This window comes from uncultured Pseudomonas sp. (assembly GCF_913777995.1).
Lineage (GTDB): Bacteria > Pseudomonadota > Gammaproteobacteria > Pseudomonadales > Pseudomonadaceae > Aquipseudomonas.
Genome location: NZ_CAJYVE010000010.1, coordinates 57672 through 112112, shown reverse-complemented (window position 1 = coordinate 112112; position 54441 = coordinate 57672). Strand labels below are relative to the sequence as shown.

At 62.3% G+C, this 54441-nt stretch carries 56 protein-coding genes and 1 pseudogene; 22 read left to right on the top strand and 35 right to left on the bottom strand.

The features are described from left to right. Positions 1 to 258: 258 nt before the first annotated feature. The 4 genes from glpD to QZ497_RS03255 all read right to left on the bottom strand — a co-directional run bounded on the left by glpD (position 259) and on the right by QZ497_RS03255 (position 5296). Positions 259 to 1782: a glycerol-3-phosphate dehydrogenase gene (glpD, locus tag QZ497_RS03270; RefSeq protein WP_295470984.1), complete on the bottom strand. Its 1524-nt coding sequence runs from the start codon at positions 1780 to 1782 to the stop codon at positions 259 to 261. A 187-nt stretch (positions 1783 to 1969) separates the two neighbouring features. Further along, positions 1970 to 2725 (bottom strand): DeoR/GlpR family transcriptional regulator, encoded by a 756-nt coding sequence (locus QZ497_RS03265; protein WP_295470983.1) that lies wholly within the window; start codon positions 2723 to 2725, stop codon positions 1970 to 1972. Positions 2726 to 2910: 185 nt separating this feature from the next. Next, positions 2911 to 4416: a glycerol kinase GlpK gene (gene glpK / locus QZ497_RS03260; RefSeq protein WP_295470981.1), complete on the bottom strand. Its 1506-nt coding sequence runs from the start codon at positions 4414 to 4416 to the stop codon at positions 2911 to 2913. Between the two features lie 28 nt (positions 4417 to 4444). Next, on the bottom strand, positions 4445 to 5296 hold the full coding sequence (locus QZ497_RS03255) for an MIP/aquaporin family protein (protein ID WP_295470979.1): 852 nt from the start codon (positions 5294 to 5296) through the stop codon (positions 4445 to 4447). Between the two features lie 325 nt (positions 5297 to 5621). Here QZ497_RS03255 and ybaK point away from each other — a divergent pair, with 325 nt between their 5' ends. Beyond that, entirely contained in the window at positions 5622 to 6092 is a 471-nt protein-coding gene (ybaK, locus tag QZ497_RS03250) for a Cys-tRNA(Pro) deacylase (RefSeq protein WP_295470977.1), read from the top strand. A gap of 6 nt (positions 6093 to 6098) precedes the next feature. On the opposite strand, the gene QZ497_RS03245 is transcribed toward ybaK, so the two are convergent. Next, positions 6099 to 7178, bottom strand: a complete 1080-nt coding sequence (locus QZ497_RS03245; protein WP_295470976.1) for an ABC transporter ATP-binding protein — start codon at positions 7176 to 7178, stop codon at positions 6099 to 6101. Next, on the bottom strand, positions 7175 to 8092 hold the full coding sequence (gene argF / locus QZ497_RS03240; RefSeq protein ID WP_295470975.1) for an ornithine carbamoyltransferase: 918 nt from the start codon (positions 8090 to 8092) through the stop codon (positions 7175 to 7177). The genes QZ497_RS03245 and argF overlap by 4 nt, the downstream gene beginning before the upstream one ends. Positions 8093 to 8558: 466 nt before the next feature. Between argF and QZ497_RS03235 the strand changes: the two genes are divergently transcribed. Continuing rightward, a complete protein-coding gene (locus QZ497_RS03235) occupies positions 8559 to 8852 on the top strand; it encodes a hypothetical protein (protein ID WP_295470973.1) in 294 nt (97 codons plus the stop codon). A gap of 110 nt (positions 8853 to 8962) precedes the next feature. Beyond that, on the top strand, positions 8963 to 9289 hold the full coding sequence (gene grxD, locus QZ497_RS03230) for a Grx4 family monothiol glutaredoxin (protein ID WP_295471567.1): 327 nt from the start codon (positions 8963 to 8965) through the stop codon (positions 9287 to 9289). Between the two features lie 128 nt (positions 9290 to 9417). Here the strand turns inward: grxD and bfr are convergent, their stop codons facing one another. The 4 genes from bfr to pyrC all read right to left on the bottom strand — a co-directional run bounded on the left by bfr (position 9418) and on the right by pyrC (position 12206). Next, on the bottom strand, positions 9418 to 9894 hold the full coding sequence (gene bfr / locus QZ497_RS03225; protein ID WP_295470971.1) for a bacterioferritin: 477 nt from the start codon (positions 9892 to 9894) through the stop codon (positions 9418 to 9420). A 199-nt stretch (positions 9895 to 10093) separates the two neighbouring features. Beyond that, positions 10094 to 10312 carry a bacterioferritin-associated ferredoxin gene (locus QZ497_RS03220; protein WP_295470970.1) on the bottom strand — a complete coding sequence of 73 codons (219 nt, stop codon included), beginning with the start codon at positions 10310 to 10312 and terminating at the stop codon, positions 10094 to 10096. A gap of 176 nt (positions 10313 to 10488) precedes the next feature. Then, positions 10489 to 11163 carry a ribonuclease T gene (rnt, locus tag QZ497_RS03215; protein WP_295470969.1) on the bottom strand — a complete coding sequence of 225 codons (675 nt, stop codon included), beginning with the start codon at positions 11161 to 11163 and terminating at the stop codon, positions 10489 to 10491. Beyond that, positions 11160 to 12206 carry a dihydroorotase gene (pyrC, locus tag QZ497_RS03210; protein ID WP_295470967.1) on the bottom strand — a complete coding sequence of 349 codons (1047 nt, stop codon included), beginning with the start codon at positions 12204 to 12206 and terminating at the stop codon, positions 11160 to 11162. Before pyrC ends, rnt begins: the two co-directional genes overlap by 4 nt. A 150-nt stretch (positions 12207 to 12356) precedes the next feature. Here pyrC and QZ497_RS03205 point away from each other — a divergent pair, with 150 nt between their 5' ends. Together QZ497_RS03205 and QZ497_RS03200 are read left to right on the top strand one after the other, a co-directional pair. Beyond that, positions 12357 to 13322, top strand: coding sequence for an OmpA family protein (locus QZ497_RS03205; protein WP_295470965.1), 966 nt, complete (start codon positions 12357 to 12359; stop codon positions 13320 to 13322). Positions 13323 to 13437: 115 nt separating this feature from the next. Next, a complete protein-coding gene (locus QZ497_RS03200) occupies positions 13438 to 14655 on the top strand; it encodes an argininosuccinate synthase (protein WP_295470964.1) in 1218 nt (405 codons plus the stop codon). A 57-nt stretch (positions 14656 to 14712) separates the two neighbouring features. On the opposite strand, the gene QZ497_RS03195 is transcribed toward QZ497_RS03200, so the two are convergent. The 3 genes and pseudogenes from QZ497_RS03195 to QZ497_RS03185 all read right to left on the bottom strand — a co-directional run bounded on the left by QZ497_RS03195 (position 14713) and on the right by QZ497_RS03185 (position 16186). After that, entirely contained in the window at positions 14713 to 15006 is a 294-nt protein-coding gene (locus QZ497_RS03195) for a hypothetical protein (RefSeq protein ID WP_295470962.1), read from the bottom strand. Between the two features lie 303 nt (positions 15007 to 15309). Then, a pseudogene (locus tag QZ497_RS03190) lies at positions 15310 to 15516 on the bottom strand (hypothetical protein); the annotation flags it as partial. Between the two features lie 118 nt (positions 15517 to 15634). Further along, positions 15635 to 16186, bottom strand: coding sequence for a hypothetical protein (locus QZ497_RS03185; RefSeq protein WP_295471565.1), 552 nt, complete (start codon positions 16184 to 16186; stop codon positions 15635 to 15637). 1071 nt (positions 16187 to 17257) lie between these two features. Between QZ497_RS03185 and QZ497_RS03180 the strand changes: the two genes are divergently transcribed. Continuing rightward, positions 17258 to 17884 (top strand): response regulator transcription factor, encoded by a 627-nt coding sequence (locus tag QZ497_RS03180; protein ID WP_295470960.1) that lies wholly within the window; start codon positions 17258 to 17260, stop codon positions 17882 to 17884. Positions 17885 to 18099: 215 nt separating this feature from the next. On the opposite strand, the gene QZ497_RS03175 is transcribed toward QZ497_RS03180, so the two are convergent. The 4 genes from QZ497_RS03175 to metG all read right to left on the bottom strand — a co-directional run bounded on the left by QZ497_RS03175 (position 18100) and on the right by metG (position 22163). Beyond that, complete coding sequence (locus tag QZ497_RS03175; protein WP_295470959.1) at positions 18100 to 18285, bottom strand: PA3496 family putative envelope integrity protein; 186 nt, start codon at positions 18283 to 18285, stop codon at positions 18100 to 18102. 106 nt (positions 18286 to 18391) lie between these two features. Next, a complete protein-coding gene (gene nth, locus QZ497_RS03170; protein ID WP_295470957.1) occupies positions 18392 to 19030 on the bottom strand; it encodes an endonuclease III in 639 nt (212 codons plus the stop codon). 31 nt (positions 19031 to 19061) lie between these two features. Continuing rightward, positions 19062 to 20063 (bottom strand): electron transport complex subunit RsxB, encoded by a 1002-nt coding sequence (gene rsxB, locus QZ497_RS03165; protein ID WP_295471563.1) that lies wholly within the window; start codon positions 20061 to 20063, stop codon positions 19062 to 19064. Positions 20064 to 20120: 57 nt separating this feature from the next. Further along, the gene (gene metG, locus QZ497_RS03160) at positions 20121 to 22163 is read right to left on the bottom strand and encodes a methionine--tRNA ligase (RefSeq protein WP_295470956.1); all 2043 of its coding nucleotides are present in this window, start codon (positions 22161 to 22163) and stop codon (positions 20121 to 20123) included. A 163-nt stretch (positions 22164 to 22326) separates the two neighbouring features. Between metG and apbC the strand changes: the two genes are divergently transcribed. After that, complete coding sequence (gene apbC / locus QZ497_RS03155; protein ID WP_295470955.1) at positions 22327 to 23421, top strand: iron-sulfur cluster carrier protein ApbC; 1095 nt, start codon at positions 22327 to 22329, stop codon at positions 23419 to 23421. A 116-nt stretch (positions 23422 to 23537) separates the two neighbouring features. Here the strand turns inward: apbC and QZ497_RS03150 are convergent, their stop codons facing one another. Further along, positions 23538 to 23747, bottom strand: coding sequence for a cold-shock protein (locus tag QZ497_RS03150; RefSeq protein WP_295470953.1), 210 nt, complete (start codon positions 23745 to 23747; stop codon positions 23538 to 23540). Positions 23748 to 24051: 304 nt separating this feature from the next. Here QZ497_RS03150 and dcd point away from each other — a divergent pair, with 304 nt between their 5' ends. Together dcd and QZ497_RS03140 are read left to right on the top strand one after the other, a co-directional pair. Further along, complete coding sequence (gene dcd, locus QZ497_RS03145; protein WP_011059604.1) at positions 24052 to 24618, top strand: dCTP deaminase; 567 nt, start codon at positions 24052 to 24054, stop codon at positions 24616 to 24618. 111 nt (positions 24619 to 24729) lie between these two features. Continuing rightward, a complete protein-coding gene (locus tag QZ497_RS03140) occupies positions 24730 to 24942 on the top strand; it encodes a hypothetical protein (protein WP_295470948.1) in 213 nt (70 codons plus the stop codon). Positions 24943 to 24945: 3 nt separating this feature from the next. Here the strand turns inward: QZ497_RS03140 and pdeM are convergent, their stop codons facing one another. The 9 genes from pdeM to QZ497_RS03095 all read right to left on the bottom strand — a co-directional run bounded on the left by pdeM (position 24946) and on the right by QZ497_RS03095 (position 35445). Continuing rightward, positions 24946 to 25602 carry a ligase-associated DNA damage response endonuclease PdeM gene (pdeM, locus tag QZ497_RS03135; RefSeq protein ID WP_295470946.1) on the bottom strand — a complete coding sequence of 219 codons (657 nt, stop codon included), beginning with the start codon at positions 25600 to 25602 and terminating at the stop codon, positions 24946 to 24948. Further along, positions 25599 to 28073, bottom strand: coding sequence for a ligase-associated DNA damage response DEXH box helicase (locus QZ497_RS03130; RefSeq protein ID WP_295470945.1), 2475 nt, complete (start codon positions 28071 to 28073; stop codon positions 25599 to 25601). The genes pdeM and QZ497_RS03130 overlap by 4 nt, the downstream gene beginning before the upstream one ends. Before the next feature lie 99 nt (positions 28074 to 28172). Next, positions 28173 to 28937: an ATP-binding cassette domain-containing protein gene (locus QZ497_RS03125; RefSeq protein ID WP_295470944.1), complete on the bottom strand. Its 765-nt coding sequence runs from the start codon at positions 28935 to 28937 to the stop codon at positions 28173 to 28175. An 8-nt stretch (positions 28938 to 28945) separates the two neighbouring features. Further along, on the bottom strand, positions 28946 to 30058 hold the full coding sequence (locus QZ497_RS03120) for a succinylglutamate desuccinylase/aspartoacylase family protein (RefSeq protein ID WP_295470943.1): 1113 nt from the start codon (positions 30056 to 30058) through the stop codon (positions 28946 to 28948). Between the two features lie 9 nt (positions 30059 to 30067). Further along, the gene (locus QZ497_RS03115) at positions 30068 to 30778 is read right to left on the bottom strand and encodes an ABC transporter permease (protein ID WP_295470942.1); all 711 of its coding nucleotides are present in this window, start codon (positions 30776 to 30778) and stop codon (positions 30068 to 30070) included. Further along, complete coding sequence (locus QZ497_RS03110) at positions 30775 to 31503, bottom strand: ABC transporter permease (RefSeq protein WP_295470940.1); 729 nt, start codon at positions 31501 to 31503, stop codon at positions 30775 to 30777. The genes QZ497_RS03115 and QZ497_RS03110 overlap by 4 nt, the downstream gene beginning before the upstream one ends. 188 nt (positions 31504 to 31691) lie before the next feature. Then, positions 31692 to 32474 carry a transporter substrate-binding domain-containing protein gene (locus QZ497_RS03105; RefSeq protein WP_295470938.1) on the bottom strand — a complete coding sequence of 261 codons (783 nt, stop codon included), beginning with the start codon at positions 32472 to 32474 and terminating at the stop codon, positions 31692 to 31694. A gap of 251 nt (positions 32475 to 32725) precedes the next feature. Next, positions 32726 to 34426 carry an ATP-dependent DNA ligase gene (locus QZ497_RS03100; RefSeq protein WP_295470937.1) on the bottom strand — a complete coding sequence of 567 codons (1701 nt, stop codon included), beginning with the start codon at positions 34424 to 34426 and terminating at the stop codon, positions 32726 to 32728. Further along, positions 34423 to 35445, bottom strand: a complete 1023-nt coding sequence (locus QZ497_RS03095; RefSeq protein WP_295470935.1) for a ligase-associated DNA damage response exonuclease — start codon at positions 35443 to 35445, stop codon at positions 34423 to 34425. Before QZ497_RS03095 ends, QZ497_RS03100 begins: the two co-directional genes overlap by 4 nt. Positions 35446 to 35719: 274 nt before the next feature. Between QZ497_RS03095 and QZ497_RS03090 the strand changes: the two genes are divergently transcribed. Further along, on the top strand, positions 35720 to 37039 hold the full coding sequence (locus QZ497_RS03090) for a DEAD/DEAH box helicase (protein WP_295470933.1): 1320 nt from the start codon (positions 35720 to 35722) through the stop codon (positions 37037 to 37039). A 123-nt stretch (positions 37040 to 37162) separates the two neighbouring features. Further along, a complete protein-coding gene (locus QZ497_RS03085) occupies positions 37163 to 37564 on the top strand; it encodes a transcriptional regulator (protein ID WP_295470931.1) in 402 nt (133 codons plus the stop codon). Between the two features lie 150 nt (positions 37565 to 37714). Here QZ497_RS03085 and QZ497_RS03080 read toward each other — a convergent pair whose 3' ends face one another. Together QZ497_RS03080 and QZ497_RS03075 are read right to left on the bottom strand one after the other, a co-directional pair. Next, complete coding sequence (locus QZ497_RS03080) at positions 37715 to 38581, bottom strand: DUF6279 family lipoprotein (RefSeq protein ID WP_295470929.1); 867 nt, start codon at positions 38579 to 38581, stop codon at positions 37715 to 37717. 103 nt (positions 38582 to 38684) lie between these two features. Further along, on the bottom strand, positions 38685 to 39407 hold the full coding sequence (locus tag QZ497_RS03075; protein WP_295471561.1) for a TorF family putative porin: 723 nt from the start codon (positions 39405 to 39407) through the stop codon (positions 38685 to 38687). 240 nt (positions 39408 to 39647) lie between these two features. Here QZ497_RS03075 and QZ497_RS03070 point away from each other — a divergent pair, with 240 nt between their 5' ends. Beyond that, positions 39648 to 40493: a S1-like domain-containing RNA-binding protein gene (locus QZ497_RS03070; RefSeq protein WP_295470928.1), complete on the top strand. Its 846-nt coding sequence runs from the start codon at positions 39648 to 39650 to the stop codon at positions 40491 to 40493. On the opposite strand, the gene QZ497_RS03065 is transcribed toward QZ497_RS03070, so the two are convergent. Together QZ497_RS03065 and QZ497_RS03060 are read right to left on the bottom strand one after the other, a co-directional pair. Then, positions 40482 to 41114: a DsbA family protein gene (locus QZ497_RS03065; RefSeq protein WP_295470926.1), complete on the bottom strand. Its 633-nt coding sequence runs from the start codon at positions 41112 to 41114 to the stop codon at positions 40482 to 40484. The genes QZ497_RS03070 and QZ497_RS03065 overlap by 12 nt on opposite strands. Before the next feature lie 145 nt (positions 41115 to 41259). Continuing rightward, entirely contained in the window at positions 41260 to 41634 is a 375-nt protein-coding gene (locus QZ497_RS03060; protein ID WP_295470925.1) for a hypothetical protein, read from the bottom strand. 185 nt (positions 41635 to 41819) lie between these two features. On the opposite strand from QZ497_RS03060, the gene QZ497_RS03055 reads away from it, so the two are divergent. The 3 genes from QZ497_RS03055 (at position 41820) to def (ending at position 43786) form a co-directional block, all read left to right on the top strand. Continuing rightward, positions 41820 to 42011, top strand: a complete 192-nt coding sequence (locus QZ497_RS03055; RefSeq protein WP_295470922.1) for a CsbD family protein — start codon at positions 41820 to 41822, stop codon at positions 42009 to 42011. Positions 42012 to 42243: 232 nt separating this feature from the next. Beyond that, positions 42244 to 43185 (top strand): YihY/virulence factor BrkB family protein, encoded by a 942-nt coding sequence (locus QZ497_RS03050; protein ID WP_295470920.1) that lies wholly within the window; start codon positions 42244 to 42246, stop codon positions 43183 to 43185. Between the two features lie 61 nt (positions 43186 to 43246). After that, complete coding sequence (gene def, locus QZ497_RS03045) at positions 43247 to 43786, top strand: peptide deformylase (RefSeq protein ID WP_295470919.1); 540 nt, start codon at positions 43247 to 43249, stop codon at positions 43784 to 43786. Here def and QZ497_RS03040 read toward each other — a convergent pair. Continuing rightward, the gene (locus tag QZ497_RS03040; protein WP_295471560.1) at positions 43740 to 44189 is read right to left on the bottom strand and encodes a GNAT family N-acetyltransferase; all 450 of its coding nucleotides are present in this window, start codon (positions 44187 to 44189) and stop codon (positions 43740 to 43742) included. The genes def and QZ497_RS03040 overlap by 47 nt on opposite strands. 65 nt (positions 44190 to 44254) lie before the next feature. Between QZ497_RS03040 and QZ497_RS03035 the strand changes: the two genes are divergently transcribed. Further along, complete coding sequence (locus QZ497_RS03035; protein ID WP_295470917.1) at positions 44255 to 44800, top strand: GNAT family N-acetyltransferase; 546 nt, start codon at positions 44255 to 44257, stop codon at positions 44798 to 44800. A 222-nt stretch (positions 44801 to 45022) separates the two neighbouring features. Beyond that, on the top strand, positions 45023 to 45496 hold the full coding sequence (locus QZ497_RS03030) for a hypothetical protein (RefSeq protein ID WP_295471559.1): 474 nt from the start codon (positions 45023 to 45025) through the stop codon (positions 45494 to 45496). A gap of 5 nt (positions 45497 to 45501) precedes the next feature. Here the strand turns inward: QZ497_RS03030 and QZ497_RS03025 are convergent, their stop codons facing one another. Further along, complete coding sequence (locus tag QZ497_RS03025; protein ID WP_295470916.1) at positions 45502 to 46491, bottom strand: diaminopimelate epimerase; 990 nt, start codon at positions 46489 to 46491, stop codon at positions 45502 to 45504. A gap of 128 nt (positions 46492 to 46619) precedes the next feature. On the opposite strand from QZ497_RS03025, the gene QZ497_RS03020 reads away from it, so the two are divergent. The 4 genes from QZ497_RS03020 (at position 46620) to QZ497_RS03005 (ending at position 50245) form a co-directional block, all read left to right on the top strand. After that, entirely contained in the window at positions 46620 to 47438 is an 819-nt protein-coding gene (locus tag QZ497_RS03020; protein WP_295470914.1) for an alpha/beta hydrolase, read from the top strand. Further along, positions 47428 to 48591, top strand: a complete 1164-nt coding sequence (locus QZ497_RS03015; RefSeq protein WP_295470912.1) for a PAS domain-containing sensor histidine kinase — start codon at positions 47428 to 47430, stop codon at positions 48589 to 48591. Before QZ497_RS03020 ends, QZ497_RS03015 begins: the two co-directional genes overlap by 11 nt. A gap of 140 nt (positions 48592 to 48731) precedes the next feature. Continuing rightward, the gene (locus QZ497_RS03010; protein ID WP_295470910.1) at positions 48732 to 49055 is read left to right on the top strand and encodes a hypothetical protein; all 324 of its coding nucleotides are present in this window, start codon (positions 48732 to 48734) and stop codon (positions 49053 to 49055) included. A 26-nt stretch (positions 49056 to 49081) separates the two neighbouring features. Beyond that, positions 49082 to 50245 carry a PQQ-dependent sugar dehydrogenase gene (locus QZ497_RS03005; protein ID WP_295470909.1) on the top strand — a complete coding sequence of 388 codons (1164 nt, stop codon included), beginning with the start codon at positions 49082 to 49084 and terminating at the stop codon, positions 50243 to 50245. A gap of 270 nt (positions 50246 to 50515) precedes the next feature. Here the strand turns inward: QZ497_RS03005 and QZ497_RS03000 are convergent, their stop codons facing one another. Beyond that, the gene (locus QZ497_RS03000) at positions 50516 to 50824 is read right to left on the bottom strand and encodes a PepSY domain-containing protein (protein WP_295470907.1); all 309 of its coding nucleotides are present in this window, start codon (positions 50822 to 50824) and stop codon (positions 50516 to 50518) included. Between the two features lie 233 nt (positions 50825 to 51057). Here QZ497_RS03000 and QZ497_RS02995 point away from each other — a divergent pair, with 233 nt between their 5' ends. Beyond that, entirely contained in the window at positions 51058 to 53214 is a 2157-nt protein-coding gene (locus tag QZ497_RS02995) for a TonB-dependent siderophore receptor (protein WP_295471558.1), read from the top strand. Between the two features lie 91 nt (positions 53215 to 53305). On the opposite strand, the gene QZ497_RS02990 is transcribed toward QZ497_RS02995, so the two are convergent. Beyond that, the gene (locus QZ497_RS02990) at positions 53306 to 54253 is read right to left on the bottom strand and encodes an IS110 family transposase (RefSeq protein ID WP_295470905.1); all 948 of its coding nucleotides are present in this window, start codon (positions 54251 to 54253) and stop codon (positions 53306 to 53308) included. Between the last annotated feature and the right edge of the window lie 188 nt (positions 54254 to 54441).

Below are 54441 nucleotides of genomic sequence, written 5' to 3'. Positions count from 1 at the left end.
CGTCACGTTCACAACAGATGCAGCGACTTTGCCAGCTTTTCGCGAGCAAGCTCGCTCCCACTAAAGCTGCAAAGCGCTTAACTGACCAGTATTGGCTTTAGCCGCGAAAGCGCCAGGAAGCTCACCGCATCTGTCTTGAACGGGCGGTCGCTTCGCGGCTGAAGCCGCTTTCACTGGTTCGGTGGGGAATCTGGCTTTTGGCAGGCGAAAATCCTGCCCGACCGTGAGGCGGGCCGGGCAGGATGCGTACGATTACGCTCAGGCCGCGACGGTTTCAGTGGTGCGGCTGTGTTCGGCCAGCCAGGTCTGCAATGCGTTGCACTGCTCGGCGCTGAGGAACAGACCCAGCTTGGTGCGCCGCCAGGCAATGTCATCGGCTTCAACGGCCCACTCCTGATCGCGCAGGTAGCGCACTTCCCGGGCGTACAGTCCCGCGCCGAATTCCTCGCCCAGGTCCTCCAGGCTGGTGGCACCTTCCAGCAATTGCCAGCTACGGGTGCCATAGGTGCGTGCCCAGCGTTGCGCCAGGCTGGCAGGCAGCCATGGGTGGCGCTGGGTCAGTTCGCTGGCCTGCAATGGCTGTTCACCGCCTGGCAGCGGGGCACTGGCGGTCCAGGCCGGTTTCATCTGCGGGAACCAGCGCGCCAGTTGCGACATCGCCGACTCGGCCAGTTTGCGGTAGGTGGTGAGCTTGCCGCCAAACACGGAAAGGATCGGGGCCTGGCCGCCGCTGTCGCTGAGTGAAAGGGTGTAGTCCCGGGTGATGGCCGACGGGTTGTCGGACTCGTCGTTGCACAGCGGGCGAACACCGGAATAGGTATTGAGCACGTCGTCGCGGGTGAGCTGGCGCTTGAAGTGGTCGTTGGCGACCTGAAGGATGTAATCCATCTCCTGGTCGGTGATCTTCACCTTCGACGGATCGCCCTGGTACTCGCGGTCGGTGGTGCCGACGATGGTGAACTGATCCAGGTACGGGATGGTGAAAACGATACGTTTGTCTTCGTTCTGCAGAATGAACGCGTGTTCGCCTTCATACAGGCGCGGCACGATCAGGTGGCTGCCCTGGATCAGGCGAATGCCATACGGCGAATCCAGTTTCAGATCTTCCCGGATGACCCGCGCGACCCAAGGGCCCGCCGCGTTGACCAGGGCGCGGGCGCGAATCGAAAAGACTTCGCCGTTGCGGCGTTGCAGGTCGACGTGCCAGACACCGTCATTGCGTCGTGCGCTGGTGCAGCGGGTACGGGTATGGATTTGCGCGCCATGCTCACGGGCCGACATGGCGTTGAGGACCACCAGGCGCGCGTCATCCACCCAGCAGTCGGAATATTCGAAACCGCGGGTGATGGCCGGTTTGAGCGGGCTGTCGGCACCGAAGTTGATCGTGCGCGAGGCCGGTAGCTTTTCGCGTTTGCCCAGGTTGTCATACAGAAACATGCCTGCGCGGATCATCCACGCCGGGCGCAGGTGCGGGCGATGCGGCAGTACGAAACGCATGGGCTTGACGATATGCGGCGCCTTGGCCAGCAGCACTTCGCGTTCGGCGAGTGCTTCGCGAACCAGTCGAAACTCGTAGTGTTCCAGATAGCGCAGGCCACCATGAATCAGCTTGCTGCTGGCCGAAGAGGTATGGCTGGCCAGGTCGTCCTGCTCACAGAGAAACACCGACAGGCCTCGGCCGGCGGCATCGGCAGCGATGCCTACACCGTTGATACCGCCGCCGATCACGGCGATATCATAGATCTGGTCAGGCGATGGAGCATGCGCGGTCATGTCGGTCATCGGTGGCCTCCGGGAGCATAATCGAGCGCTAAGGACGAAATCGAACATCAATGTTCATTTCCGAAAATCATAACGCAACAAAAAGCCTGCATCTAGTCGGTGTTCATCAAAAACCTTAATCGGGTCGATAGAAAAGAAAAAAATCGAACATTTCTGACCGGTGCAGAGGCTGCACCGGGGGCGTGGATCAGGCGACTTCCAGGCGGATCTTGTGCTGCACCAGCAGCTGTTGCAGGGCTGGCATGGGCGGTGCGTCGGTGACCAGGTAGTCGATGAGGCTGATCGGGCCCAGCCGCACCATGGCGTTGCGCCCGAACTTGCTGGAGTCGGCGGCGAGGATCACCTGCCGGGCGTTGGCGATGATGGTCTGGGATACCCGCACTTCCTGGTAGTCGAAGTCCAGCAGGCTGCCGTCTTCATCGATACCGCTGATGCCCACCAGGGCAAAATCGACCTTGAACTGGCCAATGAAGTCGACGCTGGCCTGGCCGACCACGCCGCCGTCGCGGCGCACGTTGCCACCGGCGACCAGCACTTCGAAGTCGTCCTTGGCACTCAACGTGGCGGCCACGTGCAGGTTGTTGGTGATGATTTTCAGATTGCTGTGGTTGAGCAGGGCGCGGGCGACGCTTTCGGTGGTGGTGCCGATGTTGATGAACAGCGAGGCGTTGTCCGGGATCAACGCGGCAACGGCTTCGGCAATGCGTTGCTTTTCATCGCGCATCTGGTCGGCACGCATGGCGTAGGCGGTGTTTTCGATGCTCGAATCGTAGGCGGCGCCGCCATGGTAGCGACGCAGCAGGTTCATTTCCGCAAGCTGGTTGATATCACGGCGGATAGTCTGGGGCGTGACGACGAACAGGGTGGCCAGTTCCTCGATACTGACGTAGCCGCGTTCGCGGACCAGCTCGAGGATCTGTTTCTGGCGGGGAGGCAGGTTCATGGTGGTCCTTCAGGCACCTTGTGCAAATGGCGCAATCATGACCCACCGATACCCTGCCTGTCATGTCGAGTGTCGCGAGTGCGCCCGTGCATGACGCGCGCAATCGTTTGGTGTGGCGACCCTGTGGTTGGATGGACCCAGGGCGCGAGTCGCCTCGCACCTTGGGTCTTGTCCGCTGACGATACTCAGCCTTGGTTATCGTGGGGCGCCCAGTCGCGGGTGCGCTCTACCGCCTTCTGCCAGCCGGAGTAGCGCTCTTCGCGTTCGGCTTCAGCCATGTCCGGTTCGAAGACCCGCTCGATGCCCGTGCGGTCGCGCAGTTCGTCCAGGCTGCTCCAGAAACCGGTGGCCAGGCCCGCCAGGAACGCCGCGCCCAACGCCGTGCTTTCACGCATGTGTGGCCGCTCGACCTGAGTGCCAAGAATGTCGGCCTGGAACTGCATGAGGAAGTTGTTGGCCACTGCGCCACCGTCTACGCGCAGGCCCTTGAGGCGCTCGCCAGCATCGCTCTGCATGGCATCGAGCACGTCGCGGGTCTGGAAGGCAATCGATTCCAGGGTGGCGCGGATGATGTGGTCCATCTTCACGCCGCGGGTCAGGCCGAACAGTGCGCCACGGGCATAGGGGTCCCAGTACGGGGCGCCCAGGCCGGTAAAGGCGGGTACCAGATAGACGCCGTTGCTGTCCTTGACCTTGCTGGCGAAGTACTCGGTGTCCAGCGCCTCGTTGACCACCTTCAGTTCGTCACGCAGCCATTGCACGGTGGAGCCGCCGTTGAACACGGCGCCTTCGAGGGCGTAGGCCACTTCGCCGCGTGGGCCGCAACCGATGGTGGTGAGCAGGCCGTGAGTGGATTTGACGGCGGTGCTGCCGGTGTTCATCAGCAGGAAGCAACCGGTGCCGTAGGTGTTCTTGGCCTGGCCGGGTTCCACGCACATCTGGCCGAACAGGGCCGCCTGCTGGTCACCGGCGATGCCGGCGATCGGAATGCCGCTGCGGGTGTGGCCGTAGACTTCCGACGAACCCTTGACGGTCGGCAGCATCTCGCGGGGGATATCCAGCACGTCGAGCATGCGGTCGTCCCAACGCAGGTTATGGATGTCGAACAGCATGGTGCGCGAGGCGTTGGTGTAGTCGGTGACATGCGCCTGGCCGCCAGTAAGTTTCCAGATCAGCCAGCTGTCGATGGTGCCGAACAGCAACTCGCCACGGCGTGCCCGTTCACGGCTGCCTTCCACGTGGTCGAGGATCCACTTGAGCTTGGTGCCCGAGAAGTAGGGATCGATCACCAGGCCCGTGGTATCGCGCACGTAGTCTTCCAGGCCGTCACGCTTGAGCTGCTGGCAGATCTCGGTACTGCGGCGGCATTGCCAGACGATGGCGTTATAGATGGGGCGGCCGCTGTCCTTTTCCCAGACCAGGGTGGTTTCCCGCTGGTTGGTGATGCCGATGGCGGCGATCTGGCCCGGCTGCAGGTCGGCCTGGGCCATGGCTTTGGTCATGCAGGCGCTCTGTGTGGCGAAGATTTCCATGGGGTCGTGCTCCACCCAGCCACCCTGTGGGTAGTGCTGGGTGAATTCGCTTTGTGCGGTGCTCACCACGTTGGCGTTGCGGTCAAGAACGATAGCCCGGGAGCTGGTCGTACCTTGGTCGAGGGCAATGATGTAGTTCTTGTTCTTTGCGTCAGTCATGTCGATTGCCTTTTGTGGTTGAACGGAGTCAGGAAGAAGCCTGCGCCTTGGCGCCGACCTGTTCGCTGGCGGGCTGTGGTTCCTCGGCACCAGGCAGGTGGCGAGCGATCAGCAGGCGGTAGCAGCCTGCGCCGAGGCTGGCGCCGATGATCGGGGCGAAGATTGGAATCAGGAAGTAGGGGATGTCGCGTCCGCCGGTAAAGGCGATGTCACCCCAGCCAGCCAGGAAGGTCATGATCTTCGGACCCAGGTCGCGGGCCGGGTTCATGGCGAAGCCGGTCAGCGGACCCATGGCGCTGCCGATGACGGCCACCAGCAGGCCGATCAGCAGGGGCGCCAGAGCACCCCGTGGCAGGCCGTTCTTGTCGTCGGCCAGGGCCATGATCACGGCCATCAGCACGGCGGTGATGACGACCTCGACGAGGAATGCCTGGCCGACGGAAATGGCCGGGTTGGGATAGGTCGAGAAGACCGATGCCAGCTCCAGGCTCTTCGCCGTGCCACGAACCATCTGGTGTGCCTGTTCGAAGTCGAAAAACAGGTTGACGTACAGCAGGTACACCAGGCCGGCGCCGCAGAACGCGCCGGCGATCTGCGAGGCGATGTAGAAAGGCAGCTTTTTCTTTTCGAAACCGGCGAACAGGCTCAGGGCGATGCTCACCGCCGGATTGAGGTGGGCGCCGGAGACACCGGCACTGAGGTAGATGGACATGCTGACCGCCATCCCCCAGATGATGGAGATTTCCCAGAGGCCGAAGCTGGCACCGGCGACCTTGAGCGCTGCCACGCAACCGGTACCGAAAAAGAGCATCAGGGCGGTGCCGAGGAACTCGGCGGTGCATTGGCCAGCCAGGCTGGGCTGTTTGATATGGATTGTCATGCAAACCTCGTTATTGTTGTTGCCCGGCTCGCGTCAGGCGTTTATCGGATCGGCTCGTGCAGCAGGACATCGGGATGAAGCGAAAACACTGACGGGTGTCGAATCGAATGTTCGACTATCTTCGCAAACGAAAATATAACCGTTGAATTGAACTGTCAAAGGTCGAATATGAACCGTAGACAAGCTTTCATGATTGCGCGTTGCGAAACGTCGGCAAACCGAGTGGTAAAGGGCTGGGAGGGAAGCGGGAAATTTTGACGAAAGCCCGCAGCCTATCGCGGTTTTGGCTTACAGTGAGCCCCGCCACGAACGTTCTGGAACGACCATGACCCCCGCACTGGATCTGCTGAAAAAAAATCGCGTCGAGCATCGAGTACACAGCTACGAGCATGACCCCAAGGCTGCTTCATATGGATTGGAAGCCGCCGAGAAACTGGGGCTGGAAACGGCCCGGGTGTTCAAAACCCTGCTGGCCTGCAGTGAGAAGGGTGAACTGCTGGTCGCGGTAGTGCCGGTCGCTGGCACCCTTGACCTCAAGGCCCTGGCCCTGGCGGCTGGAGTGAAGAAGGCCGAGATGGCTGATCCGGCGGCGGCGCAACGCGCGACGGGTTACCTGCTGGGAGGTATCAGCCCGCTGGGGCAGAAGAAGCGCTTGCGCACCTTCATTGACCAGAGCGCACAACCTTTCGACACCATTTTCGTCAGTGCCGGGCGGCGGGGTCTGGAGGTCGAGTTGGCGGCGGCGGCCCTGGCCGCGCAGACTGCGGCCAGCTTTGCTGCCATCGGTCGTGCCTGAGCAACTTTAAAGCGCGGTGGCGCGGGACGCCTGCACACTGCCCGAGGCCGGGAAGGCGACCAGATGCTCGGCAGCGACCTGAATGCCGACCTCATCGCCCGGCATGCAATCGACATGGCTGGGAAACAGGGCTTCAAGCTGACTGCCGGTGGCGAGCCGCAGGTTGTACAGGGTCGATGCGCCCTGGAAGGTGCGCCCGGTCACTTGGGCTTTCAAGGCACTGTGCGGGGCGTGGACGATGTCGTCCGGGCGCAGCAGTACGTCGACTGCACTGCCGCTGGGGCCTGGGTAGGCGCGATTGCCACGCAGCACGCCCAGTTCGGTCTGGATGGCATCGTGGTCGAGAAGCTGTCCACGAATGAAATATCCTTGGCCAATGAAGCTTGCCACGTAGGGCGTCAGCGGCTCGTGATAGAGGTTGTAGGGCGTATCCCATTGCTCTAGGCGGCCTTCCTTGAAGACGCCGATATGATCGCTGACTGCGAAGGCTTCCTCCTGATCGTGGGTGACCAGAATCGCGCTGGTGCCGCGTGCCTTGAGAATTTCCCGGACCTCGGCACTGAGCCGTTTGCGCAGTTCCACGTCGAGATTGGAGAAAGGCTCGTCGAGCAGCAGCAACTGCGGCTCCGGAGCCAGTGCCCGGGCGAGCGCCACGCGCTGTTGCTGGCCACCGGACAATTCATGCGGGTAGCGGCTGCCCAGGTTCTTCAGGTTGACCCGCTCCAGCAGTTCGTCGACCACCTCGCGCAAGCGCGGATGGCGGCGAATACCGAAGCCGATGTTGTCTGCCACGTTCAGGTGAGGGAACAGGGCATAGTCCTGAAAGACCATGCCGATACGGCGCTTTTCCGGTGCCAGGGTAAAACCGGGGCGCGAGATCACTGCGCCTGCCAGGCTGATCTCGCCGGCCTGAACGGGCTCGAAACCGGCGATGGCGCGCAGGGTGGTGGTCTTGCCGCAGCCTGACGAACCCAGCAGGCAGCCGATGTCGCCGGCGTTGAGGTGCAGGTTCAGGTCCTGCACCACGCGGCTGTCCTGATAACCGCAGGCAAGCCCGCGCAGGTTGAGCAGCAGTGAATGGCTCATGGCGCGTAGGAAGCGGCGACCAGGAACTCCAGAAGCGCCTTTTGCGCGTGCAGGCGGTTTTCGGCCTGGTCCCAAGCGACGGCACGCGGGTCGTCGAGCACGTCTTCGCTGATCTCCTCGCCGCGGTGTGCCGGCAGGCAGTGCATGAACAGCACCTCCGGCGCAGCCAGGTCGAGCAGTTGGCGGGTGACCTGGTAAGGCGCGAACAACGCCATGCGCCGTGCGGCTTCGTCTTCCTGGCCCATGGAGGTCCACACATCGGTGCTGACCAGGTGCGCGCCCGCGACAGCCTCGCGCGGGTCGCGGACGATCGTGACCCGCTCACCGGCCAGGGCCATGAAGTCCGGATTCGGCTCGTAGCCGGAAGGGCAGGCCACGCGCAGCTGGAAGTCGAACTGGATGGCCGCTTCTATATAGCTGTTGCACATGTTGTTGCCGTCGCCGATCCACGCCACGGTCTTGCCCTTGATCGAGCCGCGATGCTCGAGGAAGGTCTGCATGTCAGCCAGCAACTGGCAGGGATGCAGATCGTCCGACAGCCCGTTGATAACCGGCACGCGGGAATTGGCTGCGAACTCGGTCAGGTTGCTGTGCGCGTAAGTGCGGATCATCACCGCGTCGAGCATGCGCGACATCACCTTGGCGCTGTCGGAAATGGGTTCGCCACGACCCAGTTGGGTGTCGCGATGAGACAGGAAGATGGCCTGGCCGCCCATTTGGATCATGCCGGCTTCGAAGGAAAGACGGGTGCGTGTCGAGGATTTCTCGAAGATCATGCCCAGAACCCGATTCTTCAGGGGTTCGAAAAGCACGCCACGGTTTCGCAGGTCTTTGAGCTCTACGCCACGACGGATCAGGCCCAGGAGTTCGTCTGGCGTGTAATCCATCATCGAGAGAAAGTGCCTGGCGCTCATTATTGACTACCTTTTTTGCAACAGACCGCAGGTGCCCAAAACGGTTATTTATCCGGAAAACGGGCAATCTCTGCGGCGAAGGCCGCATTTAGCGACGAATAGGGGAAGGCGCGATGTTATAAAAAAATGTCGCAACAACACAACGGCGCCGTTGATTTATAAGAAGTTGGAGTATTTTGGCTCGATCGGTGACCCTTCATGGCCATGACAAGGCGTCGGCCAGGGGTGGAATCAGCTCCGTCGGTGTTCGTGAGGGAAGAGAGCATTTGTACACCGGCCCTCGCTCGCTTTGCAATATTGGTAATAAAGCAGTCCGGGTAATCCACGCCTTGCGAAGGGATGATCGTGCGCATGGCGATCTGGCATCATTGTGAATGCGATGCGCATCACGCAGTGGTAAAGTCGTTTGTATCTTTAGTGTCTACCCTGGGTTATAAAGCAGACAGATCCATAGGAGGGTTTTCGGATGAACGCAAAGGAACGTCAATTGACGGAGCTGCTCGGGCTGACAGCCCGGACCCTCACGCACCTGACTGCTTCGATGACATCCATGTCTTTCGAATTGCTGCGTAGCGAAGACGAGGTCACTCGGGCGGCAGGGCGTCGCATGATCGATCGCATGGCTACCATCAGTTCGGGCCTGGACGAGCACTGGCGGTTGATTGGCGATCTGACCGGTGTGCATGTGGCCCAGGAGCAGATCGAGACCGTGAGCGAACTGCAGATGCAGCGCAAGGTCACGCCAATCACCAGCGGCTGAAGCCCTCCCCGCAAGACGTTGACGTTCAAGACCGAGCGTTGGCCTCGGCTTTACGTTACAATGCGCCATCGTGCCGACAACCGGGTCGGAAAGTTCAGCCGAGGTGCTTGATGGATATCATCGAAACGATCAAAGAGCAGATTGCCAACAACACGATCCTGCTTTACATGAAAGGCGCACCCAACGCGCCACAATGCGGTTTTTCGGCCCGCGCTTCCCAGGCGCTGATGGCTTGCGGCGAAAAATTCGCCTACGTCGACATCCTGCAAAACCCCGAGATTCGCGCCAACCTGCCCAAATACGCCAACTGGCCGACTTTCCCGCAACTGTGGGTAGACGGCGAGCTGGTCGGCGGCAGTGACATCATTCTGGAAATGTTCGAGAAGGGTGAACTGCAATCGCTGATCAAACAGGCGGCTGAAAAAGCCAAGGCCTGATTCGCGCTGCATGTAAAAGCCCCGCCTGGTGATCCAGGCGGGGCTTTTTTTCGATCCCTGCAATGAAGGGCTCATCTGCAGGCAAGCGGTCTGCGCCAGGCTCGCCTGGTGCAGTCATGACGGCCTGCTCAGTCTTCGTCGCCCATCTGCGATTGCAGGTAGTTCTCGATGCCGATCTTGTCGATCAGGCCCAGCTGGGTTTCCAGCCAGTCGATGTGTTCTTCTTCGGATTCCAGGATGTCTTCGAGCAGCTCACGGCTGCCGAAATCGCCGACGGTTTCGAAGTGAGCGATGGCTGCCTTGAGGTCGGCAAGACCTTTTTGCTCGATCTTCAGGTCGCACTCGAGCATTTCCTTGGTGTGTTCGCCGATCAGGATCTTGCCGAGGTCCTGCAGGTTGGGGATGCCTTCCAGGAACAGGATGCGCTTGATGATCTTGTCCGCGTGTTTCATCTCGTCGATGGATTCACGGTACTCGTGTTTACCGAGCTTGTTCAGGCCCCAGTCGTCGTACATACGCGCGTGCAGGAAGTACTGGTTGATAGCGACCAGCTCGTTCCCAAGGATCTTGTTGAGATGTTGAATGACTGTAATGTCGCCTTTCATGTCGAGTTCCTGCCGCAGGCTAATGTCTATAGGCCGCGAGTTTGATCCCGACTTAATCTAGTGTCAAACCTAAGTTATTGAATAATAAGTGAAATTAAATCTGAATAAGAATGTTTGAGTTCTGCATCTTGAGCCTAAGTAATTGAATTACAGGCATAAAAAAACCGGACATTGTCCGGTTTCGGGATTCAGGCGTGATTTACGCGGCAGAAAATTCTGCGGGGTAGGCCAGTGCGGCCTGAGTGGTCTGCAGCTCGGTCAGCGTTTCGCGCACCACTTCCTTGGCCAGGCAGGCGCACTTGCCGCATTGAGTGCCTACACCCAGGGTCTGGCGGATATCGCGGTAACTGCAGCAGCCTTCGAAGATCGCTTCGCGAATCTGACCGTCAGTGACACCTTGGCAAAGGCAAACATACATAAACTTGGGACCGTCTCTGTGTGATGCGTGTTGCCGAAGAGACTAATCGTAATGAGAATGCTTGTCAAAATTGTTTTTGATCGGCATGCGAGGATTCGATGAGCGGTTCAGCCTCGCGACAGGCTGAGCTTCAAAAGGCTGCGCCGCCACCCGGCGGCGCAGGCGCAGCGACACGATCAGTCGTCGTAGTCGTGCCAGCCGCCCATTTCTTTCCAGCGGTTGACGATTCCGCAGAACAGCTCGGCGGTCTTCTCGGTGTCGTAGCGCGCCGAGTGTGCTTCGCGGCCGTCAAAGTCGATGCCGGCCGCCTGGCACGCCTTGGCCAGCACGGTCTGACCATAGGCCAGACCAGCCAGGGTCGCGGTGTCGAAGCTGGAGAAGGGATGGAAAGGGTTGCGCTTCATATCCATGCGCGCCACGGCGGCGTTCAGGAAGCCCAGGTCGAAGCTGGCGTTGTGGCCGACCAGCACCGCACGTTTGCAGCCATTGGCTTTCAGGGCCTTGCGTACGCCACGGAAAATGTCGGTGAGTGCAGTTTCCTCGCTCACCGCCATGCGCAACGGGTGGTCCAGCTTGATGCCGGTGAACTCCAGAGCCGCGGGCTCGATATTGGCGCCCTCGAAAGGCTCGACGCGGAAAAAATACGAGTGCTCCGGAAATACGAAGCCCTTTTCGTCCATGCCGATGGTCACGGCGGCGATTTCCAGCAATGCGTCGGTCGCGGCGTTGAACCCGCCGGTTTCGACATCGACCACTACTGGCAGATACCCGCGAAAGCGCGCAGCCATGGGGTGGCGGGCGCCGCCGCCACCTTGCAGGTCCAGGTCTTCGTCGTACTGATCTTCACTCACGCCTGATTCTCCAGCAGGCGCCAGCGCAGTTTTTCACCAGCGCGTAGCGGAATGACAGTCTGTTCGCCGAAAGGCAGGCTGGCCGGAGCCGTCCACTCTTCGCGCACCAGGGTGATAGTGTCCTGGTTTGCCGGTAGGCCGTAGAACGCCGGACCATGCAGGCTGGCGAAACCTTCCAGTTTGTCCAGCGCATTGCGCTGTTCGAAGGCTTCGGCATACAGCTCGATCGCCGCATAGGCGGTATAGCAGCCGGCACAGCCGCAGGCGGCTTCCTTGGCGTGCTGGGCATGCGGTGCCGAATCTGTACCCAGGAAGAATTTGCCGCTGTCGCCGGTGGCGGCGTCGAGCAGTGCAACCTGATGTGTGTTGCGCTTGAGGATCGGCAGGCAATAGAAATGTGGACGAATACCACCCACCAGCATGTGATTGCGGTTATACAGCAAGTGGTGCGCGGTGATGGTCGCCGCGACGTTAGCGCTGGCCTGGTTGACGAACTGCACCGCATCGCCTGTCGTGATGTGTTCGAACACCACCTTCAATTGTGGGAAACGCTCCACGACGCGGCTCAGTTGTTCATCGATGAACAGCTTCTCGCGGTCGAAGACGTCGATCTCGCTACGGGTGACTTCACCGTGTACCAACAGCAGCATGCCCACTTCGGCCATGGCTTCCAGCGCCGGGAAAATCTTCTCCAGGCTGGTTACGCCGGAGTCGGAGTTGGTCGTCGCACCGGCAGGGTAGAGCTTGGCGGCGTGGACGAAACCGCTGGCCTTGGCAGCGCGGATATCCTCGGGGCTGGTGTGGTCAGTGAGGTAGAGCACCATCAGCGGCTCGAAACGGCTGCCTGCCGGGCGCGCGGCCAGGATGCGCTGGCGATAGGCATCGGCCTGCTGGGCATTACGCACCGGAGGCACCAGATTAGGCATGATGATGGCGCGGGCGAAGGTGCGGGAGACGTCGGCGACGGTATGGGGCAGTACGGCTCCATCACGGAGATGGATGTGCCAGTCGTCGGGACGCAAAAGGGTCAGGCGGTCGGACATGGGGGATTCCAGGCGGTTCGAACTCGCCGGAATGCTACCGGAAAAGACCGTCTCAGGCACTCGCTATCAAGTTTTGTAGGAAGTTACCGATAGACAGGCTGTAGGTGGGTATTTTTTGTTTTGCGGTCATTTTTTTACGTGGAGCCTCCCGTGCGCCAGCGATATCTAGCCCTGATCAGCCTGTTCGCCAGCCTCCCAGCGATGGCCGTGAACTTCCAGACGCGTCTGGAAAAAGTCGAATGGAAAGTCGAGGGCGATCAGTTCGAGTGTCGTCTGAGCCAGCCGATCACCGATTTCGGTGCCGGTGAGTTCGTGCGTCGTGCCGGCGAGCAGGCGACCTTCCGTCTGAAGGCCGCCTACAACATGATGGGCAGTGGTTCGGCGACCCTGCTGGCGGCGGCCGCCCCCTGGCAGCCGGGACGTGGTGATCTGAATCTGGGGTCGGTACGGGTAAGTAATGGCGAGATTCCGTTCAACACCTCCCAGGCCCAGGCCGGACGTCTGATCAACGGCTTGCTCGAAGGGCGCAGCCCGGTGATTCGTCACTATGTGCGCGATGGTGGCGGCAATATGGAAGTCCGCCTGCTGCCGGCGCGCTTTCGCGAAGCCTTCGGCGAGTACCAGAGCTGCACGGCCAAGCTGCTGCCGATGAACTTCGATCAGATCAAACAGGCGGAAGTCGGGTTTCCTGGGGGCGGTATCGACCTGGACGCCCAGGCCAAGGCGCGCCTGGATAACATCCTGGCGTATATGAAAGCCGATCCGACGGTCAATCACGTCGAGCTCGATGGCCATTCGGATAACAGTGGCAACCGCCTGACCAATCGCGACCTGTCCCGTCGTCGTGCGCTGGCGGTCATGGATTACCTCAAGGCCAATGGCGTGCCGGAAGAGCAGATCACCTTGCGTTTTCATGGCGAACGCTACCCACTGGTCCCCAACACCAACAACGCCAACCGGGCACGTAACCGGCGGGTGAACGTGCATCTGGAGCGCGTGGCGCCGACCGAGCGCCCGGCCCCTGCGACCCCCGCTGAGGCCGCACCTGCCGCGGCACCCGCTCCGACACCTGCGCCGACCGCCAGCGGCGCGGCGGCGGCCGCCAAGACTTCCTGACCTCCCGGCTGTACACGGCTGTCGCCTGGAGGTCACAAGCTGTCGCGCTACTGTAAATCTCCGGCTTTGAGGGGTAGAATCAGCGGTTTTCCGTACAACCCCGTGGAGTGATGGCATGGCGGACGTAAACAAGGTCGTACTGGCGTATTCCGGTGGTCTGGATACTTCGGTGATCCTGAAGTGGCTGCAAGACACCTACAACTGCGAAGTGGTGACCTTCACCGCTGACCTGGGACAGGGCGAAGAGGTCGAACCGGCTCGCGCCAAGGCCCAGGCCATGGGTGTCAAAGAGATCTACATCGACGATCTGCGCGAAGAGTTTGTGCGCGACTTCGTCTACCCGATGTTCCGTGCCAATACCGTCTACGAAGGTGAGTACCTGCTGGGTACCTCGATCGCCCGTCCGCTGATCGCCAAGCGCCTGATCGAGATCGCCAACGAGACCGGTGCTGACGCCATTTCCCATGGCGCGACCGGCAAGGGTAACGACCAGGTGCGTTTCGAACTGGGTGCCTACGCACTCAAGCCTGGCGTCAAGGTCATTGCACCATGGCGTGAATGGGACCTGCTGTCGCGCGAGAAGCTGATGGACTACGCCGAGAAGCACGCGATCCCGATCGAGCGCCATGGCAAGAAGAAGTCGCCTTACTCCATGGATGCCAACCTGCTGCACATCTCTTATGAGGGCGGCGTGCTGGAAGACACCTGGACCGAGCACGAAGAAGACATGTGGCGCTGGACCAAGTCGCCAGAAGCCGCGCCGAACACGCCGACCTACATCGAACTGACCTACCGCGCCGGTGACATCGTGGCCATCGACGGCAAGGACATGACGCCTGCCCAAGTGCTGACCGAACTTAACCGCATCGGTGGCGAAAACGGCATCGGCCGCCTGGATATCGTCGAGAACCGTTATGTGGGCATGAAGTCCCGTGGCTGCTACGAGACCCCTGGCGGCACCATCATGCTCAAGGCTCACCGTGCCATCGAGTCCATCACCCTGGACCGCGAAGTCGCCCACCTGAAAGACGAGCTGATGCCCAAGTACGCCAGCCTGATCTACACCGGCTACTGGTGGAGCCCAGAGCGTCTGATGCTGCAACAGATGATCGACGCTTCCCAGGCCCACGTGAACGGCGTGGTACGCCTGAAGCTGTACAAGGGCAACGTGGTCGTGGTGGGGCGCAAGTCCGACGACTCGCTGTTCGATGCCAACATCGCGACCTTCGAGGAAGATGGCGGCGCCTACGACCAGGCCGATGCAGCGGGCTTCATCAAGCTCAACGCCCTGCGCATGCGTATCGCGGCGAACAAGAACCGCAAGTTCTTCTGATTGCCGTTGCCGATGCAGCCCCGAGGGGGCTGCATTTGCGGGGGCATTCAGCCGTCGCTACCTCTCCTGCCCCCCGCTTTTCGTCCCATTCGTGCGTTTTCTGCAGGCCCTGGCTGTCTTGTGCCCTGTGGCGCCATAGCGTGCGCTGTCCTCTTGGGTGCAGAGCGGGTTGGCTTGTGCCACGTCCTTCAAGTCGCGCAAGGTCAGCTTGTAACGCTTGAGCAGCGCCAGCAGTTTTTGTTCGAATTCAAGCAGCCTGGAAAGTTGCTCGTTATGGGCAAGTCGTTCGAGCTTTTCCTGCTGCCGTTTCAGGGCATGTTCCAAATCACGGAACTCTTTTAACTTCGACATGGTAGTTCCATTCAGTTGAGCGTTGGGTGCGTGTGGTTGTACAGAGGCGCAAGGGCGTCACCATGCTCTTCGAGCATTTTGAAACCGGACACAGGGCAACTTTAGACTTGCCTGCACGCGTTGCGTGTCTATCAGGAATCACCAGCGCGGGCCGGTGAGTGTCTAACTGATTCTCGACTATCAGGTTTTGCAAGTTCCTAATAGGTCGATAGTTTAAGTACTGTGTTTGCGTTTACTTTTCCCACATTAACCTGTGCCATTTCGGTTTTTCTCGGGGGCTTTTGCGGCAGCGCCGCCAGAGCGAGGGGCATACAGCACCCTGGGATTGAAATTGAGCGTGAGGAAGAACAGCGTCACCAGCGCTGACGGAAAACCGATCAGGAACCAGATGTAGAGCTCTCGGCTGCCGGCATCCAGATGCGGCAGCACAGTGGCTGCCGAGGCCTCCGAGAGCGCGGCAAACAGGGCGATGACGGTGATGGGCTGGGTGATGCAAGTGGGGTTGGTCATGAGCCTTCTCGCAGAACGATCGTGTGGTGAGGCCGCCGCAGGGCGCCCTGGGCGCGTGTCTTCAGAAGCCTTCGGCTGCGACATGGCCGGCCGGAGCTTGTCAGAGGCATGCGCCGGCTCAGGCCTTGTCGCCCTGGGGCGGCGCGCTGAATTCGAAGCGGTAGGCCTTGCCCAGGTCGAGAACCTGACGAACGCTCAGACCGAGGAACTGGGCGATTTCCGGCACGCTGTAGCCAAGGCTGGAATAGTGCATGGCATGTCCGGCGACGATATCGTCGATATCCCGGTCCGGAGGCATATTGGCCGGGCGTTGTACTCTCACAGGGCGACTGAAGTTGATCTTGATGCCATGTTGCTGGGCCAGCTGACGGATGTCCCTGCGATTCATCCGCAGTGAGTACTGGAGGGATGAAACGCCAGCCCCCTTGGCGACCAGTGCCTTGAGCTGTTCCAGCTTGGCGAGTGTCTCGGCTTCGGTGGTCGCGGGTTCGTCGACAGGGGCAGGCGGGGCATTGGTCGTTTCAGGGTCGGGAATAACGGCAATCACGCCGCCTTGGGCCACAAAGGCCTCGACTGCAGCGCTCAGGTCCAGCGGCGCTGGTGAGTGGGCGGGTGAAAGGGAGTGCTTGTTCTTCATGATCCATTCCTTTTTGAACATGGTTATACACATGGCCTTTTCAAGAAGAATCATCGGGACCTGAACTTCAGGTCGACATGTCGATAAATTGAATGGCCATGTTTATGTTGTTCGAGTCCTTTCGTTTCTACTGGCAGGCAGCATCCTTGTGAAACACTCGTGAACAAGAGCGATGTATGTGCTCTGTTACTGAAAGTGCTCATCTAATTTTGTTGTTTGTGGATATCAAGTAATGAGTTGGTTGCCGAAAAAGTAACGATTGGAAATAGGAAAATCAAGAAAAAAATGGCCTGTTGCAGCGATCAAGTTAAGCCTGTGGTAAGTGTCTTACGCACTCTTTAAAGCCGTCTGTTAGTGTTGTAGTACATTTCCTGTTTCAGTCCGTTGCTATGGAAAAACAGTTGAAGATGGTATTAGCTCGCCGCCATTGGCGGCGTGCGAATGCAATTCGTGAGGGAGGAGTAGTCGTGGAAAATATTTTAACAATATTTTGTAAGGTATTTCCTAATGTGTTGTGGCCTATCTCCTGAAATAGCTATGTGTACGAAAAAGCCATTCCGTTGCGTGTAGTTTTTAAACCTGCTACTGGCAGGTGGCTCTTCGCATTGCCTTGGTCTCGAACTTTCATGCCGGGAAAAACAGCGCGCCAGGAGAAGCTGGCAAGGTGCGCTGCCTGTATCGTCGAGTAGCTCCCAGCTATTACCGAACAGAACCGTTCGGCGGATTCAGGTAATAGCAAGTTGCCTGGTTTATCCGTGTCAACGTCTCGGGCGTGCGAGGATTTCAGCATGGAGCTACTTCAGGATCGTTGCTGAGCGCTCTGTCTAGCGGTTTTTCCGCCTGCGGCATTCCTGTAGCAAGGGGGGGCGGGGCAAGTTGCCGGTCTGTCAGTCAGTTAAGTTGCTGCACTGGAATTTAGAGGGGAAAGCGTATGATAAGGATTGATAACCAGTGGCTTGCGGCAAGTTTTGTAGGAAAGTTCTGTTCTAAGAGTGGGAATGGTCTTTGGCTGTTGGTCTCCAGGGGGGGGCGTCATGCAAACTACTAAACGACTAGGCTATTGTGCTGGTTCCGAAAATTCGAAAAGCAAAATTGGACTGCCCCATGAATAAAGTGCTGATCGTGGATGATCATCCTGTCATTCGCCTTGCTGTACGGATGCTGATGGAACGCCATGGTTATGAGGTTATCGCCGAAACGGACAACGGTGTGGATGCCCTGCAACTGGCCCGCGAGCATCTGCCGGATATCGTGATCCTCGACATCGGTATCCCCAAGCTCGATGGCCTGGAAGTGATCGCGCGGCTCTCGGCCATGGCACTGCCATTCAAGGTGCTGATCCTCACGTCCCAGGCGCCCGGGCACTTTTCCATGCGCTGCATGCAGGCTGGTGCGGCAGGCTACGTCTGCAAGCAGCAGGACCTCACCGAGCTGCTGAGCGCCATCAAGGCCGTGCTTTCCGGCTACAGCTACTTCCCCAACCAGGCCCTGCATACCGTGCGTTCCAGCATGGGCAATGCCAGCGAGGCCGACATGGTCGATCGCTTGTCGGGGCGTGAGATGATGGTGCTGCAGCAGTTGGCACGGGGCAAGACCAACAAGGAAATCGCTGACAGCATGTTCCTCAGCAACAAGACGGTGAGTACCTACAAGACACGTCTGTTGCTCAAGCTCAATGCCCACTCACTGGTGGATCTCATCGAACTGGCGCAGAGAAACGGACTGGTATAGCGCCGGGGGAGGGCGCCGGAGCTGTCTGTGCAAGCCTCTCTTCTGGAGAGGCTTGGCATGAACGGAGGAGGCTCTAGGTTTTGTACGAAAAGTCGGCGAGCGAAGGTCAGGCAAGGCAAAAACAGGCGAGGAAGCGGAGTTTACTGGAGTAAATGAGCATTCCGAGCCTGTTTTTAACGCAGCATGGCCGAGCGCAGGCACTTTTCGTACAAAACCTAGATGTCGAAGTCGTAGTCGGCTAATTCTTTTTGCAGGCGTCGCTCTTCAAGGAGATTGTCGATGGTGCGGCGCTTGCTCAGATTGGTCTTTGCCGGTTCCGCTGCTGGAGCTTCGGCATCGTCCGCTTCGCTCGCGAACTCATCTTCTACGTCTACATCCAGTTGCTCTTTGCCAGTGCTCATGCAAGGTGACTCCAGGCTTAGGCTGTGTTGGCGCTCCTTATAACGTCAAACCCAAAACGGGTAAAAAAGATTTTTTCAATCGTTCGGCACGAATTGACGCTATCGCTCAATCGTCGGAGGTCTTGTGCTTGTAATCGCACAGGTCTTCGATCCGGCAGCTGCCGCAGCGGGGCTTGCGCGCCACACAAACATAGCGCCCGTGCAGGATCAGCCAGTGGTGGGCGTCGAGCAGATAGTTCTTTGGCACGAACTTCAGCAACTGTTTCTCCACCTCTACGACATTCTTGCCGGGGGCGATGCCGGTCCTGTTGCTGACCCGGAAAATATGCGTGTCTACTGCCATGGCGATCTGCCGGAAGGCAGTGTTGAGCACTACGTTGGCGGTCTTGCGCCCCACGCCGGGCAAGGCCTCCAGCGCTTCACGGGTCTGCGGGACTTCGCTGTTGTGCTGTTCGATCAGCAGGCGGCAGGTCTCGATGACGTTCTTGGCCTTGCTGTTGTACAGGCCGATGGTCTTGATGTACTCCGACAAACCTTCCACGCCGAGGGCGTAGATCGCTTCAGGCGTGTTGGCCACCGGGTAAAGGCGTGCCGTGGCCTTGTTGACGCTGACGTCGGTGGCCTGTGCGGACAGAATCACGGCGATTAGCAGTTCGAAGGGCGTGGTGTAGGCCAGCTCGGTCTTCGGGTCCGGGTTGTCCTCATGGAGCCTACGGAAGATTTCCTGGCGTTTGGCGGCGTTCATGGTCGGTATCCTGGTGGGCTTCTGTGAGCCCTCATGGCTGTTGAGCGGCCTGCACCGCCTGTTCTGCACTGTGCAACTGGGCGTTCAAGCGGGCGAGCTGTTCGGCGTCGGCGCCGGCGGCCTGGGCTTTGTTCAGGCTGGCCCTGGCCATGGCGAGCTGGATCTTGGCACGTTTGAGGTCGACCGGCGATGTCGCTACCGGTACCGCCACGGGCGTGGGGGAGAGCGCTTCGAGACGCGCCAGTGCCTGCTCGGCGGCTTCGACCTGATCCTTCAGCTCGATCAGGCGCATGGCCTGTTCACGGGTGGGCGGGTGGCCGAAAGCCCTGAGCGACTTGTTCAGGCGTGCCCGGCTCATGTTCAGCTCGCTGCGTGCCTGCTTCAGTGCCTGGTCTTCCTGGCTCGTCGGCGGCGCAACCGTGACAGCTGGCTGGCTCATGCGGGGCGGCGGGCTCACGTTGCGTTCCAGGCGGCGTGCACGTTCGTGCTGCAGGCGCGCACTGCGCCGTTCGAAACGCTGCCTGGCGTGTTCCCGTTTGTGTGCCCGGACCTGTCGTTGCTCGGCGGTCAGCGGCCAGTCACCCACCAAGGGGATGGTCGCGGTGAGGGGCAGCAGGTCGATGCAATCCACCGGGCAGGGCGCCACGCACAGATCGCAACCGGTGCATTCCTCGCTCAGAACCGTGTGCATCTGCTTGGCCGCACCCACGATGGCGTCCACCGGGCAGGCCTGGATGCACTTGGTGCAACCGATGCACTCCGCTTCCCGGATGTAGGCCACCTGGGCGGGTGCAACGCCGCGTTGGGCCTCCAGAGGGAGGATTGCCGTGCCCAGCAGTTGGGCAAGCCCGGCGATGGTTTCCTGGCCGCCAGGTGGACATTTGTTGATCGCTTCGCCGGCTGCGATACCCTCGGCATAGGGGCGGCAGCCGGCATGGCCGCACTTGCCGCACTGGGTCTGGGGCAGCAGGGCGTCGATGCGCTGAATGAGGTTCATGCTCTGGTTACCCATGAAAACCGTAACGCCACACAGGCGAAAGCCCGGTAACCACCGTACTGGGCGGTTACCGGGCCCCGGCTCGGTTCGGTATTACTTGATGCGTTGGCCCGGCTTGGCGCCGCTGTCCGGGCTCAGCAGGTAGATTTCCTCGCCGCCAGGGCCGGCGGCCATCACCATGCCTTCCGATACGCCAAAGCGCATTTTGCGCGGCTTGAGGTTGGCGATCATCATGGTCAGCCGACCTTCGAGTTTGCTCGGGTCAGGATAGGCGCTCTTGATGCCGGAAAACACGTTGCGCTGCTGGTCGCCGATGTCCAGGGTCAGGCGCAGCAGTTTGTCGGCACCCTCCACGTGCTCGGCCTTGACGATCAGCGCCACGCGCAGGTCGACGGCGGCAAAGGCATCGAATTCGATCTCCGGCGACAGCGGGTCCTTGGCCAGTTCGCCGTTGCCCTGCGGTGCTGCCGGCGCATTGGCTGCCGCCAGGTCTTCCTTCGAGGCACCGACCATGGCTTCCACCTTGACCGGGTCGATGCGGGTCATCAGCGCGTTGAACGGGTTCAGCTTGTGGTTGGCCAGCAGGGTCTGGTGATCGTTCCAGGTCAGCGGTGCCACGTTGAGGAACTGTTCGGCGTCGGCCGCCAGCTTCGGCAGCACCGGCTTGAGGAAGATCACCAGCTGGCGGAACAGGTTGATGCCCAGTGCGCAGATGGCCTGCACTTCATCCTGCTTGCCTTCCTGCTTGGCCAGCGCCCAAGGTGCCTTTTCGGCGATGAAGGCGTTGGCGCGGTCGGCCAGGGCCATGGTTTCACGCATGGCGCGGGCGAAGTCGCGGGCCTCGTAGGCTTCGGCAATCGACGGCGCGGCGGCATGAAAGGCGTCGGTGAGTTCCGGCGCGATGTTGCTGTCGACCATCACCCCGTCGTTGCCCTTGTGGATGAAGCCGGCGCAGCGGCTGGCGATGTTCACCACCTTGCCGATCAGGTCGGAGTTGACCTTCTGCACGAAGTCTTCGAGGTTCAGGTCCAGGTCGTCCACGCCGCGGCCCAGCTTGGCGGCGTAGTAGTAACGCAGGTATTCCGGCGACAGGTGCTCCAGGTAGGTGCGCGCCTTGATGAAGGTGCCGCGGGACTTGGACATCTTCTGGCCGTTCACGGTCAGGTAACCGTGCACGTTGACGGCGGTCGGCTTGCGCAGACCGGCACCTTCGAGCATGGCAGGCCAGAACAGCGCGTGGAAGTTGACGATGTCCTTGCCGATGAAGTGGTACAGCTCGGTGCTGGAGTCTTTCTGCCACCAGGCATCGAAGTCCAGTTCCGGGCGGCGTGCGCAGAGGTTCTTGAAGCTGGCGATATAGCCGATCGGCGCGTCCAGCCACACATAGAAGTACTTGCCCGGCTCGTCGGGGATCTCGAAACCGAAATACGGCGCATCGCGGGAGATGTCCCACTGTTGCAGGCCGCTGTCCAGCCATTCGGCGATCTTGTTCGCCACGGCGTCCTGCAGGGTGCCACTGCGGGTCCACTGCTTGAGCATGGCCTCGAAGGCCGGCAGGTCGAAGAAGAAGTGCTTGGAATCCTTGAGCACCGGCGTGGCGCCGGAGATCGCCGACTTGGGGTTCTTCAGTTCGGTGGGGGCGTAGGTGGCCCCGCATTTTTCGCAGTTGTCGCCGTACTGATCTTCTGCCGCGCATTTCGGACAGGTGCCCTTGATGAAGCGGTCGGCCAGGAACATCTTCTTGTCTGGGTCGAAGTACTGGGTGACCGAGCGCGTGGCGATGTGCCCGGCGTCGCGCAGGCGGGTGTAGATCAGGCTCGACAGCTCGCGGTTCTCTTCGCTGTGGGTCGAGTGGAAGTTGTCGAAGTCCACCAGGAAGTCGGCGAAGTCGGCGCTGTGTTCGGCCTTGACGTTGTCGATCAACTGCTCGGGGGTGATGCCTTCCTTCTCTGCGCGCAGCATGATGGCCGAGCCATGGGCGTCGTCCGCGCACACGTAGATGCACTGGTTGCCGCGGTGCTTCTGGAAACGCACCCACATGTCGGTCTGGATGTACTCGAGCATGTGACCAAGGTGAATGGAACCATTGGCATAGGGCAGGGCGCTGGTAACGAGAATCTGGCGTGGCTCGGACATGGGGCTCGGCTACTTAGTTGAGTCAAACATGGACCGGCCACTATAAAGGCCCGCGCGTTTTTTTTCACCCCGGCAGCCCTTGACCACGCGAAAGCATGGCACCGCTCGTCATAACGGGTAGGATAGCCGCCTGTTTTACTCAAGTTTCTATTGGAGCCAGTCCATGAGCGCAGTGAGCCGCGCAGCGGTGGAGACGATTCTTCGCCAGTACACCGACCCTTACCTCAACCAGGACCCGGTCAGCGCCGGTTGCGTGCGCACCATCGACATCCAGGGCGGCCAGGTCGAGGTCCAGTTGCAGCTGGGCTATGCCGCCGCACTGTTCAGCAATGGCTGGGCGCAGCTGCTGCGCACCGGCATCGAAGGACTGGAAGGCGTGACGTCGGCGAAGGTCGTGGTCACCACCCAGGTCGAGCCGCACAAGGCCCAGGCGCAGGTGCCGGGCCTGGCCAACGTGAAGAACATCATCGCCGTGGCCTCCGGCAAGGGTGGCGTCGGCAAGTCGACCACCGCCGCCAACCTGGCCCTGGCCCTGGCCCGTGAGGGCGCACGGGTCGGTATTCTCGATGCGGATATCTATGGCCCCAGCCAGGGCATCATGTTCGGTATCCCGGAAGGCACGCGGCCGCAGGTCAAGGACCAGAAGTGGTTCGTGCCGATTCAGGCGCATGGCGTCGAGGTCATGTCCATGGCCTTCCTCACCGACGACAACACCCCGGTGGTGTGGCGCGGTCCCATGGTTTCCGGTGCCTTGCTGCAACTGGTGACCCAGACTGCCTGGAACGACCTGGATTACCTGGTCATCGACATGCCGCCGGGTACCGGCGACATTCAGCTGACCCTGGCGCAGAAGGTCCCGGTGGCGGGCGCTGTGATCGTTACCACGCCTCAGGACCTGGCGTTGCTGGACGCCAGGAAGGGTGTGGAGATGTTCCGCAAGGTGAACATTCCGGTGCTGGGCGTGGTGGAGAACATGGCTGTGCACATCTGCTCGAACTGCGGGCATGCCGAGCACCTGTTCGGTGAGGGGGGCGGTGCCAGGCTGGCCAGCCATTACGACGTCGAGCTGCTGGCCTCCCTGCCGCTGTCGATGCTGATCCGCGAACAGGCCGACGGCGGCAAGCCCACCGCGATTGCCGAGCCCGAGAGCCAGATCGCCATGATCTACCAGGAGCTGGCCCGTCAGGTCGGGGCGCGCATCGTCCTGCAAGAAGCCGCCAGCCCGGCGATGCCGAGCATTTCGGTAAGCGACGACTGAGCGGGTGGGGGCGAGCATGCTCGCTCCCTATCACCGAGGTCATGCAGCACATCAAAAAGCGGGCATAAAAAAACCCCGCTTTTTCAAGCGGGGTTTTTCGAGCGAATCAGCGCAAGTTAGATAACTTGTACTTCTTCAGCCTGCATGCCTTTCTGGCCGCGGGTAGCGACGAAGGAAACCTGCTGGCCTTCTTTCAGGGTTTTGAAGCCATCAACCTGGATAGCTTTGAAGTGTACGAACAGGTCGTCACCGGATTGTGGGGTGATGAAGCCGAAGCCTTTTTCATCGTTGAACCACTTGACGGTACCGGTTTGGCGATTGGACATGATGCATCTCCTTGGACAAAGTGAACTGCGGCTCAGGAAATACCCTGGCCGAGACTGAGTGCAAAGAGCTGGAAATTCATGGTGATGGTGATCGGTTTCAACATCTTGTAGAGATTCTCAGTGACACAAGCAACACAGTGGCGCCACCTTAACCCTTTTTCCGGGCAGTGCCAATGGGCAGCCGAGGATTATTTGCATTCGCACGCAATGCCCGTCGGGCGTGGCTTGCGTGCCCTTTGATGGCGGCGCGTCGGACCGGTAAGATGCCCGCATATTTTTCACCACGCTATTTCAGGACACCGCCATGAGCATCAAATCGGACAAGTGGATTCGCCGCATGGCGCAAGAGCACGGCATGATCGAGCCTTTCGTCGAGCGCCAGATGCGCGGTGAAGGCCAGGACCGGCTGATCTCCTTCGGCGTATCGAGCTATGGCTACGACGTGCGCTGCGCAGACGAATTCAAGGTGTTCACCAACATCAACTCGGCGACCGTCGATCCGAAGAATTTCGACGAGAAGAGCTTCGTCGACATCAAGAGCGACGTGTGCATCATCCCGCCGAACTCCTTCGCCCTGGCACGCACCGTGGAGTACTTCCGTATCCCGCGCAACGTGCTGACCATCTGCCTGGGCAAGAGCACCTACGCGCGCTGCGGCATCATCGTCAACGTGACGCCGCTGGAGCCTGAATGGGAAGGCCACGTGACCCTGGAGTTCTCCAACACCACCACGCTGCCGGCGAAGATCTATGCCAACGAGGGCGTGGCGCAGATGCTGTTCCTGGAATCCGACGAAGAGTGCGAAGTGTCGTACAAGGACCGTGGCGGCAAGTACCAGGGCCAGCGCGGCGTGACCTTGCCACGTACCTGAGATCCGATTTCATCGCTTCTTCATGGAATTAATGCCCGTTTTGGCACTCTACTGAGCGAACTGTTCTTCCCCCCACGAGCGAGTGGGTGACCAGACGCTCAGGAGTGACTCATGAAGATCGATTCGAAGCCAGCTTCGCCCAACCCGGGTTCCCTCAACGAGATCGGCCTGTTGGCCTGGTCGTTGTTGGCGGACAACCAACTGAACATGGTAGGGGGCGGCATTCCCGGTCAACCAGCGCCTGACACCCCTCAGCCGCCGCAGCCCGCCGAGCCCGGCGAGCCGACGCTGCCGGACGAGCCACCACCTACCCCGGTGGCCTGACGCCTAGCCCAATTCCCATACGCCGCCATCGCCTGTTACAAACAGGCGATGGCGTTCTTGTGCCTGCACGGCGTAGCCACCGGTGAACTCGCCGAAGGCCGGCAGCAGGCTGACGCGCTCCCCCAGCACGAAGCACGGCAGGCGCAGACGCTGGCGCCCGCGGCCTTGCAGGTGAAAGACCGGGTGTACGTGCCCGGCCAGTACGTGATGGGTGGCATGGGCGTCGGGTTCGTGCTGCAACGCGAACGGTCCCATCAGCAGCGGCGCATCCACCACTTCGATGCTCAGGTAGCCGGGCGGGTCGCCGGCGCGGTTGTCATGGTTGCCGCGAATCAGGCACAGCCCAAGCGCCGTATGCCGCTCTCGCCAGGCGGCCAGGGCCTGCAACGTGGCAGGGGCGTGGGATTGTGGCGCATGCAGGAAGTCGCCGAGGAAGATCAACTGCTCACTCGGGTAGCGCTCCAGCAGCCGGTCGATACGTTGCAGGTTGGCCTGGGTGGTGCCATGCGGCACCGGCTGGCCGAGGCGGCGGTAGGCCGCTGCCTTGCCGAAATGCGCGTCGGCGATCAGCAGGCTGCGTCGCTGCGGGTGGTACAGCGCCTTGTCGGCCAGCAGCCAGAGGGTTTCGCCGGCCAACTGGACGGACAGGTGTTCGTTCATGCGGTGGTTTCCGGGCCGGCGGCTTTTTCCAGGTCGCGGACCATGCGCGCGATGCGGTCGGCGAGTTTCTCGCTGCTCAGGCTCTCGCGCAGGCGTTCGACCATCAACGGAAAAGCCAGCGGCGTGGCGCGTTTGAGCGGGTGCAGGTCCAGAGGCTGGCGGGCCATCCTTTGCAGGGTGGTCTGCAGGCGCTGGTAGTCCAGTTCCAGGCTCAGCACCTCCTCATGGGCCTGCAGCAGCAGGCGGTTGTCGGCATCGTATTGCTTGAAGACCTCGAAGAACAGCCCGCTGGAGGCCTGCAGCTGGCGGGTGCTTTTCGCCGCGCCGGGGTAGCCGGAAAACACCAGCCCGCCGATGCGGGCGATCTCGCGAAAGCGCCGCTGCGCCAGCTCGCTGGCATTCAGGCTGGCGAGGATGTGCTCGGCCAGGTGCTCTTCGCTGAACAGCTCGCCGCTGTCGAGTAATGCGGCCCAGTCCACTTCGCTGGCGCTGAGCAGCTCCAGGCCATAGTCATTGACCGCCATGGAAAAGCTCAGCGGCTGGCGCTGGCCGAGGCGCCAGGCCAGCAGGCTGGCCAGCCCCAGGTGCACATGGCGACCGGCGAAGGGGTAGAGAAACAGGTGCCAGCCCTCGCGGGACTTCAGGGTTTCAGCCAGCAAGCGGTCGCTTTGCGGTAACGCTGACCATTGCCGCTGCACGTCCAGCAGCGGTCGTACCGCCTGCAGGGGTGGGCTGTCGAAATGGCCGTGGGCAGCGGCATCAAACTGCGCCACCACGGCTTCGGCCAATTCGCTGGACAGCGGCATGCGCCCGCCATTCCAGCGCGGTACGGCGGCCTTGCGGCCCGTGGCACGCTTGACGTAGGCGGTCATGTCTTCGACCCGTACCAGCTCCAGCAGCCGCCCCCCGAACAGGAAGTTGTCGCCGGGGCGCAGGCGGGCGATGAAGCCTTCCTCGACGCTGCCCAGTGAACTGGCGCCTTTTTTCCAGTACTTCACCTGAATGCTGGCGTCGCTGACGATGGTGCCGATGCTCATGCGGTGCCGCCGCGCCAGGCGTGCGTCGGGCACGCGCCATATTCCGTGCTCGTCGGGTTCCACGCGGCGGTAGTCGGGGTAGGCGGTCAGTGAGTGACCGCCGTTGCGTACGAAGGCCAGTGCCCATTGCCAATGGGCTGGGTCGAGGTCGCGATAGGCCCACGCGCCCCTGACCTCTTCGTACAGTTCGTCGGGGCGAAAGCCGCCACCCAAGGCCATGCTCACCAGATGCTGCACCAGCACATCCAGGGGCTGATGCGGCGATAGGCGCGGTTCAATCATGCGCGCCGCCACGGCGGCTTCGGCAGCAGCGGCCTCCACCAGCTCCAGGCTGTGGGTCGGTACCAGGGTCACCCGCGAGCGGCGCCCCGGTGCATGGCCGGAACGCCCGGCGCGTTGCATCAGGCGCGCGATACCCTTGGCCGAGCCGATCTGCAACACGCGTTCGACCGGCAGGAAATCCACACCCAGATCCAGGCTCGAGGTACACACCACAGCCTTGAGCTGGCCGTCTTTCAGCGCGCGCTCCACCCAGTCGCGCACCTCACGGGCCAGTGAGCCATGGTGCAGGGCGATCAACCCGGCCCAGTCCGGGCGCGCCTGCAGCAGCGCCTGGTACCACAGCTCTGATTGCGAGCGGGTATTGGTGAACAGTAGGCAACTGCTGCTGGCCTCGACCTCGGCGACCACTTGCTTGAGCATCGACAGGCCCATGTGCCCGGCCCAGGGAAAGCGTTCGATGGCCGACGGCAGCAGGGTGTCGACCAGCAGGTCCTTGACCACCTTGCCCTGCACGCTGACTCCGGTATCGCCCAGCAGCACCTGGCGGGCGTGTTCCTGGTTGCCCAGGGTCGCGGAAATACCCCACACGATCAGCCCGGGGGTCCAGCGGCGCAGCCGCGCCAGCGCCAGTTGCAACTGCACGCCGCGTTTGTTGCCAAGCAACTCGTGCCATTCGTCGACCACGACCATCTGCAGGTTACCCAGGGCGGCCTGGGCATCGGCGCGGGCCAGCAGCAGGGTCAGGCTTTCCGGGGTGGTTACCAGCGCGCTGGGCAGGCGCCGTCCCTGGCGAGCCCGTTCGCTGCTGGAGGTGTCACCGGTGCGCAGGCCCACCGACCAGGGAATGTCCAGGGCCTGCAACGGCGCCAGCAGCGAGCGCTGGGTATCGGCGGCCAGCGCGCGCATCGGGGTGATCCACGCTACCGTCAACGGCGCGTTCTTGTCCTTGCCCTTGGCGGGGACGGCGGGGCGTGCGGCGAAGCGTTGCAGCGCCGCCAGCCACACGGCGTAGGTCTTGCCCGAGCCGGTGCTGGCATGCAGCAGGCCGGATTCGCCGCGTTCGACCGCAGCCCAGACCTGCTTCTGGAAGGGGAATGGGCTCCAGCCCAAGGACTCGAACCAGGCTCTTGCGATGTCGGGCGATTTGCTCATGGGCCGCGGTCTGTTCCTTCAAGGGCTCAGACAACAGACCGCGGTGGTGGCCCATTGGTGCAATGGGCTGCCCGCGGTTTCACGCCTTGCGAATGAACGCTACTTGAGGTTGCCGCTGAGGAACTGCTGCAGGCGTTCGCTCTGCGGGTTGTTGAGCACCTGGTCGGGATGGCCGGATTCTTCGATCTGGCCCTTGTGCAGGAACACCACCTGGGTGGCGACCTTGCGCGCAAAGCCCATTTCATGGGTGACCAGGATCATCGTGCGGCCTTCCTCGGCCAGGCTCTGGATGACCTTGAGCACTTCGCCGACCAGCTCCGGGTCCAGCGCCGAGGTCGGTTCGTCGAACAGCATGATGTCCGGCTCCATGGCCAGCGCGCGGGCGATTGCCACGCGTTGCTGCTGGCCGCCGGAAAGGAAGGCCGGGTACTGCTCGGCGACCCGCTCTGGCAGGCCGACCTTCTCCAGGTACTTGCGTGCCCGCGCCTCGGCTTCGGCCTTGGGCACGCCCAGGACGCGGCGCGGCGCCATGGTGATGTTCTCCAGCACGGTCATGTGCGCCCACAGGTTGAAATGCTGGAACACCATGGCCAGGCGGGTACGCAGGCGTTGCAGCTCCTCGGGGTCGGCGACGCGCATGCCGTCCTTGTCCTGAACCATGCGCACCGGCTGGCCGTCGAGGCTCATGGCGCCGTCGTTGGGCTGTTCGAGGAAGTTGATGCAGCGTAGGAAGGTGCTCTTGCCCGAGCCGCTGGCGCCGATCAGGCAGATCACATCGCCACTCTGGGCCTTGAGCGAGACGCCCTTGAGCACTTCGTTGTCGCCGTAGCTCTTGTGCAGGCCGTCGATGGTCAGTTTGTACATGTCGGTTCTCATGGCGAAAGAAGGTAGCCGCTGCGCCAGGCCTGGGTGCCGGCGACGTGGGCGATGACCATGCCGGCCGTCGCCATGCGCCGCAGCGAGCGGGCGTAGAGCAGGCCGGCCTGCGGTGCGTGGACCTGGGTCACGGCATCGCTGATGGGGTCGATGATATCGGCGATCAGTTGCCCGGCCTCGACGTACTCGCCGGGCAGTGCGCAGAACACCAGCAACCCGCCGACCGGCGTGGCCACCGGTTCCACCGCCGCCAGCGGTGTGGCCGGGTAGAGCAGTTGGGGCTGGGCGACGGGCTCGCCGTCGACCAGGCCGCGCTCGATCAGGTAGTGGATGATCGCCTGGGCATCACGGCTGGCCACGGCGTGGCTGACGTCGCCCTGGCCGCGCAGCTCCAGGGTCACCGAAAAGCTGCCCATCGGCACACGCTCGCCGAAGCGCTCGCGCAGTTGCCACCAGACCAGGGTGAAGCATTCGTCGAACGACTGCCCGCCCGAATCGGTGGCCAGCATGCTGGCCTGGGCGCCGATGTAGCGCGCCAGCGGCTCGACCTGCGGCCAGGCCTCGGGCGTGGTGTACAGGTGTTCCACCGACTCGAAATCACAGTGCAGGTCGAGCACCATCTCGGCGTCGCAGGCCAGGCGCTGCAGCACCAGGCGCTGGGACTGCAGCTGGGTCATGGCGACCTGGCGCTCCAGGGCCCGACGCAGGCTGCTGCGGATCAGCGCAGCGTTGTGCGCCGGGTCGTCGCCCAGTTGGTCGTGCAGCTCATCGCCCACCTGGCGAGCCAGGTCGACGAAGTGACGGTTGAAGTTCTGCCCGCTTTCCAGCTCGTAGCGGCCCAGGGGCGTGTCCATCAGCACCTGTTCAAGGCCGATGGGGTTGGCCACGGGTACCACGACGATTTCGGCCTTGAGTTTGCCGGCCCGCTCCAGTTCGTCGAAGCGCTGCTTGAGGTACCAGGCCACCAGCATGCCTGGCAGTTCGTCGGCGTGCAGCGAGGCCTGGATGTAGACCTTGCGGGCCAGGTCCTGCGGCCCGTAGTGGAAGCTGTGGATCTGCCTGGCGGTGCCGGGGACCGGCGACACCAGGGCATGGGTCTCTTGGCGCATGGGGCTGTCCTAGTGAGCGGGGCCGAGAAAGGCCAGCCAGCGGCGTTCGGCCAGGCGAAACAGCCCGACCAGTATGAAGGTGACGCTCAGGTACAGCAGCGCGGCGATGCCGAACGACTGGAAGGTCATGAAGGTCGCCGAGTTGGCGTCGCGCGCCACCTTGAGAATGTCCGGCACGGTGGCGGTGAAGGCCACGGTGGTGGAGTGCAGCATCAGGATCACTTCGTTGCTGTAGTACGGCAGCGAGCGGCGCAGCACCGACGGCATGATCACGTGGGCATACAGCTTCCAGCCCGACAGCCCGTAGGCCTTGGCCGCTTCGACTTCGCCGTGGGCCATGCTGCGGATCGCACCGGCGAAGATCTCGGTGGTGTAGGCACAGGTGTTGAGGGTGAAGGCCAGGATGGTGCAGTTCATCGCATCGCGGAAAAACGCATCGAGCAAAGGTTGCTCGCGCACGGCGGCGATGCTGTAGATGCCGGTGTAGCAGATCAGCAGTTGGATATACAGCGGCGTGCCACGGAACACATAGGTGTAGAACTGCACCGGCCAGCGCAGCCAGCGGCGCTCCGAGACCCGCGCGATGGACAGCGGGATCGACAGGCAGAAGCCCATGGCGATGGAAGCGCTGAGCAGCCACATGGTCATGGCCAGGCCGGTGATGTGCACGCCGTCGCTGTACAGGAACGGCTGCCAGTAGTCCTTGAGCAGTTCGATCATCGCTTGGCCTCCCGCGTACCCACGGCATAGCGTCGCTCAGCCCAGCGCAGGGCGACGTTGGAGGCGCTGGTGATCATCAGGTAGATGAAGGCCGCCAGGACCAGGAAATAGAACAGCTGGTAGGTGCTCTTGCCAGCGTCCTGGGACGCCTTGACCAGGTCGGCCAGGCCGATGATCGACACCAGCGCGGTGGCCTTGAGCAGCACCTGCCAGTTGTTGCCGATGCCCGGCAGAGCGAAGCGCATCATCTGTGGAAACACCACGTAGCGAAACCGCTGGCCACGCTTGAGGCCGTAGGCGATGGCGGCCTCGACCTGCCCGCGCGGCACCGAGAGGATCGCGCCACGGAAGGTTTCGGTGAAATAGGCGCCATAGATGAAGCCCAGGGTGATGACCCCGGCGCTGAACGGGTCGATCTCGATGTATTCCCATTCCATGGCGTCGGTGAGCAGGGTCAGCCCGGTCTGCAGGCTGTAGAAGATCAGCAGCATCAGCACCAGGTCGGGCACGCCGCGAATCAGGGTGGTGTAGACCTGTGCCGGAACGCGCAGCAGCGGCGAGCCGGACAGCTTGGCACTGGCGCCGATCAGGCCGAGCAGGATGCTCAGGGCCAGCGAGAAGACGGACAGTTTGACGGTCATCCATGTGCCTTCGAGCAGCAGCGGGCCGAAGCCCCTGAGGCTGAAAGCCGAAAGTCCCAGATGGTTTAGCAGTGTGTCGAGCATGAATGAAGCCTTCAGCAACGAAGGGCACTTCCAGGAAGAGGCTGAGCAAGGCAGACGTGGCAGCAAACTGTGCAAAAGCCCGTTTCAATCCAGCCATGACCTTGTGGGTCTCTCTTGGAAGAACCCGAAAACGCCCAGGAAAACGGCGGGGGATGATCGCCGAAATCGCTGGGCGCCGGGGGCTTTTTTTATTTGCCGCTGTACAGGTTCAGGTCACCGAAGTGTTTTTTCTGGATGGCGGCGTAGGTGCCGTCATCGTGTAACGCTTTGATACCTTTATTGAGAAGAGCCTTCAGCTCAGTGTTACCTTTGGCGATACCGATGGCGGTCTTGGACGGCAGCAGTTCGCTGTTGACCGGCTCGCTGACCACGTAGTCAGCGCCCTGGGGCGACTTGAGGAAGCCCAGTTCGGCCTGCAGCATGTCCTGGATCGACGCGTCGAGGCGGCCCGACACCAGGTCGGCGTACACCTGGTCCTGGTTGGCGTAGGCTTTGGTGGTCACGCCGGCCTTGTCCAGCACGGCCTTGGCATAGGCTTCCTGGATGGTGCCCTGCTCGTAGCCCACGGTCTTGCCTTTCAGGCTGGCGAGATCGGTAGACAGGCCGGAGCCCTTCTTGAATACCAGCGAGGTTGGGCCGGAGAACAGCTCATCGGAGAAGTCGATGACCTTCTCACGGGCCGGGGTCACGGTCATCGACGAGATCACGCCATCGAACTTACGGGCTTTCAGGCCTGGAATCATGCCGTCGAAATCGCTTTCTACCCACTTGCAGGTGACCTTCAGTTCCTTGCAGATCGCGTTGCCCAGATCGATGTCGAAGCCTTGCAGGCTGCCGTCGGCGGCCTTGGATTCGAATGGAGCGTAGGACGGATCGACGCCAAAGCGCAGTTCCTTGTATTCCTTGGCCATCGCGCTACCGGCAGCGACGCACAGAGCCAGTGCGGACAGGGTCAACCATGCTTTCTTCATTGTTCGGTCCTATAAGCGAAAGAAGTGCGGCAGCCCCCGAGGGACTGCTACCGGCGGATGCCAGACGGCCATGAGAAAGCAATTTCTGAACCATTGGGACGAACATGCGTTTGAAATGTAAGCGGTTGTCGCATTTTCAACTCTCTCGCCCGGATGCGTATCGACCCTTGGAGGCTGAATCGAACTGGCAGGTAGCGGATCGATGCCCTGCAATGAGGCGGCTGGATTTTCGAGTGACTCGATTTGGTGCGTCAGGCCAGCAGGTCTTGAAGGGTGGCCAGGTTGTCGGCTTCTTCGACCGGCTTGTCATGGCGCCAGCGCAGCATTCTGGGAAAGCGCACGGCGATGCCGCTCTTGTGGCGTTTTGACAAGGCGATGCCTTCGAAGCCCAGCTCGAACACCAGGGTCGGGGTGACGCTACGCACCGGGCCGAATTTCTCTACCGTGGTCTTGCGGATGATCGCATCGACCTTGCGCATTTCCTCATCGGTCAGCCCTGAATAGGCCTTGGCGAACGGTACCAGGGTACGTTCGCTGCTCCCCGGCGGGCCATCCCACACGGCGAAGGTGTAGTCGCTGTACAGGCTGGCACGGCGGCCATGGCCACGCTGGGCGTAGATCAGCACGGCATCGACGCTGAACGGGTCGAGTTTCCATTTCCACCACACGCCCATGTCCTTGGTGCGCCCGACCCCATAAAGCGCTTCGCGGGCCTTGAGCATCATGCCCTCGACGCCCAGGCGCCGGGCGTCTTCGCGCAGCCGGGCGAGGTCGTTCCAGTCCTCGCTGTGCAGTACCGGCGAGGGCAGCAAGACCGCGCTGCGGCTGTCGCTAATCAGCCGGTCCAGCTGGGCGCGCCGTTCATACTGCGGGCGGCTGCGCCAATCGTGGCCCTGCCACTCCAGCAGGTCGTAGCCCAGCAGGACCACCGGCGCGTCGCTGAGAATCTTCTTGCCCAGGGTCTTGCGCCCGATGCGTTGTTGCAGCAGGGCGAAGGGTTGCACCCAAGGCTCGGCCTCGGGCAGCAGATCGAGGCTGAACGCCGACTGTTCGGCAGGGGGCGCTGCGGGCGCCTTCCACACCACGATCTCACCGTCGATCACGGTGCCATCCGGTAACACTTGGGCCAGGCTGTGCAGCTCCGGAAAGCGCTCGGTGACCAGCTCTTCGCCGCGTGACCAGATCCATAGCCTGCCGTCGCGCTTGACCACCTGCGCGCGGATGCCATCCCACTTCCACTCCACCAGCCAGTCCTGCACCGACCCCAGCAGGGTGTCGAACTGCTCCACCGGCTGCTGCAGCGCATGGGCGAGAAAGAACGGGTAGGGCTGGCCACCGCGCTGGGCATGTTCATCGGTCGACTCCGGCGCGATCAGGCGGTGGAAGGATGCTGCACCAGGGCGGTGCGAAAGGTCCGTGTAGCCGACCAGCCGTTGTGCAACCCGCTTGCTGTCCAGCCCGGCGAGTGCCGCCAGGGCGCGGGTGACCAGCAGCTTGGAGACGCCGACCCGGAAGCTGCCGGTAATCAGCTTGATGCACACCATCAGGCTGCTGCGATCCAGCTGCGCCCACAGCGCTGGCAGGCGCTGCGCCAGTTCCTCTGCTGGCAGGCCGCGCAACGGCAGCAGGCGTTGTTCCAACCAGGTCGCCAGGCCGGCGTCGTCACCCTGTTCGGCATGGGGCAACAACAGCGACAGCGTCTCGGCAAGGTCGCCTACCGCCTGGTAGCTTTCCTCGAACAGCCAGGTTGGCAGGCCGCTCAGCTCGGTGGCCTGTTCGCGCAGCACACGGGTCGGCACCAGTTGCCGGGGCCGCCCTCCGGCGAGAAAGTACACGGCCCAGGCGGCGTCTTCGGCAGGGGCCTGGGCGAAATAGTCGTGCAGCGCGGCGAGTTTGGCGTTGCTGGAGGTGGTGGCGTCCAGGCGCGCATAGAGTTCGGCGAAGGCCTTCATGCCGGGCTCTCCTCGGCTTGTGCGGGGGCGTCGTCTTCCTCGCCGTACTCGGTGTCGAAGCCCTGTGCATCCAGGCCCTGCTCACGCAGGTAGCGCACCAGGATCGGCACCGAGCCGTGGGTGACCATCACCCGTTCGGCACCGGTCTGTTCGATGGCCCAGAGCAGGCCCGGCCAGTCGGCGTGGTCGGAGAGTACGAAGCCACGGTCCACTCCGCGTCGGCGACGGGGGCCGCGCAGCATCATCCAGCCACTGGCGAAGGCGTCGCTGTAGTCGCCGAAACGCTTCATCCAGGTACTGCCGCCAGCCGAGGGCGGGGCGATGATCAGCGCCTGACGCAAGGCCGGGTCGGTTTTCTTGAAATCACCGGCGTACTGGGTGGGCGGAATATGAACGCCACCGGCACGGTAGACGCGATTGAGCGGTTCGACCGAACCGTGGGCGAGGATCGGGCCGATGCTCGAATCGATGCCGTGCAGGATACGCTGGGCCTTGCCGAAGGCATAGGCGAACAGCACGCTGGCCTTGCCCTGGGCCGCGTTGGCGCGCCACCAGTCGTTGATTCCGGCAAAGATCTGCGCCTGGGGCGCCCAGCGATAGATCGGCAGGCCGAAGGTCGATTCGGTGATGAAGGTATGGCAGCGCACCGGTTCGAAGGCCGCACAGGTGCCGTCGGGTTCGACCTTGTAGTCACCGGAAGCCACCCACACTTCGCCACGGTACTCCAGGCGCACCTGCGCCGAGCCCAGCACATGCCCGGCCGGATGCAGGCTGAGGGTCACGCCGTGGTGGTTGAGCGCTTCGCCGTATTGCAGCGTCTGCAGATTGATGTCCTGACCCAGGCGCCAGCGCAATATGCCCTCGCCACTCGCGGCCGCCAGGTAATGACTGCTGCCGGTACGGGCATGGTCGCCGTGGCCGTGGGTGATCACTGCGCGTTGCACCGGGCGCCAGGGGTCGATGTAGAAATCACCGGGTGGGCAATACAGGCCTTCGGGGCGCGCGACGACGAGATCCATGGGGCAACTATCCTGCGGGGCTTGCCTGTTATGAGCTGGCTGGCCGCGTACAAGTTCGATGCAGGTGCGGCCTGTGTCGTGCGGTTTGGCCGCTTTCGGCCTGCTGCAGGGGCTTTGGCCGCGAAACGCTTCGCGGCTGAAGCCGGTCCTGTCGTCCAGCGGTTGGTGGCATCCCGACAGAAAAAACACCGGGCGTGGTAAAGAAACTCGGACTCGGCGCGGGAAACCGTTACGCTATGCGGCTGTATCTTTGTATTTCTTCGAGGTAGTACCCGTGTTTTCCGAATTGCCCCTGCACGAACGCCTGCTCAAAGCCGTGGAAGAGCTGAAGTTTGCCGAGCCCACGCCTGTGCAGGCTGCGGCCATCCCCCTGGCATTGCAAGGGCACGACCTGCGTGTGACGGCGCAGACTGGCAGCGGCAAGACCGCTGCATTCGTATTGCCGATTCTCAACCGCCTGATCGGCCCGGCCCAGCGCCGCGTCGACATTCGTGCGCTGATCCTGCTGCCGACCCGCGAGCTGGCCCAGCAGACCCTCAAGGAAGTCGAGCGCTTCGCGCAGTTCACCTTCCTCAAGGCCGGGCTGATCACCGGCGGCGAAGACTTCAAGGTCCAGGCTGCCATGCTGCGCAAGGTGCCGGACATCCTCATCGGCACCCCCGGGCGCATGCTCGAACACCTCAATGCCGGTCACCTGGAACTGGACAAGGTCGAAGTACTGGTCTTCGACGAGGCCGACCGCATGCTCGACATGGGCTTTGCCGAAGACGTCGAGCGCCTCACCGATGAATGCCCGAACCGCCAGCAGACCCTGCTGTTCTCCGCCACCACCGGTGGCAATGCGCTGCGCGAGATGACCCAGAAGGTCCTGCGCAAGCCCAAGCACCTGCTGCTCAACCAGGTCAGCGAATTGGCCGAGGGCATTCGCCAGCAGGTCATCACCGCCGACCACGACCAGCACAAGGAAGCGCTCATTCATTGGCTGGTGACTAACGAGACCTTCCAGAAGGCGATCATTTTCACCAATACCAAGGCGTGGGCCGACCGTCTCTACGGGCGCCTGGTGGCGCAGGACATCAAGGCCTTCGTATTGCACGGCGACAAGGACCAGAAGGACCGCAAGGCCGCCATCGACCGCTTCAAGCAGGGCGGCTCCAAGGTGTTGGTGGCCACCGACGTCGCGGCTCGTGGCCTGGACATCGAAGGCCTGGACCTGGTGATCAACTTCGACATGCCGCGCAGCGGCGACGATTATGTTCACCGCGTGGGCCGTACCGGCCGTGCGGGCGGTGAAGGCCTGGCCATTTCGCTGATCACCCATAACGACTGGAACCTGATGTCGAGCATCGAGCGCTACCTGAAGCAGAGCTTCGAGCGCCGCGTCATCAAAGAGCTGAAGGGCACCTACAGCGGGCCGAAGAAGGTCAAGGCATCCGGCAAGGCGGCTGGCACCAAGAAGAAAAAGACCGAGGCCAAAGGCGACAAGAAAAAGGCCCCGGCCAAGCGCAAGCCGGCCAGCAAGCCAAAATCCGAACTGGTCAGCCAGGACGGCCTGGCGCCGCTGAAAAAGCGCAAGGCGCCTGCTGCGGAGTAAGCCTCGCTGCACCGCCCGGCGCATTTGCTGAACGCCGGGCCAGCCCCTCGGTCACAACCGATGAAGCCGCCCGTGGCCGGATGTCACGGGCTTCTCATCCATGTTGGACGGAGGTGCAGCACCATGGCTTACGATTGGGACCTTATCGAACGTCTGCTTCATGAAGTGCAGAACGGCGCAGGGCAATCCTTCGCGCCGCGTCAGTATGCCGAAGACCATGCCCAGGCCATGGCCGCGCAGGGCGAATCCGAAAGCAATGTCGACCACCTGAAGAAACAGGCCTCGGACCTCGAGGCCTTGCTGGTGGAGCGTGGCTATATCGAGCCACGGCCGCGTGAAGAGGGCGGCACCGGCGCCAATTTCATCCTCACCCCCCGCGGCTCCAGTCTGTTGGCAATGATCGACAGCAGCATCCCCGGTAATACCCACCCACGTCAGGTGCTGGACGAACAGGCCGATGGCCTGGATCCGGCGACCTTCGACAGCATCGCCGCCAAACCCCAGGTGGCCGGGCCGGTCTGGTAGACCGATCGCTTCGCCGCAAACGCCTCATTTGAGTTGAGGGAGCGAGCTTGCTCGCGAAGGGCCTTCACACCGCGCAGAGCCTTTTCGCGAACAAGCTCGCTCGCTATAACCGGCCTGCGAAGGAACACGCGTTTCAACGGATGACGCGACTCAATTGGCGGCGGTCTTCAGGCAATTCAGGTCGGCGAAGTCACTGCGCATGTCGGCAATACGCTTGAGCAGGCGCTGGCGTTGCGCCGGGGTGCTCATGGCGTAGATGTCCACGAACAGGCTGATCGCCGCCTGCTCGGTACGCGCATAGGCTTCCCGGTAATCCGCTGTCCAGAATGTCTGGCGGTCCTGCAGCAGTGCGCTGATACGCGGTGCGAAGTCTGGCTGGTCGCGATGGCGCACCGCGTCGAGGAAGCGGCTTTGCCAGTTGGCGCGGTTCGCCAGCCAGGCCTGGTTCTGCTCACCCAGCGAAGCCGACCACTGTTGCACGCGGGCTTTCTGCGCAGCACTGAGCGATCCCAGCCAGGGCGACAGGCGTTTCTGCATGCGCTCGGCGCGTTCGGCGATCTGCTCGTTCAGGGGCTGGTCCAGGTATTCCTTCTGCCGCTTGCGCTGATCCCGTTCGAAGGCTTCCTGCATCTCCTGCACCTGGCGGTCGTCGAGGCGTCCGAGCAACTCCACCGCCGAAGGGGTGACCTGTCGGGCAATGCGAGCAATGGCCTGTTCCGCCTCGCGGGTGCGGGCCTGCAGCCCGGCAGCGGTGACCTGGTCGTCGCGCACCATCTGCTCCAGGCCGTCGAGCCAGGTCAGGTAACCCGGCAGCTCGGTGCTGCAATGCCATTGCAGATGCTGTTTGAGGCGTTCGTCGAGCCAGCTTTTCTGCTCGCCCTTGACCTTGAGGTAGTCGCTCAGCGACCAGGGGATGATCACGTCCAGGTTGCGGTACGCCAGGCTCATCTGGGTACAACCGCTCAACAGACCGACAACCATCAACAACGAAATGAAGACTTTCGGCAGGTAACCCATAAGCACTCCTTGCGCAGGCAAAGCAGTAGAGGCTACTCGGACGGAGCAGTTCAATGCAGTCGTACAGCGCAGGTGTGAGTGTAGGGCTTGTGCTTGTATGGCGTCAGAAGAGCGCTCGCACTGCCTTGATGGTCAGGGTCTGTTCGCAGCGGGGATTATGCCCGCTGTACAGGTTGCAGCTGTCGCCCGACAGGCTGGAATCGCTGTAGATGAGGTTCATGTCGATGCCCAGCCAGGGTCTGGAGAGTTTCAGCGACCAGTCGTTGAAACCGCCGATCATGCTGCCGTCGTCGGCGCTCTGCAGGGTATCGAAACGGTGCGTGGCGTATTGCATGCGCACGTTCATGCCCAGTTGCTCGATGCTGCCCAGGTCGACGAACAGGGTGCTGTTGGTGGTGCCGGTGTCGTTGCTGAAGGCCGCACCCAGGCGGCTGTCGAGGATGCGCAACCCGGCATACAGTTCGTTGCTGGCGACCTGCGCGGTGTTCGGGTAGCTGTAGCGGATCACGCCGACTTCATAGCCGAGGGTCTGGTCGAACGGCTTCTTGAAGCCCAGGTAGGAGTCCAGCTCGGCGGTGGTGTCCGGAGCCAGGCCGAGGTTGGGCGACCACTGGCCGAAATACACACCGCTCTCGTGGGTCAGGTCGAGGCCACCGTGAAAGGAGCCTGCACCATTGGAGGGCGTTACCAACCCCTGGGCCATGCTGCGCGTCGGCGTGGTGCCGAGCTTCAGGGCAAAGTCGCCCAGGCTTCGCTCCATGACTTGAGCGCAAACCGATTGGCTGATCAGGGCGGCACCGAGCAACGGCACCAGAAAACGGAACATGGGCATGGCGCACTCCAGGTAGTGGGCGAGGAGTGTGGGAATCAGGGTTTGGGGTGCTAAACAGCTGCTTGAGGTCACGCAAGGCGCGTGCCAGAGCCTTCGCAAGGATACCGATGAAAATCCGCAACGTATGACCGTTCGTCGATCCGCAGGCAAATGGCCGACCGGCACCGGCCTGTGGCGACGCAGTGGGCCTGCACCGGTTAGAATGCGCGCCACGCAATTCAGAGTGATCGGCACATGGCTTTAATCGGGCGCTTCAACAGCTTGCAGATCGTCAAGCACACCAGTTTCGGGTTGTACCTGGACGGTGGTGCGGACGGTGAGATTCTTTTGCCCAACCGCTATATCCCCAAAGACGTTCCCACCGAAGTGGATGACTGGCTGAACGTGTTCATCTACCTCGACAGCGACGACAAGCTGATCGCTACCACCCTCAAGCCGAAGATCCAGGTTGGCGGTTTCGCCAGTCTCAAGGCGGTGCAGGTCAACAATATCGGCGTGTTCCTCGACTGGGGCCTGCCCAAGGACCTGCTGCTACCGTTCTCGGAAGAAAAGCGCCAGATGCAGGCCGGTGACTACTGCGTGGTGCATGCTTATCTGGACAAGCACACCCGGCGCATCACCGCGACCTCGCGGCTGGACCGTTATCTGGACAAGACCCCGGCGCGCTACAGTGCGGGCCAGGCCGTCGACCTGCTGGTGGTCGAGCGCACCGACATGGGCTTCAAGGCGATCATCGAGAACAGCCACTGGGGCCTGATCCACAAGAACGAAGTGTTCAAGTTCCTGCGCCCCGGCATGCGCGAGAAGGGCTACATCAAGGAAGTTCGCGCTGACGGCAAGATCAGCCTCAGCCTGCAACCGGTGGGCGCTGAAGCGGCCGAAGGTCTGGCCGGGCAGATTCTCGCCCGCCTGCGTGACAACGGTGGCGTACTGGCGGTGAGTGACAAGAGCGAGCCGCAGGTCATCAGCGACCTGTTCGGGGTCAGCAAGGGCAATTTCAAGAAGGCCATCGGCGGCCTGTACAAGCAGGGCGCAATCGTCATCCATGCCGATCGCATCGAACTGGCCTCAGGCCAGTAAGGCATCGATCGCTTCGGTCAGGCGTTGCAGGGGCTGGGTGCCACTGAGCACTCGTGCCTCACAGAGCGGCTGGTCGACCCGGCGCAACAGCATCACCGGTACGGCGCGCAAGCCCAGGTCGTTGGCCATCGCCTCATCGCGCATCACCTCCGGCCGCTGATCGCCTTCGCGCAGGCTTTGCTCCAGTGCGCCGCGCGGCAGGCCCACCGCTTCGGCGGTGGCGACCAGCACGGCGCTCTGGCCGATGTCCTGACCCTCTTCGAAGAACGCCCGGAACAAGGCGCGGTGCAGCTCGCTGAAATGGCCGTGGCCACGGGCAAAGTGCGCCGCTTCCTGGGCCAGGCGGCTGCGCGGCTGGATGGTCGGCATGCGCATTGGCAAACGGCGCCGGTCGGCCATGGGCAGCACCGCGCGGCTCCAGGTCATGCGCAGGTAATCGGCGTTCGGGTCGGGCAGGCTCAGTGGCTCGGGGCGCAGTTCGAAAGCGTGCCAGTGCCAGTCGATGGACGCGCCGTAGCGGTTCTGCAGTTCTTCGAGCAGAGGCAGTTGCAGATAGCAGAAAGGGCAGACGTAGTCGCTCCATACGTCTGCCCTGAGGGTCGGTTCCATGCCGGTGTTCATTCCCAAGACTCCATGACAGTTACAGCAGTGACTGTACGGTCTCGGTAAAAGGTCCGCTGATTGCCAGTCGTGAGGCCTGAACGGTTGTCGAGGGGGCTGTGAGGCGCGTGGGGCTTGGCGCTGCCGGCCACGCTCGCAGCCTGCATCAGGCCTGGAGAAACACCGCAAAGCCCAGCTGGCTGCCCTTGGGGCGCAGGTCCTGGAGTAACGAGTCGCGGTCGGCGGATAGCTCCAGGCTGATGCTCGCCTTGCGCTTGCCGGCGTTGCGCACCTCCATCTCGCTGATGTGCGCGCGCAGGAAGTTGGTCGGCACCTTGAGATGCTGCAGTTGCTCCGGCTCAGCGGTGTACAGCAGCAGGTTCAGCCACTCGGTGCTTTTGAGCTGGCTCACCGGCAGGTCGAACCACCAGATGTTGCGCTTGCGGTCCAGAATCGCGAAGTGGCTGTTGTCGGCGGTCAATGCCGTGCCGCCGAGTTGCTGGTTACGGCGGTCGATGGCCTGCTTTTTGTCGAGTTTCATGAATGGGTCCGTGCACGTGCTGGGCCGCGCATTGTCGCACAAACCCCGTTCAGGACGCGGCGACGAACGGAAAAACCACTGGGGAAAATAATTGAAACTCCTGCGCGATGCCCTCGGTCCATCGAAATGTCGGGGTTATCACGACATCCTTCAGCAACGGGGCCCAGAGGCCCGGGAGAGTCTTCATGAGCAGTACCAGCGATAAAGTCAAAGGCATGGTCAATGAAGCGGTAGGGAACGTCAAACAGGGCGTCGGCAAGGCGACCGATAACGACAAGCTGCGCGCCGAAGGCAAGGCCCAGGAAATCAAGGGGCGCGGCGAGCAGGCCCGTGGCAAGGCCAAGGATGCGATCAAGAAAGGCGTCGACAAGGCCTGATTGCCTTGCCTCTGGCCGCCCGCTGCGGCTGACGCGCATTCGCTATCCAGCCGGCTGTGGTGCTTGCCGCCCACAGCCGGCTTTTTCTTGCCTGACGCCGGTCGAACCCCCGTCGGGGTTGCCGGTCTATTGCACAGCATCGGTTGAATACTGTCAGACTGATACGACGCCTGTTTGCACAGCGATGTGCCGTGTTCCTCCCTGAAAGGGTATGGCCGCAAAAGGAGACGCCATGTTTTTTCCCCACCTGCGTGGTCTGCCACCGGGCAAGGTGCTGGTGCGCACTGTCACCGAGTTCGTCAACGACGAGATGTCGACCTATGCCTCGGCGCTGGCGTACCAGGCACTGTTTTCGCTGTTTCCCTTCCTGCTGTTTCTCATCGCCCTGATCGGTTTCCTGCATCTGCCGGATTTCTTCACCTGGCTGCGCCTGCAGTCGGAGCTGGTGCTGCCGCCCCAGGCGCTGGAGCAGGTCAATCCGGTCATCGACCAGTTGCAGCAATCCAAGGGCGGCCTGCTCTCGGTGGGTATCGTCATCGCGCTATGGACCGCTTCGGCGGGCGTGCGGCTGATGATGAGCGCCATGAACGCGGCCTATGACGTGGTCGAAGGGCGACCGATCTGGAAGCGCCTGCCGCTGTCGATTCTCTACACCGTCGGCATTGCCGTGATGCTGCTGGCCGCTGCAGGGCTGATGGTCACCGGTCCGCAGGTGATGAACTGGTTCGCCGCGCATCTGGGCATCGAGGACTTCATCGTCACCCTGTGGACCCTGCTGCGCTGGCCGCTGATCATCATCCTGATGATGGTCGTGGTGGCGGTGGTCTATTACGTGATGCCCGACGTCAAGCAGGAGTTTCGTTTCATCACCCCCGGCTCGGTGCTGGCGGTGGTGGTGTGGATCATCGCCTCGCTGGGCTTCAGCTTTTACCTGAAGACCTTCGCCGACTACAACGCCATGTACGGCAGCATCGGGGCAATCATCGTGTTGCTGCTGTATTTCTACATCTCGGCGGCGGTGCTGCTGCTGGGGGCGGAAATGAATGCAGTGATCGAGCACATGTCGCAGGAAGGCAAGGACAGCGGCGAGAAAGTGCCTGGCGATGGCGGCGTGGAGGCGTGCGGCGACGATGAGCCTGGCGTAGGGGGCGCGCACGCCGCGCCGCGTACCTGATGGATTGCGCCGTCAGCTGTGGCAGCATGGCGGCTCATACCATTGCGAAAAAGGGACTGCGATGATCCGCGAGATTCTCAAGATGGGCGACCCGCGCCTGCTGCGCATCGCTCAGCCGGTGCCGGAAAGCCTGTTCGCCAGCCGTGAGCTGCAAGCCCTGATCGACGACATGTTCGACACCATGCACAGCGTCGGTGGGGTCGGCCTGGCGGCACCGCAGATCGGCGTCGACCTGCAACTGGTGATTTTTGGCTTCGAGCGCAGCGCGCGCTATCCGCAGGCCGAGGCGGTGCCGCGCACCATTCTGCTCAACCCTGTGATCACGCCGCTGGAGCCGACCCTGGAAGCCGGCTGGGAAGGTTGCCTGTCGGTGCCGGGCCTGCGTGGCCAGGTGCAGCGTTACCGACACATCCGCTACGAGGGCTTCGACCCTTCCGGCGAGGCGATCCAGCGGACTGCCGAAGGCTTCCACGCGCGGGTGGTGCAGCATGAGTGCGACCACCTGATCGGCCGCCTGTACCCCTCGCGAATCACCGATTTCAGCCAGTTCGGCTTTACCGAAGTGTTGTTTCCCGAGCTTGATCCACAGGCGGATGACTGACCCGCAACATGGCCAGCAGCGCCTTGTGTTGCTGGTAGCGCGCCAGGCGTTCGCGGAGCCTGGCCGGTAGCTCGGGCGCCAGCGTGAAGCCCCGCCGTGCGTAGAACGCCGTCAGCGAAGGATGGCAGAACAGCCACAGTGGGCCGGGTTGTCCAGCCTGGGCACCATCGATCAGGCACCCGGCCACGCCTTGGCCTTGCCAGGCGGGGGCCACGAACAGGCCGGTCAGCCAGTGGCCGTGGTCGACTGGGGTCAGGCACAGCGCGCCAATGATCTGCGCCTGGCGCGCCACCCAGGCCTGGCCGCCGGCCGGCAGGCGCATCGGCGAACGGTGGCTGCGGTAGAACTTGTCCAGCAGCGGTCGTGACGCGTCGGGCAGGCGTTCGATGGAAATTTCGGGCATGGGCGCGTGGGCAAAAGCAGGCATGATAGCGGCAGGCTCGCTGATCATCACCCCGGAATCTGCTCATGCCCGCATCTGCCGACTTCACCCCCTTGCCCACCGAACGCCTCTTGCTGCGTGGCTTCGAGGCCGATGACCTGGCCGAACTGGCCGCGCTGCTCGCCGATCCCCAGGTCATGCGCTACTCGGTGCGTGGCGTGATGAGCACAGCGGCCAGCGCCGAATTTCTTGACCACTGTCGCAACACCCTGCAAAGCCAGGGCTGGGGGCCGCTGGCGGTGATCGAGCGCCGCAGCGGCTGCCTGGCCGGGTTCTGTGGAGTGAGTAGCGAATGCTTCGAGGGTGTGGATGAAGTCATGCTGGGTTATCGCTTCGCTCCGGGGTTCTGGGGGCGTGGCCTGGCCAGCGAGGCGGTTGCTGCCGTGCTCGAACGGCTGTTCGTCGGGTCGGGGCCGGAGTCGGTGCTGGCCGTGGTGCAGCCGGAGAACCTGGCGTCGCTGCGGGTGCTGCACAAGAACGGTTTCACCGGGTTCGTGAATGCGCGCTATCACGGCCTCGGCGTGCGGGTCTATCGCCTGCGTCGGGCCGACTGGCCGGGCAGGCGTTGCTGATAACGGCATATCGGGACTGGATACGACCTTTTACATGTCACTTCCGGACTTTTGCTGCTAGGTTCAGAGATCGGCCAGGGCCTATCGGCCTTGATTGTTCCGAGCGTCTCCAGGCGCATCACAGCGGTGGGAGCCTTTTCGCGGCCGAAGCCGCTCCTCAAGACCCACAGCGACCCACGCAGACCCAAACCACAGGGAGGGGCGATGAAAGACAGCAAAGCCATGCCCCTGTCGGGCCTGCTTGCCGGCCTGGCGATATCGCTGGGGCTGGCGACCAGCGGTGTGCGTGCCGATGAAACCGACGACACGGCGCTGGCCTTCGTTCAGCAGCGCCACCTGGGCGAGGGCCTGGGCTGGCTCAGCTATCAGCTGGCTTCACGTACTGCGGTGTTCGCCAGCCTGGTCGACACCCTGGGCAAGCCCCGTGCGCAAGCCCTGGTGCAAGGCGAGTTGCAGCGCCTGCAGCCGTTGTATCAGGGGCAATGGGAGCAGAACCTGGCCAGCGCCTATGCGCACTCGTTTTCCGCCGAGGAGCTGCGCCAGCTCAACGAAGGGCAGGGCGACGCGACGCTCAGAAGCCGCCTGAAAGCGCGCAACAACGAAGTCAGCCAGGAAATGAAGGCGCGCTCGTCCGACCTGCTCAGCGAGTTCGTCAACCGCGCTCTGCAAAACGCGCAGAACAGCCTGACGCCCTGAGCCATTCAGACCCGCACCGCCACCCCGAACAACGCCACGCTGCTCAACTGCCCGTTCTGCTCGGTGAGGCACAGCGGCGCGGTGCCGCCCGGCATGCGTACCTGAACCTCGCCTGCACTGACCAGACCCGCCGCCCAGGCCGCGCAGGCGACTGCGCTGGCGCTGGTGCCGGATGATGCCGTAGGTCCTTCGCCGCGCTCGAACACCCTGGCCTCCAGCACGCCCGGAGCCAGCTTGCAGGCCCACTGCAGGTTGATACCGGCCGGGCAGGGATCGCCGCGGCCCTGTGCACCCGCGGCAAAGGCGATGCGAGTCAGCGCGGTGCCCAGCGCGGTTTCATGCAGGGCGGCGAATTCCGGCAGCTGGCTGGCGTCCGCCAGCAAGGTCACGCAATGCGGATTGCCGACGCGCACGAACAGGCTGTGGACCCAGGCTGCGTTGACTGCCGCCAGCGGCGCTACACGCTGCACCGGCCTGTCGTTGAACTGGCCTGGCGCGATGGATTCGGCGCGAGCGGCCACGGCGTCAGGACCGAAGCACGGGGCGCCCAGGCCCAGCCAGAAGCCCTGCACACCGTCGTGTGTACCTGGCCGGATGTCGGTCTGCACGGGTGAGGGTATGCCGCTGTGATGAACTTGCACACTGAACGCCTGGCTATCGGCCAGGCCGCTGTCGGTCAGGGCCTGGGCAAAGATGGTCAGGCCGTTGCCGCTGCGTTCGGCCAGGGTGCCGTCGGTGTTGACGATCAGCAGTTCGAAGGGCGCCTGCGTCTGGAACGGCCCCACCAGCAGGCCATCGCTACGGTGCGCCTTGGCCCCTTCCGGGCGCGTGCCGGTGGGCCAGTCACAGATCGCGGCGATGGCCTGGGGTGTCCAATGCCGAGCGTCGCGGGCTGCGGTATCGGGGCGTTCGGGAACGGGCACGCCCAGGGCGCGCAGGGCCTGGGGGGTGACCACTGCGTAGCGGTTGCCACGGGCATCGTAGATTCGGGTCATGGTGGGGGTACTGAATGGTGGGCTTGACGCATTCTGCACGCTTGCGCAGGTGAAGGGTGGTAATCTCAACGCAATATCACGGTCGGACGCGTGGTCCGCGAGAAGCCGCCCTGTCAAGGAATCCAGGCATGCAGCTGCAACAGCGCAATAACGTGACGGTAATGGGCCACGGCCCGATCACCCTGATCTTCGGCCACGGCTTTGGTTGCGACCAGCGCATGTGGCGCTTCGTGGCGCCTGGTTTCGCTGACCGCTACCGCGTCGTGCTGTACGACCTGGTCGGCAGCGGAGGTTCCGACCTGCATGCCTACTACCGGCACAAGTATGAAAGGCTCGAAGGCTACGCGGCGGACCTGCTGGAAATCATCGAGCAGTTCGCCGAGGGGCCGGTGGTGCTGATCGGCCATTCGGTGAGCGCGATGATCGGTGTACTGGCCGACCGCATGCGCCCTGGCGTGGTGGCCGCCCATGTGATGGTCGGACCTTCACCACGCTATCTCGACGACGAAGGCTATGTCGGCGGTTTCACCCGCGCTGACATCGATTCGCTGCTCGATACCCTGGAAAGCAACTACCTGGGCTGGTCCAGCACCATGGCTCCGTCGATCATGGGCGCCCCCGACAGGCCCGAGCTGGGAGAGGAACTGACCAGCAGCTTCTGCCGTACCGACCCGGCCATCGCCCGGCATTTCGCCGGCGTGACCTTCCTCTCCGACAACCGCAAGGAGGTACAGGGCCTGACCACGCCGAGCCTCATCCTGCAGTGCAGCGATGACCTCATCGCGCCGGTCGAGGTCGGTGACTACCTGCACGCAGCCATGCCCGGCAGCGTATTGTGCCTGGTCGAGAACATCGGCCATTGTCCGCACATGAGCGCACCGGACGCCTGTGCCGAGGCCATTGAGCGTTTCCTCGACGCCGGCCTGGGTCGCCCTCATGCCGCCTGATGAATTGCCAGACGCCGAAACCTGGCTGGACGAAGCACCCTGCGGGATGCTGCTGACCACCAGCAACGGTCGCATCGAGCGGGTCAACCAGACCTTCTGCAACTGGCTGGGGCGCGAGCGCGAGACCTTGCTGGGCCAGCGCTTCCAGAACCTGCTGAGCATGGGTGGCAAGATCTTCTGCCAGACCCACTGGTATCCGCTGCTGCAGATGCGTGGCTCGGTGTCGGAGATCAAACTGGAGCTTATCCATGCCGATGGCCGGCACCTGCCGATGATGCTCAACGCACTGCGTCGCGAAGGGGCCGCTGGCTCCTACCATCAGCTGGCGCTGTTCATGGCCGAAGAACGCAACCTCTACGAACGCGAACTGCTGGCAGCGCGCAAGCTGGCCGAAGAACTGCTGCAGCAGCAGTTGGCCGCGCAAAAGGAACTCAACTCGGCGCAGAACCGCCTGCGTCTGGCGCATGCCGAGGCGCAGATTCGCGCGACCTTCGCCGAGCAGATGATCGGTATCGTCAGCCACGACCTGCGCAACCCACTGACAGCCATCAAGATGGCCTCGGGCCTGCTCGATCGGGTGGTGGAAGATGAACGGCACAAGCGTGTGGCAGGGCACATTACCCATGCGGTAGACCGAGCCAGCCGATTGATCGCCGACCTGCTGGACTTCACCCAAGCCCGCGTGGGCCAGGGGCTTTCGGTCAATCAGCAAGCCATCGACCTGCACACGGTGATCGGGCGTTGTGTCGAAGAGCTGCGCTTGGCGTTTCCAGAGCGGCGCCTGGTGCACCTTCGTGAGGGTGAAGGACGATGCAACGCGGATGCCGACCGCCTGTTCCAGGTGGTCAGTAACCTGGTGGGCAATGCCATCAGCTATGGCGACCCTGACAGTGACGTTACCGTGACCTCGGGGTTCGGCAGCAAAGGCAGCCGCGTGACGGTGCACAACCATGGCGAGCCGATTCCGCTCGAACGCCAGGATGAACTGTTCGAACCCCTGGTGCGTGGCACCGCCAATGAACACAGCCGTAGCGTCGGCCTGGGGCTGTTCATCGTGCGCGAGATCGCGCGTGCCCACTTTGGCGAGATCAGTGTGCAATCGAATGCCGAACAGGGAACGACCTTCACCGTGCGCCTGCCCAAGGTGTTCTGAAGCGCGTCCCTGCCTGCTGACCAGTCTTGTTACAAAACCCTGACTACAGGTTTCTTGCCAGTGTGGGGAGGCTGGCCGAACCTGTTCGGGCATTTGTTTTCAAACGCCTGAGCCCTTCACATTCCGCAGGCAGGACAACCATGAAGCCTTTTGTGCGATACCTCGCCCTGGCGTTGCTGCTGGCCGGCCCCTCATGGAGCGTGGCGCAGCCCGTAAGCGGCAGTGGCGCCGACGCCGGCAACCCCTACAACAGCCCGATCAAGCGCGCCAACCCCAATAGCCGTCAGGGCACGCAGTCGATCACGCCCTCGCCCCCTGGTGTCAACACCGCGCCCACTGTACGCCCGCCGACCCTGGAAAATGGCGGAATCCGCAATGGCTACCCGACCCGTCAGCAGGCGCCGGTGCCACCCCCTGATACGCCGCGCTTCAACCCGCCGGATCGTGGCACGCCTACCCGATGATCTTACGAATGGATAAGGAATCGCCCATGTTGAGAAAGACCCTGATCGCCACCTGCTGCGCCTCCCTGCTGGCCGGCTTGCCATTTACCGTGTCGGCGGCCGAGACGGCGCGTTACAAGAGTGAACTGGGTTCGGTGACGGTCACCCCGCTGGCCGAGGGCCTGGACCACCCCTGGGCCTTGGCCTTCCTGCCGGAAAAGCAGGGCATCCTGGTCACCGAACGCTCCGGCGACCTGTTGCTGCTGAGCCCTGACGGCAAGCAGCGCAAGGCGCTCTCCGGAGTGCCGCAGGTGTGGGCCAAGGGGCAGGGCGGCCTGCTCGACGTCGCCCTTTCACCGGACTTCGCCAATGACCGCATGGTCTACCTGGCGTACGCCGAGGGGGATGGCAAGACCGCCGCCGAGGGCGATCATGCCGGTACGGCTGTGGGGCGCGGGCGGTTGTCCAAGGACCTCACGCAGTTGGAAGACTTCAACGTGATCTTCCGCCAGCAGCCCAAGCTTTCGGTAGGCAACCACTTCGGTGCACGCCTGGTGTTCGATCGCCAGGGCTACCTGTTCGTCACCCTGGGCGAAAACAACGACCGGCCCACCGCTCAGGATCTGGACAAGTTGCAGGGCAAGGTGGTGCGCATCTTCCCCGACGGCCAGGTACCCACTGACAACCCCTTCGTCGACCGCAAGGGCGTAGCGCCGGAAATCTGGAGCTTCGGCCACCGCAACCCGCAGGGCGCCGCGCTCAACCCCTGGAGCGGCACCTTGTGGCTGGATGAACACGGACCCAAGGGCGGTGATGAAATCAACATCGTCGAGCGGGCGCAGAACTTCGGCTGGCCACTGGCAACCCATGGCATCAACTACTCCGGGCTGAAGATTCCCGAAGCGCAGGGCAAGGAAGTCGAAGGTACGGTGAAGCCCTTCCATGTCTGGGAAGTTTCGCCCGGCGTCAGCGGCATGGCGTTCTACAGCGACGGGCGCTTCAAGGCCTGGGATCACAACCTGTTCATCGGCGCGCTGGCCACCGAAGAGCTGATTCGCCTGCAGTTCGAAGGCGACCGCATCGTGCACGAAGAGCGCCTGCTCAAGGAGCGCAAGGAGCGCATTCGTGATGTGCGCCAGGGGCCTGACGGTTATCTGTATCTGCTGACCGACGACGACAAGGGCAAGCTGCTCAAGGTTGGCCTGGAATAACGCTGCACTCATTCAGACGCCGCTTGAGCGGCCAGCGTGCGACACATGCAAAAGGCCAGGGCCGCCACGCTTGACGCGCTGGCGGCCCTGGCCTTTTTCAGCAGAAGTTCTAGGTTTTGTACGAAAGTCGGCGAGCGAAGGTCAGGCAAGGCAAAAACAGGCGAGGAAGCGGAGTTTACTGGAGTAAATGAGCATTCCGACCGGGCTGGCGATCCAGCCTGTTTTTAACGCAGCATGGCCGAGCGCAGGCACTTTTCGTACAAAGCCTAATCAGCGATCTTCTTTATCGAGCAGTACTTCACCGGTCTTGGCATCGACGTGGTAATCCCATTCGGTACCCTGGGCATTACGCAGTTCGATCTCGTACACGTAGCGACCATTCTTTTGGTCCAGCTCGGTGTCGTGAATGGTGAAGCCCTGATGTTTGTTCAGCGCCTGCTGATTGAATTGCTTCAGGTCACCGATGGTGCCGGCTTTCTGCAGGTCGGCGATCTGGTCTGGGCGCACGTCGGCCTGGGCCATACCGGCAGCGGTGGTCAGGGCAACAGCGGCGAACAGGGCAGGCATGAATTTTTTCATGGTCAATTTCCTTCTGTGTGGAATCTGCAGTGATAGAGGCTTTAACGACTGAGGGGTTCAGTTGTTTTGTTGGGGCCAGATTAACCACGCCGACTTAATTCATCCTTAAAACGGAAGTTTTCCGGGATGGCCGGTTTTTATTGAAAAAATGCCGCGCCGTGGTTGTAAAAGTTCCGCCGTGACCGTAAAAGATGGCCCCTTTTGCGCAACCCAGGAGTTTTCCGCCGATGATGATGCCGCACCGACTGGCCCGGCCGCTGATGCCGCTGGGGCTGGCCGTCTCCTGCGCGTTGCAGGCCGCCGAGCCGCTCAGCCTTGACGCCGTGCAGATCCAGGACACGCTCGGCCCGGCCGACAGCGATGGCTACCGCGCTACCCAGGCGAAGGTGGCCGGGCCCGGTGCAGCGCCATTGCTCGACACCCCGGCTTCAGTGTCGGTATTCACCCAGGCGCTGTTGCAGGATCGTCAGGCCAGGCTGCTCAGCGAGGTGTTGCGCAACGATGCTTCGGTGGGCGAGGCCTATGCTCCGGTGGGCTATTACGAGAACTTCACGGTGCGCGGCTTCTCGCTGAATGCCGGCAACAGCTACCGCATAAACGGGCACAGCATCGCCGGTGAGCAGAACGTGGCGCTGGAGAACAAACAGCAGGTCGAGCTGCTCAAGGGGGTGTCCGGGCTGCAGGGCGGCATCGCCGAGCCGGGCGGGGTGGTCAATTACCAGACCAAGCGCGCCGAAGACGTGCGCTCGGTGACGGTGGCAACCAACGAGCACGGCGAGCGCTATATCGCCACTGACCTGGGCGGCTGGTTCGGCGCCGAGCGGCAGTTCGGGCTGCGTGCCAACCTGGCCCATGAAGACATCCGCTCTTATGTGGCGCACGCCGACGGCCAGCGTGATTTCGCCTCCCTGGCGCTGGACTGGAACATCAGCGAGCGCGCTACCTTGCAACTGGACGCCGAGTACCAGACCCGCGAGCAACGCTCGGTTCCCGGCTACCAGTTGCTCGGCGGCACCGCGCTGCCGCACGACGCGTCGCCGCGCAAGCGCCTGGGGCACCAGAGCGGGTCCAACCCGGTGGGCATCGACTCGCTGAACTTCGGCGGGCGCTTCGAGTACCGCTTCAGCGACGCCTGGACCGGCAGCCTCAGCGCTTCGCGCAGCCGCGTGGTGATCGACGACTACAGCTCCTTCGCCTGGGGCTGCTACGGGGCGGCCAGTTGCGCCGGTGAAGCGGTGCCCAACCACTTCAGCGCCGAGGGCGACTACGACATCTATGACTATCGCAGCCCTGACGACACCCGTCGCAACGACGAGGTCGAAGCGGCGCTGAGCGGGCGTTTCAGCACCGGCAGCCTGGAACATGAACTGACCTTCGGCAGCAGCGCCCTGCGCCGTACCGTCGATACCCGCGGCACCTTCAACGAGTTCGTCGGCAGCGGCAACATCTATCAGACTCCGGACACCTTCGCCCTGGCCGACAAGGCCCTGCCACACACCGAGCGGCGCCTTGACAGCCGCCAATACGGCCTGTTCGTCAATGACCGCATTCGCTTCGACGAGCACTGGCAGGTGGTCGCCGGGGCTCGCCAGGTGTACCTCGACGAGCAGGCCTGGCGCGAGGACGGCAGCGACCTGCGCCACACCCGCCGCTCGCTGGTACTGCCCCAGGCGGCGCTGATCTACAAACCGCAGGACAACCTGTCGTTGTACACCAGCTACAGCAAAGGGTTGGCGTTAGGCGGCACGGCAGCGTGGTTCACCAACAATGCCGGCGAGATCCTCGCGCCGAGCGTATCGCGGCAGCTGGAGGCGGGCATCAAGTACGACCTGTCGCGCATGAGCCTGACGGCCGCGCTGTTCCAGATCCGCAAGGCTTACCAGTACGCGCGGCCGGAGGGCGACGGCACCTTCACCTATGTCGAACAGGGTGAGCAGAAGAACGTCGGCCTGGAGCTGGGCGCCAACGGCCACCTCACCGAGCGCCTGCAGATCGCCGCCAGCGTCGCCGCCATTCGCGCGCGGGTGCAGGACAGTGGCACCGCAACCTACGAAGGCCACCAGGCCCTGAATGTGCCGCGCTACCGTGGCAGCCTGCAGGCCGACTACAGCCTGCCGCTGCCCGGCCTGGCGCTGCTCGGTGGCGTGCAGTACAGCGCGGCCAAGTACGCCGACCGTCAAGGGCAGGTCGAAGCCGGTGGCTATGCGCTGTTCAACGCCGGCGCCCGCTACAGCACGCGCCTGAGCGGCTACGACACCGTATGGCGGTTGTCGGTGGATAACCTGTTCGACAAGCGTTACTGGCGCGATGTCGGGGAATACCTGGGTGACGACTACCTGTTCCCCGGCGCCCCGCGCACCGCCCGGTTGTCGGCTACGGTGAATTTCTAGGCTTTGGAGGCCATACCCTTCGCTCAAGCGGCATGTGGCCCGGGGGGAGCGGCTTTAGCCCGTGGGAGATTCTATGGTTTTAGGGAAGCCTTCAAACCATCTTCGTTTGGTATTCGCTCTGGTTTTTCAACAGAGCGAACGCCACTCGGGCAAGCTTGCGAGCCAGCATGACTAAGGCTTCGGTCGAACTAAACCCACGTTTGCATTGGGCTTCGTAAAACGGCTTCCAGGCGGATGTCTTGCGTGCCGCCATGGCGGCGACGTAGAGCAGTCTACGGACTTCCGGATCACCTCTTTTTGTCAGGCTACGACGACCGTCTTTCTGTCCAGATTTCGACACCCTCAAGTCCATCCCAAGAAAAGCGATAAAGGCGTCCGCACCTTTGAAATCACCTCGCATAAAGGCAGTCACCAGGCGAGCAGCGTTGAGAAAACCAATGCCTTCGATCTTCATGCAGCGCTTGAGCTGATGAGTTAATCCCGCCTCATGCAGTGCTTTTTTGATCTGAGCTTCCACCAGGGCTACCAGTCGTTCCATCGATTTGATGTGCGCCTTGAAGGCTGACTTCAAATGCGGTTCATTGGACCAGCTCTGTTTCAGGCCGGTATAGGCCTGAACCAAGGCCGCACGACGACGAAACAGACTCTGTAGATCCCGGTACAGCGGGCACGCGGGCACCCAGGGCTTAAGTTCCTTGAACTCATTGTGCAGGTAGCGGGCTAACAGCCAGGCGTCCTTGGCATCGGTCTTGGCGCGCACGTTGACACCTTCGCGATAACGGCTGAGGCGATACCCGTCGACCATGTAAATCACACAGCCTTTCTCATAGGCCAGGTCGGCGAACAGAACATGAAAGGTATTGGTGGCTTCGATCGCGATCATCGTCCCGTGCGGGACAGTTTTCAGCCATTTCTTGATCGAGGGCTTGTCGTTTGGGATCGCTTCAAGCCGCTCGGAGTCTCGGTGATAGATCACCAGTTCTTTCTTGGCGACATCAATACCCACGATAGGTCTGTCTAGCGAAACCGGCATTGCCATGTACATTCTCCGGGCTTAAGGTGTTGAACACTTGAAGGGGCCACCCAGAGGCGCAGGCTTGTTTCTATCGTAGGTTGCGAGCCATAAGCATTCTTTATCGGCGCTTGGATGAAAGGAGGAGGGGTGATATCTCCCACGGTCTGTACTGCGCGAACAGTCAGAAGCGAGCTAGGTCCCTCCTCCTCCCT

What these genes read in the sequence shown, in the direction of transcription:
- QZ497_RS03065 (WP_295470926.1), bottom strand. Translation starts at nt 41,114, where the DNA reads ATGAACACCGGCATGGAACCGACCCTCAGGGCAGACGTATGGAGCGAC.
- QZ497_RS03185 (WP_295471565.1), bottom strand. Translation starts at nt 16,186, where the DNA reads ATGTGTATAACCATGTTCAAAAAGGAATGGATCATGAAGAACAAGCAC.
- QZ497_RS03235 (WP_295470973.1), top strand. Translation starts at nt 8,559, where the DNA reads ATGAACGCAAAGGAACGTCAATTGACGGAGCTGCTCGGGCTGACAGCC.
- QZ497_RS03015 (WP_295470912.1), top strand. Translation starts at nt 47,428, where the DNA reads ATGCCGCCTGATGAATTGCCAGACGCCGAAACCTGGCTGGACGAAGCA.
- QZ497_RS03105 (WP_295470938.1), bottom strand. Translation starts at nt 32,474, where the DNA reads ATGAAGAAAGCATGGTTGACCCTGTCCGCACTGGCTCTGTGCGTCGCT.
- ybaK (WP_295470977.1), top strand. Translation starts at nt 5,622, where the DNA reads ATGACCCCCGCACTGGATCTGCTGAAAAAAAATCGCGTCGAGCATCGA.
- pdeM (WP_295470946.1), bottom strand. Translation starts at nt 25,602, where the DNA reads ATGAACGAACACCTGTCCGTCCAGTTGGCCGGCGAAACCCTCTGGCTG.
- nth (WP_295470957.1), bottom strand. Translation starts at nt 19,030, where the DNA reads ATGAACGCCGCCAAACGCCAGGAAATCTTCCGTAGGCTCCATGAGGAC.
- QZ497_RS03005 (WP_295470909.1), top strand. Translation starts at nt 49,082, where the DNA reads ATGTTGAGAAAGACCCTGATCGCCACCTGCTGCGCCTCCCTGCTGGCC.
- QZ497_RS03200 (WP_295470964.1), top strand. Translation starts at nt 13,438, where the DNA reads ATGGCGGACGTAAACAAGGTCGTACTGGCGTATTCCGGTGGTCTGGAT.
- QZ497_RS02990 (WP_295470905.1), bottom strand. Translation starts at nt 54,253, where the DNA reads ATGGCAATGCCGGTTTCGCTAGACAGACCTATCGTGGGTATTGATGTC.
- QZ497_RS03125 (WP_295470944.1), bottom strand. Translation starts at nt 28,937, where the DNA reads ATGTACAAACTGACCATCGACGGCCTGCACAAGAGCTACGGCGACAAC.
- QZ497_RS03025 (WP_295470916.1), bottom strand. Translation starts at nt 46,491, where the DNA reads ATGACCCGAATCTACGATGCCCGTGGCAACCGCTACGCAGTGGTCACC.
- QZ497_RS03055 (WP_295470922.1), top strand. Translation starts at nt 41,820, where the DNA reads ATGAGCAGTACCAGCGATAAAGTCAAAGGCATGGTCAATGAAGCGGTA.
- QZ497_RS03115 (WP_295470942.1), bottom strand. Translation starts at nt 30,778, where the DNA reads ATGATCGAACTGCTCAAGGACTACTGGCAGCCGTTCCTGTACAGCGAC.
- QZ497_RS03175 (WP_295470959.1), bottom strand. Translation starts at nt 18,285, where the DNA reads ATGAGCACTGGCAAAGAGCAACTGGATGTAGACGTAGAAGATGAGTTC.
- bfr (WP_295470971.1), bottom strand. Translation starts at nt 9,894, where the DNA reads ATGAAAGGCGACATTACAGTCATTCAACATCTCAACAAGATCCTTGGG.
- QZ497_RS03245 (WP_295470976.1), bottom strand. Translation starts at nt 7,178, where the DNA reads ATGAGCCATTCACTGCTGCTCAACCTGCGCGGGCTTGCCTGCGGTTAT.
- apbC (WP_295470955.1), top strand. Translation starts at nt 22,327, where the DNA reads ATGAGCGCAGTGAGCCGCGCAGCGGTGGAGACGATTCTTCGCCAGTAC.
- QZ497_RS03010 (WP_295470910.1), top strand. Translation starts at nt 48,732, where the DNA reads ATGAAGCCTTTTGTGCGATACCTCGCCCTGGCGTTGCTGCTGGCCGGC.
- QZ497_RS03255 (WP_295470979.1), bottom strand. Translation starts at nt 5,296, where the DNA reads ATGACAATCCATATCAAACAGCCCAGCCTGGCTGGCCAATGCACCGCC.
- def (WP_295470919.1), top strand. Translation starts at nt 43,247, where the DNA reads ATGATCCGCGAGATTCTCAAGATGGGCGACCCGCGCCTGCTGCGCATC.
- metG (WP_295470956.1), bottom strand. Translation starts at nt 22,163, where the DNA reads ATGTCCGAGCCACGCCAGATTCTCGTTACCAGCGCCCTGCCCTATGCC.
- QZ497_RS03130 (WP_295470945.1), bottom strand. Translation starts at nt 28,073, where the DNA reads ATGAGCAAATCGCCCGACATCGCAAGAGCCTGGTTCGAGTCCTTGGGC.
- QZ497_RS03070 (WP_295470928.1), top strand. Translation starts at nt 39,648, where the DNA reads ATGGCTTTAATCGGGCGCTTCAACAGCTTGCAGATCGTCAAGCACACC.
- QZ497_RS03100 (WP_295470937.1), bottom strand. Translation starts at nt 34,426, where the DNA reads ATGAAGGCCTTCGCCGAACTCTATGCGCGCCTGGACGCCACCACCTCC.
- argF (WP_295470975.1), bottom strand. Translation starts at nt 8,092, where the DNA reads ATGAGCGCCAGGCACTTTCTCTCGATGATGGATTACACGCCAGACGAA.
- QZ497_RS03040 (WP_295471560.1), bottom strand. Translation starts at nt 44,189, where the DNA reads ATGCCCGAAATTTCCATCGAACGCCTGCCCGACGCGTCACGACCGCTG.
- QZ497_RS03140 (WP_295470948.1), top strand. Translation starts at nt 24,730, where the DNA reads ATGAAGATCGATTCGAAGCCAGCTTCGCCCAACCCGGGTTCCCTCAAC.
- QZ497_RS03180 (WP_295470960.1), top strand. Translation starts at nt 17,258, where the DNA reads ATGAATAAAGTGCTGATCGTGGATGATCATCCTGTCATTCGCCTTGCT.
- QZ497_RS03120 (WP_295470943.1), bottom strand. Translation starts at nt 30,058, where the DNA reads ATGCGCCAAGAGACCCATGCCCTGGTGTCGCCGGTCCCCGGCACCGCC.
- QZ497_RS03030 (WP_295471559.1), top strand. Translation starts at nt 45,023, where the DNA reads ATGCCCCTGTCGGGCCTGCTTGCCGGCCTGGCGATATCGCTGGGGCTG.
- QZ497_RS03110 (WP_295470940.1), bottom strand. Translation starts at nt 31,503, where the DNA reads ATGCTCGACACACTGCTAAACCATCTGGGACTTTCGGCTTTCAGCCTC.
- QZ497_RS03085 (WP_295470931.1), top strand. Translation starts at nt 37,163, where the DNA reads ATGGCTTACGATTGGGACCTTATCGAACGTCTGCTTCATGAAGTGCAG.
- QZ497_RS03075 (WP_295471561.1), bottom strand. Translation starts at nt 39,407, where the DNA reads ATGTTCCGTTTTCTGGTGCCGTTGCTCGGTGCCGCCCTGATCAGCCAA.
- QZ497_RS03035 (WP_295470917.1), top strand. Translation starts at nt 44,255, where the DNA reads ATGCCCGCATCTGCCGACTTCACCCCCTTGCCCACCGAACGCCTCTTG.
- QZ497_RS03050 (WP_295470920.1), top strand. Translation starts at nt 42,244, where the DNA reads ATGTTTTTTCCCCACCTGCGTGGTCTGCCACCGGGCAAGGTGCTGGTG.
- QZ497_RS02995 (WP_295471558.1), top strand. Translation starts at nt 51,058, where the DNA reads ATGCCGCACCGACTGGCCCGGCCGCTGATGCCGCTGGGGCTGGCCGTC.
- QZ497_RS03060 (WP_295470925.1), bottom strand. Translation starts at nt 41,634, where the DNA reads ATGAAACTCGACAAAAAGCAGGCCATCGACCGCCGTAACCAGCAACTC.
- pyrC (WP_295470967.1), bottom strand. Translation starts at nt 12,206, where the DNA reads ATGTCCGACCGCCTGACCCTTTTGCGTCCCGACGACTGGCACATCCAT.
- QZ497_RS03000 (WP_295470907.1), bottom strand. Translation starts at nt 50,824, where the DNA reads ATGAAAAAATTCATGCCTGCCCTGTTCGCCGCTGTTGCCCTGACCACC.
- QZ497_RS03020 (WP_295470914.1), top strand. Translation starts at nt 46,620, where the DNA reads ATGCAGCTGCAACAGCGCAATAACGTGACGGTAATGGGCCACGGCCCG.
- QZ497_RS03150 (WP_295470953.1), bottom strand. Translation starts at nt 23,747, where the DNA reads ATGTCCAATCGCCAAACCGGTACCGTCAAGTGGTTCAACGATGAAAAA.
- QZ497_RS03095 (WP_295470935.1), bottom strand. Translation starts at nt 35,445, where the DNA reads ATGGATCTCGTCGTCGCGCGCCCCGAAGGCCTGTATTGCCCACCCGGT.
- QZ497_RS03195 (WP_295470962.1), bottom strand. Translation starts at nt 15,006, where the DNA reads ATGTCGAAGTTAAAAGAGTTCCGTGATTTGGAACATGCCCTGAAACGG.
- QZ497_RS03265 (WP_295470983.1), bottom strand. Translation starts at nt 2,725, where the DNA reads ATGAACCTGCCTCCCCGCCAGAAACAGATCCTCGAGCTGGTCCGCGAA.
- glpK (WP_295470981.1), bottom strand. Translation starts at nt 4,416, where the DNA reads ATGACTGACGCAAAGAACAAGAACTACATCATTGCCCTCGACCAAGGT.
- QZ497_RS03220 (WP_295470970.1), bottom strand. Translation starts at nt 10,312, where the DNA reads ATGTATGTTTGCCTTTGCCAAGGTGTCACTGACGGTCAGATTCGCGAA.
- grxD (WP_295471567.1), top strand. Translation starts at nt 8,963, where the DNA reads ATGGATATCATCGAAACGATCAAAGAGCAGATTGCCAACAACACGATC.
- dcd (WP_011059604.1), top strand. Translation starts at nt 24,052, where the DNA reads ATGAGCATCAAATCGGACAAGTGGATTCGCCGCATGGCGCAAGAGCAC.
- glpD (WP_295470984.1), bottom strand. Translation starts at nt 1,782, where the DNA reads ATGACCGACATGACCGCGCATGCTCCATCGCCTGACCAGATCTATGAT.
- QZ497_RS03080 (WP_295470929.1), bottom strand. Translation starts at nt 38,581, where the DNA reads ATGGGTTACCTGCCGAAAGTCTTCATTTCGTTGTTGATGGTTGTCGGT.